Genomic DNA, 56,593 nt, shown 5'->3' on the forward strand with positions numbered 1-56,593 from the left:
CACGGGGTCCTCACCGACCGTCCGGGCGTGCTCACCAACGACTTCTTCGCCAACCTGCTGTCGCCGGGGACGAAGTGGAAGGCGTCGGAGACCGAGGAGAACGCCTACGACATCACCGACGTCACCACCGGTGAGGTGAAGTGGACCGCCACCGCGGTCGACCTCATCTTCGGCTCGAACTCGCAGCTGCGTGCCCTCGCCGAGGTGTACGCGAGCGAGGACGCCCGCGACAAGTTCGTCACGGACTTCGTCGCCGCGTGGGTGAAGGTCGCCGAGCTCGACCGGTACGACCTGGCCTGATCCGGCCGCACGAACGGGCCCGGCTCCGGCCGGGCCCGTTCGGTGTCACCGCCCGATCTTGTCCAGTTCCGCGACGTCGTCCGCGGACAGTTCGAGCCCCGCACCGGTCACGTTCTCACGCAGGTGGGCCACCGACGAGGTGCCCGGGATCAGCAGGACGTTCGGCGAGCGTCGCAGCAGCCAGGCCAGCGCGACCGACATCGGCGTCGACCCCAGCCGGTCCGCGACCGCCGAGAGCGCGTCGGACTGCAGCGGGCTGAACCCGCCGAGCGGGAAGAACGGCACGTAGGCGACGCCGTCGGCGGCGAGCGCGTCGATCAGGTCGTCGTCCTCGCGGTGCGCGAGGTTGTACCTGTTCTGCACGCAGACGATCGGCGCGACCGCCCGCGCCTCGGCGACCTGCTCCGGGGTCGCGTTGCTCACCCCGAGGTGGCGGATCAACCCCTGCTGCTGCAGTTCGACGAGCGTCGCGAACGCGGCCGCGACCGGCTCGGCCACCGGCCCCTGGGCGTCGCCGAGCCGCAGGTTGACCACGTCGAGCACGTCCAGGCCCAGGTGGTCGAGGTTCTCGTGGACCTGCCGGCGCAGGCTCTCGGGATCCCGGGCCGCCGGCCAGCCACCCCGGGCGTCGCGGCGGGCGCCGACCTTGGTCACGACGTGCAGGGAATCCGGGTAGGGGTGCAGCGCCTCGCGGATCAGCCGGTTGGTGACGTGCGGGCCGTAGGCGTCGCTGGTGTCGACGTGGGTGATGCCCAGCTCGACCGCCGCGCGCAGCACGGCGAGCGCGCCGGCGTGGTCGGCGGGCGGGCCCATGACCCACGGTCCGGCCAGTTGCATCGCGCCGTACCCGAACCGGGAGACGCGCAGATCGCCGAGCGACCAGTCGCCGCCGGGAAGTGTGGAAATCGCCATGGATCCACTATGAGCTGGTAACTTCCTATCAGGAAGTAGGCACCTCAAAGTGCGTAACGCACCGGGAGAGCGAATGAAGTACGACGCGTTCCTCGCGCAGTGTCCGAGCCGGCAGCTGCTCGACCGCATCTCCGACAAGTGGAGCACGCTGACCCTCTGTGCGCTGAGCGGCGGCCCACTGCGCTACTCCGAGCTCGCCCGCCGGCTCGACGGCGTCAGCCAGAAGATGCTCACCCAGACGCTGCGCACGCTGGAGCGCGACGGCCTGGTCAGCCGCACCGTCGAGGCGACCGTACCGGTCTCGGTCACCTACGAGCTGACCGAGCTCGGCTGGTCCCTGCTCCGCACCGTGCGCGGCGTGAAGAGCTGGGCCGAGAACCACATGGACGACGTGTTCGCGCACCGTGAGGCCCACGATGCCCGAACCGCCGTGTGAGGCGGCCCGCGCCGCCGCGGACCGGGCCGCCCGGCGCGCCGGCGTCCGGGTGCGGCCGCTGGAGTCGATGGCCGACGCGGTCGGCTGCGAGCAGCTGTTCCGGGAGGTCTGGCAGACCGGCGCGGGCCAGGTGCCGGTCCCGGCCGACGTCGTCCGCGCGCTCATCGACGCCGGCAGCTACGTGGTGGGGGCGTTCGCGGCCGACGTGCTGCTCGGCGCCTGCGCCGCGGTGTGGGGTCCACCCGGGTCGGGGCGCCTGCACAGCCACATCGCCGGGGTCCGGGCGAGCGCCCGGGGCCGCGACGTCGGGCTCGCCCTGAAACTCGACCAGCGCGCGTACGCGCTGGCCGCCGGGGTCACCGAGGTGACCTGGACGTTCGACCCGCTGATCAGCCGCAACGCGCACTTCAACCTCCGCAAGCTCGGCGGCGTCGCGGACACGTACCTGGTCGACCACTACGGGCCGCTCGTCGACGGCCTGAACGGCGACGACCCGTCCGACCGGCTGCTGGTCCGCTGGCGCCTGGACGACGAACGCACCCGCCGGGCCTGCGACGACGGGGTCGTGACCGCGGTGGAGGGAGCCCGTGTCCCGGTGCCGCCCGACGTCGAGGAGCTGCGCCGCCGTGACCCGGTGGAGGCCGGCCAGTGGCGCCGGTCGATCCGCGAGGCCCTCGCCGGGCCGCTCGCGGCCGGTGGACGGCTCGTCGACTTCGACCGCGTCGAGAGCGCCTACCGGCTCCGGGTCAGCTGAGGGTCTCCGGGCGCGCGTCCTCGAGGACGAGGCGGATGCCCGGCAGCACCGCGTCGAGATCGCGGGTGGTGCGGAAGACGACGACGGCCGCGCGCTCGTCCGCGGCCCCGGCGGAGCCGCCGAACAGCCGCAGGACGTCGGCCATCGCCCGGTCGAATTCGTCCAGCGGGTCGGCGCCGACCTCGCGCAGCCAGCGTCGCAGCACGTAGTTGTGGGCGGTGACGACGGCGTTGGCCAGCAACTCCGCGTGGAGCGGGTCGCCGCCGATGCCGCGGGAGGCCGCGAACTCGCGGAAGAGCCGCTGGTACTGCTGCATGCCGCTGATCTCGCGGTGGCGCAGCGCGGGCACCGTGCGGGTCAGCCGGTAGCGCACCCGGGCCAGGTCACCCTCGTCGAGGTAATGGGTAAGTACCAGGCGGGCGCCCTCGACGATCGCGGGCACCCCGGCGTCGGGTGCGGCCGCGGTGAGGCGGTCGCGCACGGCGACGACGAGCGACTCGTGGTGGGGAAAGATCACGTCGTCCTTCGAGCCGAAGGCCCGGAAGAACGTCGTCCGGCCGACGCCGGCCCTGGCCGCGATGTCCTCGACCGTCGTCTGCTCGTAGCCCTGCTCCTCGAACAGGGCGAAAGCCGCGGCGGTCAGCCGTTCCCGCGATGACTCGTTGACCACGACTCCACCTCCCTGGTACTGAGTACCATAGAGCGGAACCGAGTACCAGGAGGTCGGATGAGAGTCGGAATCGTGGGCTGCGGGCTGATGGGGTCCGGGATCGCCGAGGTCTGCGCGCTGGCCGGCCTCGACGTGATCGTGGTCGAGACGAGCGCCGACGCCCTGGAACGCGGACGGCAGCGCCTCGCGACCTCGCTGCAGCGCTCGGCGGCCCGGCGCAAGGTCGACGACGCCGCCATCGTGCTCGGCCGCATCGGCTTCACCACCGCGCTGGCCGACCTCGCCGACCGGGAGATCGTCATCGAGGCGGTCGCCGAGGACGAGGCGGCCAAGGTCGCGATCTTCGAGCAGCTCGACACGATCGTCGCGTCGCCGGACGCGATCCTGGCGTCGAACACCTCGTCGATCCCGATCATGCGGCTGGGCGTGGCCACGTCCCGCCCCGAGCACGTGGTCGGCATCCACTTCTTCAACCCGGTGCCGGTGCTCAACCTGGTCGAGCTGGTGCCGAGCCTGCTGACCGACCCGGACGTCGCCGACGCGGCCCGCGACTTCATCGCCGGCGTGCTGGGCAAGCACGTGATCGTCGCCCAGGACCGGGCCGGGTTCATCGTCAACGCGCTGCTCATCCCGTACACGCTCTCCGCGGTCCGGATGATGGAGTCCGGGTTCGCCACCGCCGACGACATCGACCAGGGCATGGTGCGCGGCGCCGCCCACCCGATGGGCCCGCTGGCCCTGTGCGACCTGATCGGCCTCGACACCGTGCACGCCGTCGCCGAATCGCTCTACGCCGAGTTCAAGGAACCGCTGTACGCCCCGCCGCCGCTGCTCTCGCGGATGGTCGACGCCGGCCTGCTCGGCCGGAAGACCGGCCGGGGTTTCTACGCTTACCCGCCAAAGGACAACTGATGACGTTCGACCTGTTCCGGCTCTCCGACGACCACGAGGACCTGCGCGCGGCCGTCCGCGACCTGGTCGCGGACAAGATCACGCCGCACGCCGCCGAGGTCGACGCGACCGCGTCGTACCCGCACGAGGCCCAGGCCGCGCTGGTGGCCGGCGACTTCCACGCCGCCCACGTTCCCGAGGAGTACGGCGGCGTGGGCGCGGACGCGCTCGCGGTGTGCCTGATCATCGAGGAGGTCGCGCGCGGCTGCGCGTCCTCGTCGCTGATCCCGGCGGTGAACAAGCTCGGGAGCATGCCGCTGATCCTGGCCGCGTCCGAGGACGTGAAGCAGCGGTACCTGGCGCCGCTGGCCCGCGGCGAGGGCGGGTTCTCCTACGCGCTCAGCGAGCGGGAGGCCGGCAGCGACACCGCCTCGATGCGCACCAGGGCCACCCGCGACGGCGACGAGTGGGTGCTCAACGGGGCCAAGGCGTGGATCACCAACGCCGGGGTGTCGGAGTACTACACCGTGCTCGCGATCACCGACCCGGACGGCCGCCGCGGCGCCAACGCCACCGCGTTCGTCGTCGAGAAGAGCGACGCCGGGGTGACGTTCGGGGCGCCCGAGCGCAAGCTCGGCATCAAGGGGTCGCCGACCCGCGAGGTGCTGCTCGACAACGTCCGGATCCCGGACGACCGGCGGGTCGGCGACGTGGGCGACGGTCTGAAGATCGCGCTGAGGACGCTCGACCACACCCGAGTCACGATCGGAGCGCAGGCCGTCGGCATCGCTCAGGGCGCGCTCGACGTGGCGACCGCGTACGTCCGGGAGCGCAAGCAGTTCGGCAAGCGGGTGGCCGACTTCCAGGCCATCCAGTTCATGCTGGCCGACATGGCGATCAGCCTGGAGGCCGCCCGGCAGCTGGTGTACGTGGCGGCGGCCAAGTCCGAGCGTGGCGACGACGACCTCCCGTTCTTCGGCGCGGCCGCGAAGTGCCAGGCCTCGGACACCGCGATGAAGATCACGACCGACGCGGTGCAGCTGCTCGGCGGGGCCGGGTACACGCAGGACTTCCCGGTGGAGCGGATGATGCGCGACGCGAAGATCACCCAGATCTACGAGGGGACCAACCAGATCCAGCGCCTGGTGGCGGCCCGGTCACTGCTCCGCTGACGTGCGGCGGAGCACGAGCAGCGCGATGTCGTCCTCGCCACGGCTCGCGGCCAGGGCTTGCAGCACTCGGTCGCAGTAGCGCTCGAGGTCGTCGTCGACGGGCACGGACAGCTGACGCAGCTGCTCCATGCCCTCGTCGATGGCCGTGCCGCGCATCTCGACCAGACCGTCGGTCACCAGCACGATGCTGCCGCCGTCCGGGATCGTGAACGTCACCTCGGGCCGCTGGAACTGCCCGACGCCGAGGATCGTGCCCCGGACCCCGACGTAGTCCGTGCCCGCCGCGGTGGCCAGCAGCGGCGGCAGATGGCCCCCGGTGGCGGCGACCGCGGTGCCGGTGGCCGGGTCGACCATGAGCAGCAGCACGGTGGCCAGCGTCCCCGGGTGGTACCGCCGGAGCATCGCGTCGAGGCGGACCAGGATCCCGGCCGGTCCGTGCCCGTCGACCGCGTAGGCCCGCAGCGCGTGGCGCAGCTCCGCCATCACGGTGGCCGCGTGCAGCGAGTGGCCGACGACGTCGCCGATCGCGACCAGGAGGCGGTCGTCGACCTCGGCGATCTCGTAGAAGTCACCGCCGATCTCGGCGGTCGCGATCGCCGGCACGTACCGGAACGCGACCTCGGCGCCCCGCACCGGCGGCAGATCGCGGGGGAGCAGGCTGTGCTGGATCGTCAGGGCCACGGTGCGCTCCTCGGCGTAGGAACGCAGCGCGTCGACGGCCAGCGCGGTGGCCTGGCCGAGCTGGCTGAGCAGGTCCCGGTCCTCGTCCTCGTGCGCGGTGCCCCGCCGGAGCAGCGCGACCGCGGTGGGGGCCCGCCGCGGCCGGGCCGGGACGACCGAGGCCAGCCACGGGGCGTCGGCGTCGGACGACTCGAGGGCGTGCCGCCAGCGCGGGGGCGGGTCGGTCACGAGCCGGACGCCTTCCTCGGCGTACCCACCCGCCGCCGGGTGGCGGTACGCGCGGGAGCGGTCCGCGGACGCCGCCACCGTGATGCCTTCGCCGTCGTGGTCCACCGCGCTGGCCACCGCGGGCGCGTCGAACACCGCGGCCGCGCCGGTCGCGGCCGCGGTCAGCACGTCCTCGACCGACCGCGCCGCGTTGATGTTCAGCGTCGCTCCGGCCAGCAGCGCGAGCCGGCGGGCCAGCCGCTCGGCGCGCTGCCGGGCCCGCGAGTAGCGCAACATCGCGTGCGCGGTGGCGACCAGCTCGTCCGGGTCGATCGGCTCGGTCAGGTAGGCGTCCGCACCCTCCGACAGGCCCCGGGCGCGGTCGCTGACACCGACCGACGTCGCCGACACGAACACGACCGGCACCCCGGCCGCCGCCGGGTTGTTCTTGATCCGGTCGCAGACCGTGAACCCGTCCAGATCGGGCAGGTTGACGTCGAGGAACACCAGGTCGACGTCGGAGTCGTCGACCCGGGCGAGCGCCTCGGTGCCGGTCGCCGCCTCCACCACCCGGTGCCCGGCCCGCCGCAGCCAGGTGCCGAGGATGTACCGGTTGGCCGCCGCGTCGTCGACGACGAGCACGGTGGCGGCGCTCTCCGGGCCGGTCACCGGCGGCGCACCGCGTCGGCCACGGCCGCCACGTCGAGGCTGGTCTTGGAGAGCACGGTCAGGTGCGGATCGTCGACGGGGGTCCAGCTGGTCTCGGAGGTCACGACGACCACCGGGGTCGCGGCCAGCGCCTCCTCGGCGCGCAGCCCGGCCAGGATCTCCTCGCCGCTCACCCCGGGCATCCGCAGGTCGAGGAACACCACGTGCGGGCGCACCCGCCGGATCAACGGCAGCGCTTCGCGGGCGTCGGCCACCTCGGCGATCTCGCGGTCGTCGTCGTCGACCGCGTCGAGCGCCGAGCGCAGTACCCGCCGGAACGTCGGGTCGTCGTCGACGACGACGATCCGGATCGGGCCCGACGCCGGCGCCGCGATCTCGTCGGCCGGTCGCTGCGGTTCGCGGGGGAGCACGACGGTGACCGTGGTGCCCTCACCGGGGGCGCTGCGCAGGTCGAGCTCGCCGCCCAGCGCCGCCACCAGCCGGCGGACCAGCGCCAGCCCGAGCCCGGTGCCGCCCACCTGGGCCTGCAGCGCTCCCGGCACCTGGTAGAACTCCTCGAAGATGCGTTCGTGCTGGTCGGCCTCGATCCCGATGCCGGTGTCCGTGACGACGAACGTGATCGTCCCCGCCTCGGCCCGCACGTCCAGGCGCACCTCGCCGCGCACCGTGTACTTCAGCGCGTTCGTCATCAGGTTGCGCAGCACCTGGGTCAGCAGGAGGCCGTCGCTGACCAGGTCCGGCGGCGGATCGGGGTCGGCCACCGCCAGCGTGACGTCCGCGCGTGCGTTCGCCGGGCCCAGCGCGGCACGCAGCTGCCCGAGCAGCACGCGCAGGTCCACCGGCTCCCAGGCCGGCTGGATCCGGGTCGCTTCGGCCTTCGCCAGGTCGAGCAGGTCGTTGACCATCCGCAGGAGGTCGGCCGCGGAGTGCCCGACCAGCTCGATCTGGTGCTCCTGCTCGGCCGAGAACGGCGGGTCGGCCACCGTGGTCATCACCCGCACCAGCCCGAGGATCGAGTTCACCGGGGCCCGCAGCTCGTGGTTGACGTGACGCAGGAACCGGGTCTTGGCGTCGTTGGCCTCACGCAGCCGCTGGGAGCGGTCCTCCAGCTCGGCGTAGAGGGCGACCACACCCTGGTTCGTGTGTTCCAGTTCCTCGGTCAGCTCGTTGTAGAGGGCGAGTACACCCCGGTTGGTCTCCTCGAGTTCCTCGTTCATGCGGATCTGCGAGTCCCGGCTGCGTTCGGCCTCGTCCAGCGCGGCGAGCAGCTCCTGGTTCTGCCGCCACAGCTCGTCGGCCGGGGTGGTGGGGCGCAGGGCGGCGAGCTCGGCCCGCACCAGGGCCGGGTCGATCGGCGTCCGGACGGTCTTGACCAGCGTGATCGTGACGTGGTCCGCGTCCTGCACGACGCGCAGGTCGTCGACGAGCCGGGCCGCGCCGGCCAGGCCGTCCGGGCCCGGGCGCTCGCGGACGCCGGTCAGCGTGCGGTCCGTGACGCCGGACAACTCGACGCGCAGCGCGCGGAGCGCCACGCGGAACAGCGCGGTCACCGCCGTGGGCGCGGCGAGCAGTACCCGGCCGATCTCGCTCAGCGCGGTGGCCACCCGGGTCTGGTCGGACGCGTCCAGGCCGACCGCCGCGGCGACCGCCCGCCCGCTGTGGCGCAGGGCGAACACGTCGGCCTCGCCGCGCAGGTGCACGCGCAGGACGACGTCGTCGTTCACGGCCGGCACTTCAGGACGAGAACGCCGGCGTCGTCGCGGCGGGTACCGGCGTCACGCAGGAGCACGGAGGCGATCACCAGCGGGTCGTGGCCGGCCAGCCCCCACTGCCCGTCGAACGACCAGCGTGAGTTCAGGCCGTCGGTGTGCAGCACGATCAGCGCGTTCTCCGCGGCGGGGTAGTCGAACGACCGGATCGTGCGGGCCTGGTGCCCGGCGATGCCCGGCATCGACGTGAGGTGCCGGCCGCGCTCGCCGGCCCACAGGACCGCTCCGGCGATGTTGCCCAGCCCGGCGAACTGGACGAGGCCGCGGGACACGTCGTGGCGCACGACGCCCACCGCGGCGCCCCGCGTCGGCTTCAGCTCCCGGTGCAGCCGGGTGACCAGCGCGGTCACGTCCTCGTCGGCGGTGTCGAGGAACACCTCGACCGCGCGCTGGGCCGCGCGGGCGGCCAGCGGGCCGTGCCCGAGGCCGTCGCAGAGCACGGCCACCACGCCGTCCGCGGTGCGCCGGACGGCGTAGGCGTCACCGCACGCGCTCTCCCCGGCCATCGGCCGGGTGAGCCCGGCCGCGCGTTCCCCGCCCGGCTGCGCCGGTTGCCCGATCCGGGTCAGCGGGCGGCGCGGGGCCGCGAACCGCGCGGCGACGACCGTGCCGCGCCCCGGCTGGGACCAGGCGTCGAACGTCGACGCCAGGCGGGTGACCGCGCCGAGCCCCACGCCGAGCGTGCCGCCGGTCGAGTACCCGTCACGCAGGTGCGCCTCGAAGTCCTCCAGACCCGGCCCGGCGTCGAGCGCGACCACCTCGACGGCCGGGTCGGCGGTATCGGAGTCCGAGAGGTACGGGCGGGTGAGGCGTAACGCCACCGCGCCGTGGTGGGCGTGGCGGTGCAGGTTGCCGGCCAGCTCGGTGACCGCGATCGCCAGCTCGCCCGTGCGCGCCTCGTCGAAACCGGCCCGGCCGGCCAGCCCGGTCGCCATCCGCCGGGCGGCCCCGACCGCGCTGGTGTCGTCGATCGGGATCCAGAGCGTCTCCGCCCCGATCAACGACTCCACTTGGCCACCGTGATCCGGGTGCCCCGGCCGACCTCGGTGTCGAGGTCGAACTCGTCGACGAGCCGGCGGGAACCGGACAGCCCGAGGCCCAACCCTCCACCGGAGGTGTAGCCGTCGGTCATCGCCAGGTCGATGTCGGCGATGCCCGGTCCGTCGTCGGCGAACACGATCCGCACGCCGCGCCGGAGGCCGTTCTGCACCGCGGTGACCTCGGCGACCCCGCCCCCGCCGTAGAGCAGCGTGTTGCGGGCCAGCTCGCTCGCCGCGGTGACGAGCTTCGTCTGGTCGATCAGCGACAGCTTGACCGCCACCGCGACCGACCGGACCAGCTGCCGCACCCGCACCACGTCCTCGTCGGACGCGATCGGCTGCCGCTGCGGCTGGCCGGTGGCCGGCAGGGTCACGGCCGGACTCACCGGCTCTCGGGTGCGCGCAGCGACGGCGCGATCGACGGGGAGTCCCCGGCGCCGTCCGCCCAGGCCCGGCGCAGCAGCGCCAGGCCCTTCTCCAGGTTCAGCGCGGTACGCACCTCACCCAGCGACAGCCCCAGCTCGACGAGCGTGATCGCCACCGCGGGGCGCATGCCCACGACGACGGTGTCGGCGTCGAGCAGCCGGGACACCGACGCGGTCGTGGCCAGGATCCGGCCGATGAACGAGTCGACGATCTCCAGCGCGGTGATGTCGATGACGACACCGCGCGCCCCGGTCGCGGTGATGCGCTCGGCCAGCGCGTCCTGCATCGCCAGCGCCGTCTGGTCGGACAGGTCGACCTGGATCGAGAGCAGCAGGACGTCGTCGAGCTTGAGGATCGGGATCGAGGTCACGTCACGCCCCGGCCGCGGCGCGGTGGGCGTCCTGGCGGCGCCGGGCCAGCGACAGGGCGTCGGCCAGGCTGGACTTGGTCGCGATGTCGCCGAACTCGATGCCGAGCGCGACGATGGTCTGGGCGATCTGCGGGCGGATGCCGGAGATGATGGCCTCCGCGCCCATGAGGCGGGCCGCCATCACGGTCTTGAGCAGGTGCTGGGCGACCTGGGTGTCGACCGCGGGCACGCCGGTGATGTCGATGATCGCGTAGTCGGCGTCGTACGAGGTGAGCGCCTCGAGTAACTGCTCCATGACCGCCTGCGCCCGCGCCGAGTCGAGCGTGCCGACCAGCGGGACGGCGATGATGCCGTCCCAGAGCTTCACCACCGGGGTGGACAGCTCCAGCAACTGCTCCGCCTGCTCCGCGATGATCTGCTCCCGGGCCTGCGAGTACGCCTCGAACGTCTGCAGGCCGAGGTCGTCGATCAGCCGCGAGAACTCGAGGAACCCGCTCAGCGGCGTGTCGTCGCCGGCCCGGCGGCCGACGACCTCCTTGAGCGCGAACACGCTCACCGCCGTCTCGCGGGGGGAGAAGCCCTGGATCGCGCGGGCGCGGGAGAGTTCGGACAGCAGCGCGCGTAACTCGCCGAACGGATCGGCGTCGGCGGCGTCGTCCAGCCCGGCCTGCAGGGCGCGGTACAGGTCGGCCAGCTCGGACCGGACCTCCGCCCGGCTGACGCGTCCGCGGAGGCTGTCGGCGACGATCGCGGTCCACTCGTCGACGATGCCCTCCGGGTCGCCCGCGAGGACGGGCACGAGGCCCTGCGGCGAGTGGGTCTGCGACATCCGTGAGCTCCGATCCGTGAGGTATAGGCCGGTCGGTGACGACGGCCCCGGCAACTATGACAGAGGGCGGGCCGATGCTGATCCGGTGCACCCGGTCGTAGGCGGGCGACGACGCACCGTGTCCGCGGGTGGCCGGCCCGGCGAGCGTCCGCCGGGCGCCGGGCCGGACGCCGGCGCAGGGACGGGAACGCTCGGCGCGCGGCGCGCGGTCTGATCTACTGGGCGGTAACGTCGTCGTCCCGAGGAGCCCGCGTGCGCGCAGTGCAGATCACCAGCCTCAACGGTCCGTCCGCGCTCGAGGTGGTCACGGTCGACGAGCCGGCCGCCGGCCCCGAGGACGTCGTCATCGACGTGCACGTCGCCGGGGTGACCTTCCCCGAGGTGTTGCAGAGCCGGGGCGAGTACCAGCTGAAGCCGCCACTGCCGTTCGTGCCGGGGTCGGAGGTCGCCGGGGTCGTCCGGTCCGGTCCCGGGTTCGCTCCCGGCCGGCGCGTCGCCGCGTTCCCCGCGCTCGGCGGCTTCGCCGAGGTGGTCACCGCACGTCCGGCGCAGGTGTTCCCGCTGCCCGACGCGGTGTCCTTCGAGGCCGGCGCGGCGCTGCCGATGAACTACCTCACCGTGCACTTCGGACTGGTCCGCCGCGGCCGGCTGCGCGCGGGCGAGACCGTGCTGGTGCACGGCGCCGCCGGCGGGGTCGGCACCGCGGCCGTGCAACTGGCGTCCGCGCTCGGCGCGCGGGTGATCGCGGTCGTCTCCACCGAGGACAAGATCGACCCGGCCAGGAAGGCCGGCGCCGACGAGGTGATCCTCGCCGACGGCTTCAAGGACGCGGCCAAGGAACTCACCGGCGGCCGCGGCGTCGACGTCGTGGTGGACCCGGTCGGCGGCGACCGCTTCACCGACTCGCTGCGCAGCCTCGCGCGCGAAGGCCGGCTGCTGGTCATCGGCTTCACCGGCGGCGAGATCCCCCAGGTGAAGGTCAACCGTCTGCTGCTCAACAACATCAGCGTCGTCGGCGTCGGCTGGGGCGCGTTCTGGGTGCCGCAGCCGAACTACCTGCAGGAACAGTGGTCCGACCTCGCGCCGCTGCTGGCGGCGGGCAAGCTCGAGCCGGTGCTCGGCCGCTCGTTCCCGCTGGAGGACGCGAGCCTGGCGCTGCGCGAACTGGACGAACGCCGCGCCATCGGCAAGGTGCTGCTCACCGTCCGCTAGCGCGCCTACACCACGTCGACGTGGACGCCGGCCGCGCGGAGCGTCGCCAGCTGGGCCGGGTCGGCGTCCCGGTCGGTCACCACCTGGTCGATGCTGGCCAGCGGCGTGATCTGGGCGAACCGCACCACGCCGAGTTTGGAGTGATCGGCCAGCACCACCGCCCGGGACGCCCGCTGCAGGAACGCCCGGTCGGTCTGGGCCTCCATCTCGTCGTACGTGGTGCACCCGTGTTCGGCGGTCAGGCCGTCGACGCCGATGAACGCCATGTCCAGGTGGTAGTTCGCGAGCATCGCCTCGGCGGCCGGGCCGACCAGCTCCGCCGACGGCCGGGCGACGCCGCCGATCACCACCAGGTGCACGCCGGGGCGGCCGATCAGCTCGGCGCCGATGTTCACCGCGTTCGTGACGATCGCGATGTTGCGCCGGTCGGCGAGCGCGCGGGCCAGCTCGAGCATCGTGGTGCCGCCGGTCATCCCGATCACGGCCCCGTCGGGGATGCTCGCGGCGGCGGCGAGCCCGATCCGCCCCTTCTCGGTGTGGCGCCGCACCGCTTTGATCTGGGTGGGCAGTTCCCCGTCCCGATCGTTCGCGACGGCGCCGCCGTGGGTGCGCACGAGCAGCCCGCTGCGGCTGAGTGACTGCAGATCGCGCCGGATCGTCGCCTCGGACACCCCCAGCGCGCCCGCGAGGTCACTCACGTCCACGCTGCGGGTGTCGTTGACCCGCTCCAGGATCGCGTTGAGCCGGGGTGTCTTCCGCACGTCGACACTGTAAAACGAATGACCGTCTCTGCGCATTCGTGCAACCAAAGTTGCGCACTTCTGTCCGGACGCGCGTGGTCGTTGACCCGAACCTGCATGCGGGCGTACGTTCTGGCTCCATCGCGCAGGTTCGCGCAGGTCGTAATGCGCACACGTGCAAACCCGAAGAACACCGCAGGAGGCATCATGCGTAGGTCGTTCCCCCGTCGCGCCGGTCGGTGGCGGGCGCCGACGCTGGCCGCGGTGCTGAGTCTGTCGGTCCTGGCGACGGCGGCCTGTGGTGGCGGCGGCAACGCCCCCTCCGACAAGGACACCGACGTCACGATCACGGTCGCGCTGGCCGCCGACCCGCCGCCGAAGGCCGCGCTCGACGAGTTCAAGCAGGAGACCGGCATCACGGTCAACTGGGTGAACATCGACTGGGACAGCCTGCAGACCAAGATCTCCGCCGCGGCGACGGCCAAGACCTACTTCGCCGACGCGACGAACGTCGACTGGTCGCGCGTCGGTGAGCTGGGCAAGCTCGGCTGGTACTACCCGATGGACGACTACGTCGACGTGAACGCGATGAAGGCGGACGTGCCGCAGCTGGCGTCGTTCACCTACGACGGCAAGGTCGTCGGCGTCCCCTACGACGCGTCGTTCATGGTGACGACCGTCAACACCGAGCTGTTCAAGAAGGCCGGCGCCGACCCCGCGCCGAAGACGATGGACGAGTACACCGCGGCGCTGCGCAAGATCAAGTCGTCCGGCACCGTGAAGTACCCGCTGAACATCCCGTTCGCGGCGGCCGAGGGCCTCTCCACCTACTGGTACGAGACCACGAACGCGTTCGGCGGCACGATCCTCGACGGCAAGGGCAAGCCGCAGTTCTCCGACCCGGGCTCGCCCGGCTACAAGGCCGCCCAGTGGATGGTCGACGCGCTCAAGAGCGGCCTGGTCCCGCCGGGCAACATCAACGTCACCGACAGCCAGGGCGAGCAGACGCTGATGGCCCGAGGCTCGGTGGCCAGCATCTTCTCCGACTACTCGGGCCTGGTCGGCACGCTCTACAACGTGCCGGACTCCTCGTCGGTCGTGAACAAGGTCGCCTACCTCCCGACGCCCGGCGTGACCGGCCCGGCCGCGAACCTGAGCAACCCCGACGGCGTCGGCATCATGAAGACGGCCAAGTACCCGAAGGCCGCGGCCAAGTTCATCGACTGGTTCACCCAGTCCGACCGGCAGGCGGAGTTCGCCGGTCTGAACGGCCCGGAGAAGGCGTGGGCGTCCTACGCGCTGCCGTCGCACCTCTCGGCGGTGGAGAAGCTCGCCAGCGACGGCAAGCTGATCGGCGGCACCGAGCTGGCCGCGCTGCTCAAGACCTCCAAGCCGGTCTTCCCCGAGGGCGCTCCGGCCTGGTACTCGAAGTTCTCCAACGCCGTCTACACCCACCTGCACGCCGCGGCCGCCGGTTCGGAGAGCGTCGAGCAGGCGGTGAAGGCGATGAGCGACACCGCCAACGACCTCTCCAACGGTTCCTGATGACGATGACTCAAGCCCCGGAGGCGGCGAAAGCCGCCCCCGGGGGCCGTCCCCGACCGAAACGCCGGTTCGACGTCCTGCCCTACCTGCTGGTCTCGCCGGTCACGCTGTTCATCATCGCGCTCGCGCTGGTGCCGGCGGCGTTCACGATCATCCAGGCGTTCTTCCGGGTCGACGCGCTCGATCCGCCGACCCGCTTCGACGGGTTCGGCAACTTCACCCGGCTGTTCAAGAACGACGCGATCGTCGGCAGCATCGGCAACACCGGCCTCTACGTCGTCATCGGCGTGACGCTCTCGACGCTGCTCGGCATCGGGATGGCGGTGCTGCTGCAGCGGGCGTTCCGGGGTCGCAGCATCGTGATCGCGGTGCTGATCCTGCCGTGGGCGCTCCCGGGCGTCGTCGAGGGCATCCTCTGGACCGGCATCTTCGACCCCAACTCGGGCCTGATCGCCAGCGTGATGCGGACGTTCGGCGCGGACGAGGGCGCGGTCCTGCTCGGGCAGAACAAGTTCCTGACGATCGTGCTGATCGAGCTCGTGCAGGTCTGGCAGATCACGCCGCTCTCGGCGCTGCTGATCCTCGCGTCGCTCCAGCTGATCCCGGACGAGCTCTACGAGGCCGCGGTCATCGACGGGGCCTCGACCTGGCGGTCGTTCTGGCACCTGACGCTGCCGATGGCCCGGCCGGGCATCGCGGTGTCGATGGTGCAGGCCGTCATCGCCACGCTCAACGTCTTCGACCAGCCGTTCGTGCTGAACGGAGCGGCGACGACCGGCGCCTCGGTGACCATGCAGACCTACTACGTCAGTTTCCAGAACCTGGACTTCGGCCAGGGGTACGCGCTCTCGCTGCTGATCACGATCACCACGCTGGTGATCTCGCTGGGTGTCGTGCGGGCGGTCTACCGGAGGGTCGAGCTGTGATGAGGCGCATCGGGATCTTCCTGGTCGTCGTGTGGTCGGTGCTGCCGATCTACTGGGCGTTCAAGACCAGCATCCAGACCGAGGGCGACGCGCGGGACGGGCAGTACCTCCCGCTGCACCCGACGCTGGACAACTACACGTCGCTGCTCTCGGGCGACAGCGACACCGCGAACGGCATCCGCTCGTCGTTGCTCAACATCGTCATCGAGTGCGGCGCGGCGACGATCGTCACGGTCGTGCTGGCGGCGCTGGCCGCGTACGCGTTCGCCCGGATGACGTTCCGCGGGCACACGATCCTGTTCTACGGCGTGCTGCTGACGATGGCGTTCCCCGCATACACCACGCTGATCCCGCTCTACCGGATCATGTCCGAGGCGTACCTGGTGAACACCTACACCGGCGTCGTGCTGGTCTACGTCTCGGGCTTCCTGCCGCTGGCCACCTGGGTGCTGCACAACTACTTCTCCGGGTTGCCGTCCTCGATCGAGGAGGCCGGGCTCATCGACGGCGCGAACCGGCTGCAGGTGTTCTGGCACCTGGTGCTGCCGCTGGCCCGGCCCGGCATCATCTCGACCGCGCTGATCACGTTCCTGTTCGCCTGGGCGCAGTTCCTGTTCCCGCTGGTGCTGACCACCGACACGTCCACCCAGCCGCTGACCGTCGTCATCGCGTCGCTGCAGGGCCGGCACGTCGTCCCGACCACGCTGCTCAGCGCGGCCGGCATGATCGCGATCGCGGTCCCGGCGGTCGTCGCCCTGGTGTTCAACCGGTACATCGTCAACGGCCTGCTGGCCGGCAGCACGAAGTGAGCATCGTCCTGATCGGTGCGGGCAGCACCGTGTTCACTCCCGGACTGCTGACCGACCTGGCGGCGGATCCGGCGTTCGCCGGGTGGACCGTGCACCTCGTCGACCTGGACGCGGGAGCCGCGGAGACGATGGCGCGTCTCGGGGCCCGGATCGCCGCGGCGGCCGGCGCGGACCTGCGGTTCGAGGCGCACACCGACCGGCGGGCGGCGCTGCCCGGGGCCCGGTTCGTGGTCAGCACGATCGCGGTCGGCGGCGCCGAGGGCTGGCACGCGGACCTGGCGGTCCCGGAGAAGCACGGGGTCGCGCAGACGGTCGGCGACTCGGTCGGGCCCGGGGGAGTGCTGCGCGCACTGCGTCACGTGCCCGAGTTGGTCGCGATCGCCCGCGACGTGGCCGACCTGGCGCCCGGCGCGACGATCGTCAACTACAGCAACCCGCTGACGGCGAACGTGCGCGGCATCCACCGCGCGACCGGGGTACCGGTGATCGGGCTCTGCCACGGCACCAGGCACGTGCTCGCCGCCCTGGCCGCCCGGCTCCGGGTGCCGGCCGGCGAGGTGCACGCGGTGTTCGCCGGGCTCAACCACCTGTGCTGGCTGCTGGACCTGCGCCACGGTTCCACCGATCTCTACCCGCGCCTGCGCGAACTCGAGCTGGAGCCGTTCTCGGCCGACCTGATGCGGCTCTTCGGGCTCTACCCGGCGCCGGGGGACCGGCACGTCGCCGAGTTCTTCCCCTGGTACCTGCGCGGGAACGAGTCCCCGCCGGGGCGGGCGGAGACCCTCCGCTACATCGGCGAGAAGACGTCGCTCTGGGAGCGGCTGCACGACCAGGCCGAGGGACGTGCGCCACTCGACCCCACCCGTGACCAGGAGGCGGAGCGGCTCGTGGCGATCCTGGCGTCGATCATCACCGGGCGGGAGAGCGTCGAACTCGCCGTGAACCTGCCGAACGAAGGGAAGATTCCGAACGTGCCGTCGAACGCTGTCGTCGAGGTACCGGCCGTCGTGAGCGCGGCCGGGGTGAACGGAGTGGCGGTCGGGGCGCTCCCGCCGGCGATCGCGGCGGTGCTCACCGCGAGAGCGCAGCAGCAGGAGCTCACGGTGTCGGCCGCGCTGGCCGGCGACCGGGCGCTCGCGATCCAGGCGCTGGCCCTGGATCCGCTGGTGCCGGATCCGGCGACCGCCACCGCGATCCTCGACGACGCCGTCGTCGCCCACGCCCCGCGGCTCGACGGGTTCGCGGCATGACCGGCGCGGACGCGACGACGCGGGAGATCTGGCAGCAGCCGGCGCTCTGGCGCGAGGTCGACACCGACCCGGCCGCCGGGTTCCTGCGGCCGCTGCTGGCCGACCCGGACCTGCGGATCGTCCTGACCGGCGCCGGCACCTCGGCGTTCGCCGGCGGCCTGCTCGCCCCGGCGCTGTCCAGGCACCGGCGTCGCCGGGTCGACGCGGTGGCCACCACGGACATCGTGTCGAACCCGGCGGACTACTTCGCCGAGGACCGGCCGACGCTCCTGGTGTCGTTCGCCCGGTCCGGCGACAGCCCGGAGAGCGCCGCCGCCACCGCGCTGGCCGATCACTGCCTGACCGACGTCCACCACCTGATCATCACGTGCAACCCGGACGGCAGGCTCGCCCGCGAGCACGGGGTGCGCGAACGGTCGCACGTGCTGCTGATGCCGGCCGCGTCGAACGACCGCAGCTTCGCGATGACGTCCAGCTACACCTGCATGGTGCTGGCCGCCTGGTCGGCGCTGGGCGGTGGCACCGACGTCGACGCGCTGGCCGACGCGGCCGAGCAGATGCTCAAGGACCACGACGCCGACACCCGCGAGCTCGCCTCCCGCGGGTACCAGCGGATCGTCTACCTGGGAAGCGGGCCGCTGCAGAGCCTGGCGCGCGAGTCGGCGCTCAAGGTGCTGGAGCTGACCGCCGGCGACATCGTGGCCTACGCCGACAGCGCGCTGGGGTTCCGGCACGGGCCGAAGTCCGTGCTCGACGCGAAGACGCTCGCCGTGGTGTACGTGTCCGACGACCCGTACACCCGGCGCTACGACGAGGACATCGCGCTCGAACTGCGGTCCGCGCTGGGCCCGGACCACGTGCGGGTGGTGGCCGGGCGTCCCAGCGAGCGCCTCGGTACCGCCGGGGTCTGGTACGTCGACGGGCTGGCCGGCGCGCCCGACGTCGTCCTCTCGCTGCCGTTCGTGGTGGTGGCCCAGCAGCTCGCGCTGCGGTTCTCACTCGCGCTGGGACATACGCCGGACAATCCGTTCCCGTCCGGTGAGGTCAACCGCGTGGTCCAGGGCGTGACGATCTACGACCGACCCGAGCAGTAGCACCGCCCCGGCCGCCGCCGTGACGCCAGCCGCTCCCCGAACCCCGGGCGGCGGCCGGCACGGCGGCGGCACCGGGCGCGCGGGCACGGTAACCTGCGCTGCCATGGCGCGGGAGTACATCGTGGAACTGCCCACCCACTCCGTCGGTGTCCTGGAATGGGGCCCGGCCGACGGCGAGCCGCTGATCGCCCTGCACGGCTTCCCCGACACCGCCTGGACCTGGCGCAAGGTCGCGCCGCTGCTGGCCGAGCAGGGCTACCGGGTGGCCGCGCCGTTCCTCCGGGGCTACGCGCCGTCCGGGATGCCCGGGGACTACTCCGTCCGCGCGCTGGCCGCCGACGCGGTCGCCCTCCACGAACGCCTCGGCGGCACCGCGCTGATCGGCCACGACTGGGGCGCGATCATCGCGACGACGCTGGCCGGGGACCCCGCGAACCCCTACCCCCGGGTGGCCGCGCTGGCCGTCCCACCGCTCGGGCTGATGAACCCCACCAGGGCGACGCTCCGGCCCTGGCTCGGCGCGATGCTCCGCCAGCCGCGCAAGTCCTGGTACATCGCCTACCACCAGCTCCCGGGCCGGTCCGAGCGGCACTTCGAGCGGCTGGTCCGCCGCCTCTGGAACGACTGGTCGCCCGGGTACGACGCCACCGAGGACATCGACCACCTCACCCGCGCCATCCCCGACCGGGCCCACGCGAGCGCCGCGATCGGCTACTACCGCGAACGCGACTTCCGCCCGGCCTTCGCCGCGCCGCGCACACCGCTGCTCTACCTCCACGGAGCCCGGGACGGGGCGCTGGACCGCCGCTACTTCGCGGTGGCCGCCCCCCACCTCACCCCGCCCTCGCGCGCGGCGCTGATCCCGGACGCCGGCCACTTCCTCCACCTGGAGCGGCCCGAAGCGGTGGCCGGGCTGCTCGTCGACTGGCTCCGCACCTCGCCCCACGAGAGCGGTATGTGAACCTTGGTCCATGGAACTCGCCCGCAAAGGCCCCGGTGAGGGGTCCCTGCCTCCCCGCGCCCGCCTGAACTCCTCAGCGCCGCGCCAGAGCCTGAACGGAACCTGGGAGTTCCGCCTCGACGAGGGCGAATGGACGACGATCCCGGTGCCGTCGCACTGGGTCCTCGAGGGCCACGGCAAGCCCGCCTACACGAACGTCCGCTACCCGTTCGCGATCGACCCGCCGCACCCGCCGGACGAGAACCCGATCGGCGACTACCGCCTGACCTTCGACGCCGCCGAGGACTTCCGGGACGGCGCCGTGCTGCGCTTCGACGGCATCGAGTCCGCCGCCGAGATCCGGTTCAACGGTCAGCTGCTCGGCACGACCCGCGGCAGCCGCCTCACGCACGAGTTCGCGGTGGAGCCGCGGGCCACCGGGAACGTCCTCGAGGTCCGCGTCGCCCAGTTCTCCGACGCCAGCTACCTCGAAGACCAGGACATGTGGTGGCTGCCGGGCATCTTCCGGGACGTCGACCTCGTCGCGACCCCGGCCGGCGGCCTCCGCGACGTGTTCGCGGTCGCCGACTTCGACCCCGGATCCGGCACCGGAACGCTCACGGTCCGGACCTCGGCGCAGGCCCGCCTCCGCATCCCGGAGCTGGCCGTCGACCAGACCGTGCACGACTCGGTCGTCGCGGTCGGCACCGTGCAGCCCTGGTCGCCCGAGACGCCCCGCCTCTACGCGGCGACGGTCTCCACCGACGCCGAGGAGATCAGCCTGCGGCTCGGCTTCCGCCGCATCGAGGTGTGCGGCGCGGTCCTGGAGTTCAACGGCAACCCGATCCAGTTCCGCGGCGTCAACCGCCACGAACACCACCCCGAGCGCGGCCGCGTCGTCTCCCCGGAGGACACCCGCGCCGAGCTCGAACTCATGAAGCGCCACAACGTCAACGCGGTCCGCACCTCGCACTACCCGCCCGCCCCCGGCTTCCTCGACCTCACCGACGAGCTCGGCTTCTACGTCGTCCTCGAGTGCGACCTGGAGACCCACGGGTTCGTCGAGGTCGGCTGGCGCGACAATCCGAGCGACGACCCCGAGTGGGAGTCGGCCTACCTCGACCGCATGCGTCGCACCGTCCACCGCGACAAGAACCACGCCAGCGTCGTCGTCTGGTCGCTGGGCAACGAGGCCGGCACCGGGACGAACCTCGAGGCGATGGCCGCCTGGACCCGCGCCTTCGACCCCTCCCGGCTCATCCACTACGAGCACGACTGGGCCAGCACCTACGTCGACCTGTACTCGCGCATGTACGCGAGCCACGACGAGGTCGAGCGGATCGGCGAGGAGGTGCTGAGCCCCGCCCCGTTCGGCGCCACCCCGGCCGAGCTCCACCGCCGCGAGCTGCCGTTCATCCAGTGCGAGTACGCGCACGCGATGGGCAACGGCCCCGGCGGCCTGGAGGAGTACCAGGACCTGTTCGACCGCTACCCCCGCCTCGCCGGGGGGTTCATCTGGGAGTGGGTCGAGCACGCCCTCGCGGTGACCGGCTCGGACGGGAAACGCCGGATGTACTACGGCGGCGACTTCGGCGAGGACATCCACGACGGCAACTTCGTCACCGACGGCCTGGTCAGCGCCGATCGTGAGGTGCGCCCCGGCCTCACCGCGCTGGCCCACTGGTTCTCGCCGGTACGCATCGAGGTCACCGCGTCCACGGTCCGGATCCGCAACCGCTACGACCACGTCGACCTCGGCCACCTCACGTTCCGCTGGCGCACCGGGGACGCCGGGGGCGTGCTCTCGGTGCCCCGGGCCACGCCCGGCCGGACCGTCGAGGTCCCGCTCCCGCCGGAGGCTTCCGGCCCGTGGGTGACGGTAGAAGCCGTTGCCGACGCGGAGCACGTGATCGGGAGCGGGCAATTCACGCGCTTCGCGCCCACCGGTCGTCCGGCGCCCACGACCCTCCCGACCCGCGAGGCCTTCGACCCGGTGTCGATGCGCCTGCGGACGCTGGGCGGTCTCACCCTCGACGGGCCGCTGGTGAGCCTCTGGCGCGCACCCACCGACAACGACCGCTACCCCGGCTGGGACGAGCCCGGCCTCCCGCCCTACGCCGAGCGCTGGACCGAGGCCGGCATCGACCGGCTGCGTACCCGGCTGGTGTCGGCGGGCGAGGTCGACGGCGCGCTGCGGACCGTGCACCGCTCGACGCCGCCCGGGCGGGACTTCGGGGTCGACTCGGAGTTCCGCTGGCACCAGGTGTCGCCGGACGCGCTCCTGCTCGACGTCGTCGTGACGCCCCGCGGTGTCTGGCCGGTCGAATGGGCGCGGCTGGGCCTCGACCTGGTGCTGCCCGGGGCCCCGGCCGGGCTCGACTGGCTCGGGCTCGGTCCCGGCCCCGCCTACCCGGACCTCGCGGCCGGGGTGCGGTACGGCACGTTCCACGCCGAGGCCGACGAGCTGTACACGCCGTACGTGCGGCCGCAGGAGAGCGGCGCCCGGCGCGGCGTGCGCACCGCCACGGTCGCGACGTCGGCGGGGGAGTTGCGGGTCACCGTGCTCGGAGACGACGAGATCGCGGTCACGGTCTCACCCTGGAGTCGAGCCTTGATCGCCTCGACGCTCCACCACCACGATCTGGTCGCCGACGGGCGGACGTACGTGTCGCTGGACCTGGCCCAGTCCGGGGTGGGCACCGCCGCCTGCGGCCCCGGCGTCCTGCCGCGGTACCGGCTGCCCGCCCGCCCCGCCCGCATCTCCCTCCTGCTGGAGGCGAACCCGGCCTGACTCACCCGCCGTTCCCCGCCGCCCCGTGGTGCCCACCGGACACCACGGGACCGGTGGGCCAACTCCCCGCACCGGGCCCACCGGCGGGCCGACCCGCCCCGAGAGGACCGGTGGCCGGGTTCGCGGCGGCCGGTCCACCCGGCCCGGACCAAGGTCCACCCGGCCCGGACCACGGTCCGGGTGGGCCGGACCACGGTCCGCCGGGGTCGGGCAGCGGGCCACCCGGCCCGGGCCGCGGCGTCCGTGGGGCGCGGGAGGCGACCCAGGCCGAGACCGACGGCATCGCCAGCAGCACCAGGGCCACCAGGTGCAGCAGTGCGGCGGCGAGGCCGACGAAGAACGCCGCGCGCCCCGCACCCACCCCCGGATCACCGTTGTCGCTCTCGCCCGCGATCGACCACACCACCGCGAAGTAGCCGACCGCGGGCACGCTGCCCCCGAGCGTCATCCACGCCAGCGTGAACGTGACCCCACGCACCCAGGCCACCCGCCCGGAGCGCACCACCAGCGCACCGGCGACCAGCGTCAGCTCTGCGGCCACCAGCAGCGCGGCCACAGCCGACCCGGCCACGAAGTGCGCCGCGGCGTCGTCGCCGTAGGAGTACGCGTCGGTGGCCGGCGCCGCGTCGGCCTGCGCCCGGCCGAAGAGATCCAGCCCGATCGTCACCCCGTACAGCAGCACCGCGAACCCGCCCAGCCCGGCGACGACCAGCAGCGTGGTCCGTCCGCGCCCGGGCAGCACCGTCCGCCGCCGCTCGATCAGGAAGTCGCGCGCACCCGGCAGCGCCCACGCCACCGCGGCGACCAGCACCGCGACCACGCCCACCGCCGCAGCGCCGGTGCCGGCGGCCGTGCCGATCCGCACCGCCGTCGAGTTCTCGTCATCGACGACAGCGCTCATGTTCCCGGCGACGCCGATGAAGTAGGCCGGAAGGACCAGCGGCACGAAGGCCCAGGCGACCGCCCGGCCGCCGGACCGTCCACCGGAACCGGCGAGCGACCCGATCGGCGCGGCCACCGTCACCAGCAGCAGGATCAGGGTGGTCGCGGCCATCGCGACGAACGTGCTGGTGCCGTAGTCGTTGTACGCGCGGCCGTCGTCGTTCTGGCTGATCGCGTCGGCGGCGCAGAACGTGGCGAAACCGACCGCGGTCACCACCGCGCCGACCAGCCCGATGACCCCCGCCACCCGGGCGACCCGCACCGACGCGGCCCGGCCCGCGCGGGGTGGGGCGGGCGGTGGGGAGCCGTAGGGCAGCGGACCGGCCGCGTACGAGGGCGGCGGAGGTAACGACATGCCCCCGTCCTACCGCATCGTCCCGGTGCCCCGGACGAGCAGGTCCAGTGCGGCGGCGTGCAGGCCGGCGTCGCGGGCGAACACCGACGTCCCCCGGCCGGGCCGGGTCCGGCCGTCCAACCCGCCGTAGCACCCACCGGCCTCGGTGACGATCAGCGAGGTCGCCGCGAAGTCCCAGACGTGCCCGCGCGTCTGCACCGCGAGGTCGAACTCGCCGCCGGCGACTAGCAGCGCGGCGTGCACCCCCCACGCGGTCTTCGTCGCCACCGCGGTCAGCGGCGCGAGCATCTCCCGCTCGGCCGGGAACAGCCCGTCGTCGGTCGGGATCACGCCGAGCACGCTCCCGGCGAGCCCGTCCGGCCGCGACCGGCCGACCTGCAGCCGCTGCCCCGGCCCCACCGAGTCCCCGGTGTAGCGCGCGGCGAACGCGCCCTCACCGCGCGAGGCCCACCAGATCCGGCCCTGGGCGGGCACCACGACGACCCCGGCGACGATCTCGCCGTCCTCCTCCAGGGCGACGAGCACCAGCCAGCGGTCGTCCCCGGCGACGAACAGCGCGGTGCCGTCGATCGGATCGACGATCCACCGCCGGGCGCCGGTGCCGGTCGGCCCGCTCTCCTCGCCGAGCACCGCGTCGCCCGGCCGCGCGTCGGCCAGGACCGCGCGGACCGCGGCCTCGACCGCGCGGTCGGCCGCCGTGACGACGCTGCCGTCGGACTTGTACTCGCGGGGCAGTTCGGCGAGGTCGGCGAAGTACCGGAGGCCGACGGCCGCACCGGCCAGCGCGGCGTGACGAGCGAGCTGGAGATCCGTGTTCATCCGCCCATCCTGCGTCGTGATACAACCGGGCGGATGCGTGGGAACACTCCGCGCCCGGCGCGGGCCGTGGTGCTCGTCTTTCTCGGGGCGATCGCGGCCGGCACGGCGCTGCTGATGCTGCCCGCGTCCCGGCGCGGCGACGGCGCGGCGCCGTTGCTGACCGCGTTCTTCTCCGCGACGTCGGCGATCACCACGTCCGGCATGTCGACGGTCGACATCGCCACGTACTGGTCGGGGTTCGGGCACGTTCTGCTCGCCGTGCTCACCCAGGCCGGCGGGTTCGGGATCACCGCGGCCGCGACGGTCCTCGGGCTGCTCGTCTCGCAGCGCCTGGGGTTGCGCGGCCGGATGATGGCCGGCGCGGAGACGGGCTCGGGCGTCGCGCACGGCGACGTCCGGCGGGTGCTCGTCCTCGCGGCCGTCGTGATGTTCGCCAGTGAGGCCGTGATGGCGGTGTTCGTCACCGGGCGGCTCTGGCTCAGCTATCGCGTGGCGTTCCCGTCGGCCCTGCGTGAGGGCCTGTTCAACGCCGTCCAGGCGTTCAACAACTCCGGCTTCTCGCTCCGCAGCGAGGGCCTCTCCGGGTTCGTCGGCGACTGGTGGATCTGCGTCCCGCTGACGCTCGGGGTGATCGTCGGTGGTCTCGGGGTGCCGGTGCTCTACGAGATCGCCAAGGAGCTGCGCCGCCCGGCCGCGTGGTCCACCCACACCCGGCTCACGGTGTGGGGATCGCTGGTGCTGCTGGTCGTCGGGTTCGTCACCGTGCTCGGTTTCGAGTGGAACAACGCGCTGGCCCCGCTCGGCGTCGCCGACAAGGTCCTGGCCTCCTTCGTCCAGGGCACGATCCCTCGCTCCGGCGGTTTCAACACGCTCGACTACGGGTCGTTCGATCAGGACACCAGCGCGATCGTCACCGGGCTGATGTTCATCGGCGGTGGCAGCGCCAGCACCGCCGGTGGCATCAAGGTCACCACGTTCTTCCTCCTCGCGTTCGTGATCTGGACCGAGGCGCGGGGCGAGCGCGACGTCGTGGTCGGGCGCAGGCGGATCGCGGAGTCCACCCAGCGCCAGGCCACGGCGGTCGCGCTCCTCGGGGTCGCCGCGGTCGCCGCCGGCACGCTGCTGCTGCTCCGCCTCACCGCCGACGTGACGTTCGACCGGGCGTTGTTCGAGGTCATGGCCGCGTTCAGCACCGCGGGTCTGACCACGGGCCTCACCGCCGAGCTGTCCGGGCCGGGTCAGCTCGTCCTGATCGTGATGATGTTCGTCGGCCGGGTCGGTACCGTCGCGGTCGCGTCGGCGCTGGCCCTCAACACCCGCCACCGGCTCTACCGGTACCCGGAGGAAAGGCCCCTCGTTGGCTGAGCGGAAGAAGTCGAAGACCGAGGCCGGCAGCGACAACGTCGTGGTGATCGGCCTGGGCCGGTTCGGTGGCCAGGTCGCCGAGTCGTTGCTGTTCCTCGGCCACGAGGTGATGGGCGTGGACGAGAACACCAGGATCGTGCAGCAGTGGTCGGACCGGCTCACGCACGTGGTGCAGGCCGACTCGACCGACGAGGACGCGCTGACCCAGGTCGGGATCCGCGAGTTCTCCCGCGCGGTCGTCGGCATCGGGACCGACATCGAGGCCAGCGTGCTCACCGTGCTCACGCTCAGCGAGCTGGGCATGCCCGAGATCTGGGCCAAGGCGATCTCGGTCAAGCACGGCAAGATCCTGACGTCGGTCGGCGCGGACCACGTCATCTATCCGGAGGCGACGATGGGGGAGCGGGTGGCCCGGCTGATCGCCAGCCGCCTGCTGGACCTCGTCGACCTCGGCGACGGCGACGCGATCGCGACGGTCCGGCCGCCGGAGGACGCGATCGGCCGGACGATCACCGACCTCGGCGTCCGCACCACGTACGGCGTGACGATCGTCGGGATCAAGACCCCCGGCGCCGGGATCGAGTGGGCCACCCCGCAGACCGTCGTGCCGGACGGCTGCGCGCTGATCGTGAGCGGCTCGATCGACCAGGTGCAGCGCTTCGCCACGGCCTAGGTGTCCGGCCGGGACAGAACACCTAGGAGTAGTCGGGCAGCGTCATCGCCGAGTGCGCCGGGTTGGCGTCGGCCGGGATCTCGCTCAGCTGACGCAGCATCGTGTTGCGCCGTTCCAGCGTCGCCGCCGTCGACGGGAACATCGTGGCCTCCCCGGCGGTGACCTGCGCCTGGTTCACCTCGACGAAGTCACGCATGGACTTCTCGTACGCGGTGAACGCCGCCGTGTGGTCGGTGTGCGCGGCCAGCTCTCCGGCCAGCACGTAGGCACCGACCAGCGCCAGGCTCGAGCCCTGCCCGGTCAGGAACGACGGCGCGTACGCCGCGTCGCCGACCAGCGCGACCCGCCCCTGCGACCAGCGCGGGAGGTGGATCTGGCTGACCACGTCGAAGAACAGGTCGTCGGAGGCGCGCATCGCGTCGAGCATGGCGGGGATCTCCCACTCCTGGTCGGTGAAGACCGACTCGATCAGCCGGCGCTGGGCGGCCGGGTCGCGGTGCGCGTCCAGCGGCGGCTCGGGCAGGCTGAAGTTGAGGAACGCGTGCACGGACGCGGGGGTGTCGCCGACCGCGAAGAGCGCCGCGGCCCGCCCCGGCACGTTCCACATCACGCCCTCGTGGGAGAGCCCGAGCCGGTTGGGCATGCCGAACCCGGCGAACGAGTACCCGATGTAGCGGTGGTACTGCTCCTCCGGCCCCAGGATCAGCCCCCGGGTGCGCGAGTGCAGGCCGTCGGCGCCGATGACCAGGTCGAACGTCCGGCGGGCTCCGCTCTCGAACCGCACCTCGCGGTCGTCGATCGCGGCGATCGAGTCGGTGAAGAGGATCTCGACGTCGTCGCGGATCGTGTCGTAGAGCATCGTCGTGAGGTCGCCGCGCCGGATCTCGAGGTCGGCGTTCTCGCTCTTGGTGAGCGTGACCGGGTTGAGCGAGGTCAGCAGGCTCCCGTCCGGGTTGAGGAACGAGATGCGGCGGGTGTCCACGTGGGCGTCGCGTAACCCGGGGAGCAGCCCCATCCGGTCGACGACACCGAGCGCGGTCCCGCGGATGTCGATCGGGTAGCCGCCGCCGCGCAGCGCGTCGGCCTTCTCGACGATCGTGACGTCGAAGCCGTAGCGGCGCAGCCAGTAGGCGACGGTGGGTCCGGCGATGCTGGCACCGGACACGAGAACAGATGTCATCGGTTTCTCCAATACCTAAGTTAGGTAAGCTTTCTCGGCGCAGACCGGGGCCGGCGGCCCCGCGCTGCGACAGGACCAACTATATACCTAACTTAGGCATCTATATGAGCGACGACGAAGAGTTCGCGGGGGTTTTCGGCGGCATCACCCGGTTGGGCAACGCGATCCGCCGCGGCCGGCTCGAGGAGCGCGCCATGCAGCGGTCCGGCATCGAGCTCGACCGGCCCGCCCTGACGATCCTCATCACGCTGCAGACCGCGGACCAGCCGCTGCGCATCGGGGAGATCGCGACCCGCATGCAGGTCGTCGGCCCGCACGTCACCCGGCTCCTTCCCGACCTGGAGAAACGCGGTCTGGTCCAGCGCGTCGTCGACCCCGACGACCAGCGCGCCCGCCTGATCGCGACGACCGACGAGGGCACCCGCACGGTGCAGCGCTACCTCGGCACCGTGCTGGGCTGGATGCGCGAGTCGCTCGCCGACTGGTCCGCCGAGGACCGCGCGACGCTGCTGACCCTGCTGCAACGCTTCGCCGACGACTTCGCCGCCCGCGTCGCCCGCCTCGACGACGAGGACGACGCGGGCTAGCTCACGACCCGGTCGCGGCCGGCCCGTTTGGCCTCGTAGAGCTTGGCGTCGGCGGCGTCGATGAGGGTGCTCGGCGTCCCGCCGACGGCGACGGTGGCCGAGGCGACCCCGATGCTCACCGTGACGTGCCCGCGCTCGGTGCGCTCGTGCGGCAGCCGCAGCTCGGCCACCGCGCCCGCCATCCGGAACGCGACCGCGTGCGCTCCCTTGACGTCGGTGTCGGGCATGACGACCGCGAACTCCTCGCCGCCGTACCGGGCGACCACGTCGGACTGCCGGACCTGCAGTCCGAGCGTGTCGGCGATCGTGCGCAGGCACTCGTCGCCGGCCGGGTGGCCGTAGTGGTCGTTGTAGAGCTTGAAGAAGTCGATGTCGAGCATCGCGACGGCCAGCGGTTCGCCGGTGCGCCCGGCCCGCGACCACTCGGCGTCGAGCATCTCGGTGAGGCGCCGCCGGTTCGCGACCCCGGTCAGCGGGTCGGTGAGGCTCAGCTGTTCCAGCCGCCGGTTGGCCTCGGCGAGCTCCTGGGTGCGCTCGGCGACCTTCTGCTCCAGCGACGTGTAGAGCAGCGCGTTGTCCAGCGACACGGCCAGCTGCCCGGCGATCAGCGTCACCGCGTCCAGCCGGTCGGCCGAGAACGCGCCGGTGCTGAGCGTGTTGGTCAGCACGAGCACGGCCCACGGCGCGCCCCGGTACTCGATCGGGACGACGAGGAGCGAACACCGCTCCTGGCCGGCGACGTAGGGATCCGACCCGAACCGCTCGTCGGTCGTGGCGTCGTCGACGAGCAGCGGCCGGTTGCTCCGCCGGACGTACCGGAACGCGGTGAGCGGAAGGCGGTCCCCGGCCTCGTCGACCGGGATCCGCGCCCCGTCCGCCCCGAGCACCGCCCAGTCACCGTCGTTGTGCAGCGCGACCTCCACCGTGGTGGCGCCGCTGACCGAGCCGAGCACGTCGACGATCCGGCGTCGCAGGCGCTCCAGGTTGGTCTCCGAGCTCAGCGCCCGCGAGGCGCTCAGCACCCCCAGCAGGTCGAGCGCGCCGGACGAGAGCCGGTTCGACGCCCGCGGGTCCGGCCGGACCGTCCCGGCCAGCTCCGGGAACTCCGCGTCCAGGTGGGCGGTCTTCGCCTGCGCGCCCCAGATCGTGTACTCGGCCCGGGCCCGCTCGAGCAGCAGCGCGCCGCCGTAGGGCAGGCCGGTCCGGACGGCGAAGCGCCCGGCCCGCTCCGCGAACCAGGCCCGCTGCCACCGCGACGTCCCGGCGGCGGCGCGGCGGACCGCCTCGTCGTAGGCCGTCCGGGCGGTCTCCACGTCGCCGCGGACCGCGGCCAGCTCGGCGTCGAGGAAGACCGGGAGGTGCGCGAACCGCTGCGGTGCGTCGGCGGCGCGGGCCGCGATCCACGCGCGTTCGGCCGCGAGCTCCGCCCGGTCGCCGCCGTCCCAGATCAGCGCCAGCGCGCGCAGGAAGTGCGCGTCGAGCATCATCGGCATCCCGGCCAGGTTCGGCAGCGGACCGGTCACCGCGGCGGTGTGGGCCGACAGCGCGTCCGGGTGCTCGAACAACGCGGCCAGGAACGCCTGGGTGAGGTGGTACCCGACGACCTCGTGGAGGTCGTCGGGCGGTGGCCCGAACGGGGTGTCGTCGCCCCGGAGCCGGGCGACGAGCGTGTCGTAGTGCTGGACGAATCCGGTGACCTGGTCGTTACCGCTGCGTGCGCCGTAGGCCGTCGCGTCGTTGACCTCGTTCGCGACCTCGTGCAGGTTCGGCGCGTGCCCGAGCAGCAGCGTGACCGACACCAGGTAGGTGAACGCCGCGCTCAACAGGTCACCGCAGCGGACCAGCTCGTCGTGGGCCTCCCGGGCCAGGACGACGTGCGCACGCGGTTCGTCGAACCAGTGTCCGGTGGACATGACGTACAGGAAGCGCGCCTTGGCGGTCCCGGCCTCGTAGCCGCGGGCCGCACCCACCGCGATCAGCGGCGGCAGCAGCCGCCGGCCGAACCGGTGGTCGCCACGCACGTCGCCCGCGACGACGGTGAGGTCGCCGAGCGCACCGATCAGCGCGGGCGAGGGGCCGTGCTCGATCCACAGCCGGGCGCACTCCAGCACCAGCCAGTGCATGCGGGACCGATCGAGGAAGTGCGTGGGCGGGATGAGCCGGTAGGCCAGCGCGCCGATCGCCGCGACCGACGGGTCGTCCGCCTCCGGCCGGTCGGCGTCCGCCTCCGGGCCGCCCGCGGCCAGCCAGGCGTCGACCCGCTCCAGGCCCGCGGTCACCGCCGGTCCGAGGTCGCCGGGGACGTCGACGCCGAGGGTGCGCAGGTACGCGAATCCCAGCGCCACCGCCTCGGGGGTCCGGCGCCGGTTGGTCAGGCTGGTGATCTGCACGCAAGTGGCGTCCAGGCGGGCCAGCGGGCTCACGTCGTCCTGGGCCAGTAGCCAGTCGTAGACGCGGTCGGCGTCGGCCGGGCGGCCCAGGGCGTACAACGCGGCGTGGCGCTGGGTGGCCAGGTCGACGTCGAGCCCGGCGAGCGACTCGGCGGCCGCCAGCAGCCGGTCCACGGTCACGTAGTTGCTCGTCGACAGGGCGTGGGCGGCCGCGCGGCGGCACAGCGCCGCGACGTCGGCCCGCTCGGCGGGGTCGGTCAGCGCGCCGAGCACCGCCAGGTACTGGGCGGCCGCGGCGGCGGTCCACCGGGGCACCGCGGCCAGCCGGCGCGCGACCGCCAGCCGGAACCCGGCGTCGTCGCGGTGCCCCAGCCGCGCTCTGGTCGCCTGCTGGATCCGGTCGTGCGCGAAGCGGACCGCTCCGGTCGACGGGTCGGCGACCAGCAGCCCGTCCTCCAGCGCCGGGCGCAGCCGGTCGGTCAGCACCGGCCCGGCCAACCCGGTCGCGTCGGTCAGCAGGTCCGCGTCCACCTCGCCGCCGAGGCAGCCCAGCACCTCCAGGATCGCGGCGGTGTCGTCCGGGAGCCGGTCGAGGTGGGCGGCGACCACGTCGGCCGGCCCGCGCAGGTGCACGCTCCGGCGGACGACGTCCGGGTCCCACGTCCAGCCCCGCTCGTCGAGTTCCAGCACGCCGTCGCGGCGCAGCAGGTTGATCACCTCGACGGTGTCGAACGGGTTGCCGCCGGTGTACGCGGTGATCTCGGCGGCCAGATCGCCGACCTCGTCGCGCTCCATCCGGAGCATGTCGGCCAGCAGTTCCCCGACGTCGCCGGGGGCGAGCGTGCGCAGCTCGATCCGGGGCACGCCCCGGCTCTGCCACCGGGTCAGCAGCGGGGTGAGCGGATGCGCCTCGTCGACCTCGTCGCTGCGGTAGGCGACCACCACGAACAGCCCCGGGATCGGCGCGTCGCCGGCCAGCCGGTCGAGCAGCTCCAGCGGCGCCGGCCCGGACCACTGCACGTCGTCGATCACGACGACGACCGGCCGCTGCGGCCGAGCCACGGTGCGCAGGATCTCGATCGCGGCGTGGAGGAGCTGGGCCCGGATCGTCGCCGGATCGGTCGATGCCGGCGCGTCCTGCTTGTCGAGCAGCACGCAGAACTCCGGGAGCGGCGCGAGGAAGTCGACGGCGCGGCCCAGCCGCTCCCGGAGGAGCTCGCGGACCGGCTCCAGCTCGGCTTCGGGCTGGGCCAGCAGCAGCCGGCCCACCGCGCGGATCGCCGCCACCGCGCCCCCGGCCGCCGGGTCCAGCCGCAGCTGGTCGAACTTTCCCCCGACGAACCAGCCGCCGGCCGCCGCGACGGTGGGCCTCAGCTCGTCGATCAGCCGCGACTTCCCGGCGCCGCACTCCCCGCTGACCAGCAGCAGCGGCGTGTCGCCGGCGGTGAAGGCGTGGCGCAGCGCGGTCACCTCGGCGGTCCGGCCGATCAGCGTCGACGGCGCGGCCAGCCGCAGCGGGAAGTCCCGCTGGCCGAGCGGGAACCGCGCGCCGGGGTCGTCGAGGACCCGGCGCAGGTCGAAGAGCAGCCCCCGGGCGCTCTGGTAGCGGCGGTCCGGCTCCTTCTCCAGCAGCCGCAGGACGATCGCCGAGAACGCGGCCGGCACCGCGGGGTTGCGTCGCGACGGCGGCTCGGGGGTGCGGGTCAGGTGGTCGCGGATCAGCCGCATCGGGTCGCCGGACCCGAACGGCGGCTCGCCGGTGGCCAGCTCGTACAGCGTCGCGCCGAGGGCGTACAGGTCCGTGCGCTGGTCGATCGGGTTCCCGGTGCGGCCGGACTGCTCGGGCGCCAGGTAGGGGAGCGACCCGGTGATCTCGCGCTCGGCGGTGAAGGCCGGGCGCTCCTCGGCGAACGTCGTCGCCAGATCGAAGTCGATGAGCGTCGGCCGGTCCCCGGCCAGCACGATGTTCGCCGGGTTGAGGTCCTTGTGGGTGACGCCACGCGCGTGCATCCGCGCGACCGCGTCGGCCAGGCGCGGTGCCAACCGCAGCAGCGTGGGCACGTCGACCCCACCCAGCGCCTCGCCGCCGTCGTCGTGCAGCTCGAGGTAGCCGCTGGTGTGGCCGGCCAGCTGGGCGACGCCGGGCACACCGACCAGGCGTTCGAGCACGGCCCGTTCGGTGTCCAGGCGGCGGGCCGCGTCCGCGCCGAAGTACTCCTTGCGGATGACGCCGGAGCCGTCCGGAATCAGGGTACGGGTCACCCACGTGCGCTCACTCCGGTAGAGAACCTGCTCCCGCACGTTCCTTTATCGGCGGCCCGACCTGGGGCCTTAGCGCATCTCCCCGGCTCCGGCCGGTCGGCTCACGGCCGTCGAGAGCCGGTGGGCCTCGGCCAGCAGCAGACGCCCGAGCTGGGGCCGCCGGTGCGGCGCGAACCGGTGCGCGACGCCGGTGAGGCTCAGCGCCCCGACCGGCTCCGACCGCGCGTCGAACACGGCCGCGCCCATGCCCCAGCTGCCTTCGACGATCAGCCCCGGGTTGACCGCGTAGCCGTCCCTGCGGGTCTCGGCGATCCGGCCGCGGAGCGCGTCGGGCGCGTGCTCCGGGCCGTGGGCGGCGGTGCGGCCGGCGCGCGACAGGTAGCGCTCGACGTCGGGATCGGGCAGGTAGGCGAGGATCGCCAGACCGGCGGACGCGACGCCGAGCGGGAACCGGATCCCCTCGTGGAGCACGTGGGAGCGGATCGGGAAGCTGCCGTCCTCGCGGAGCAGGCAGACGGTCTCGTCGCCGCGCCGGACCGAGAAGAACGCGCTCTCGCCGGTCGCGTCGGCGAGCCGGCGCACCGACGGCTGGGCCAGCGCGGTGACGTCGTAGCGGGCCGCCGCGGCCGTGCCCAGCAGGTACAGCTCCGGCCCGAGCTGCCAGCGACCGGCCGGATCGCGGTCGACCAGGCCCTCGCCGAGCAGGCCGGAGAGCAGCCGGTGGGCGGTCGGCCGGGCCAGCCCCGTCGCGCGTGCCAGCTCCGAGGTCGTCGCGCCGCCGGGCTCGTGGGTGGAGAGCGCCCGGAGCACGGCCGCGGCACGCCCCAGCACGTCGATCGGTGCGTTCACCCAGTGGACGCTACTCGCGCCGGTCGTCCGCTGGCCGGTCTGTTGGCGTTCGTTCAGCGGCCGACCGTTGACGGCGGGGACGGCGGCGGCGAGCATCTGCGGCCATGCACAAAGTCGTGGAGAGCGCCGCCGCCGCGGTCGCTGACGTTCCGGACGGCGCGACGCTGTCCGTCGGTGGATTCGGGCTGTGCGGGATCCCGTCGGTGCTGATCCAGGCCCTGCTGGAGGCCGGAACGCGCGACCTCGAGGTCGTGTCGAACAACGCCGGGGTCGACGACTGGGGGCTGGGTGTGCTGCTCGGTGCCCACCGGCTGCGCCGGATCGTCGCCTCCTACGTGGGGGAGAACAAGGAGTTCGCGCGCCAGTACCTGGCCGGCGAGCTTGAGGTCGAGCTGACCCCGCAGGGCACGCTCGCTGAGCGGATGCGCGCCGGTGGGTCCGGTATCCCCGCGTTCTTCACCGTGACCGGGGCCGGCACCCAGGTCGCCGACGGTGGCCTGCCCTGGAAGTACGGGTCCGACGGTTCGGTCCTGGTGGCCTCCCCGCCCAAGGAGACCCGCGAGTTCGGCGGCCGCGAGCACGTGCTCGAGGAAGCGATCGTCGCCGACTTCGGCCTGGTGCGGGCCTGGAAGGGCGACCGGCACGGCAACCTCGTCTTCCGCCGCGCGGCGCGCAACTTCAACCCGCTCGCCGCGATGTGCGGCCGGGTCACGATCGCCGAGGTCGAGCACCTGGTCGAGCCGGGCGAGATCGACCCCGACGACGTGCACACGCCGGGCGTCTACGTGCACCGGGTCGTGGCGCTGACGTCGTCGCAGGCCGCGGAGAAGCGGATCGAGAAGAGGACCGTGCGATGAGCTGGACCCGGGAGCAGATGGCCGCGCGGGCCGCAGCCGAGCTGACCGACGGTTCGTACGTGAACCTCGGCATCGGGCTGCCCACGCTGGTACCCAACTACGTCCCCGACGACGTCGAACTGGTGCTGCAGAGCGAGAACGGCATCCTCGGCGTCGGCGCCTACCCGGCCGACCCGGACGTCGACCCCGACCTGATCAACGCCGGCAAGGAGACCGTGACCGTCCGCCGCGGGGCGTCGTTCTTCGACTCGGCGACGTCGTTCGGCATGATCCGCGGCGGCAAGATCGACGCGGCGATCCTCGGCGCCATGCAGGTCTCCGCCGCCGGCGACCTGGCCAACTGGATGATCCCCGGCAAGATGGTCAAAGGCATGGGCGGCGCGATGGACCTCGTCCACGGCGCGGCCCGGGTGATCGTGCTGATGGAGCACGTCGCCCGGGACGGCTCGTTCAAGATCGTCGACGAGTGCTCGCTGCCGTACACCGGCCGCCGGGTCGTGCACCGCATCATCACCGACCTGGCCGTGCTGGACGTGACCCCGGCCGGGTTGCGGCTGATGGAGCTCGCCCCGGGCGTCACCGAGGAGGAGGTCCGCTCGGCGACCGAACCTCCGCTGCTGACCTAGGCGCGAGGCGCGCGAGCTGGGTGACGTGTCGGGGGGTGAGTTCCTCGATGCTGTGTGCGCCGAGGAGTTTCATGGTGCGGATGATTTCGGTGGAGAGGATGTCGATGGTTTTGTCGACGCCGGGTCGTCCGGCGGCCATGAGGCCGTAGAGGTAGGCGCGGCCGATGAGGGTGAATTTGGCGCCGAGGGCGAGGCAGGCGACGATGTCGGCGCCGTTCATGATGCCGGTGTCGACGCTGATTTCGACGTGGTGGCCGACTTCGCGGGTGACGTCGGGCAGGAGGTGGAAGGGGATGGGGGCGCGGTCGAGTTGGCGGCCGCCGTGGTTGGAGAGCAGGATTCCGTCGACGCCGTAGTCGGTGAGTTTTTGGGCGTCTTCGAGGGTTTGGACGCCTTTGACGGCGAGTTTGCCGGGCCACATGTCGCGGATGATTTTCAGGTCTTCGTAGGAGATGGTGGGGTCCATGGCGGCGTCGAGGAGTTCGCCGACGGTGCCGCCGGTGGAGGAGAGGGACGCGAATTCGAGTTTGGGGGTGGTGAGGAAGTCGTACCACCACCAGGGTCGGGGGATCGCGTTGGCGACGGTGCGCAGGGACAGTTGTGGGGGGATGGAGAACCCGTTGCGTTTGTCGCGGAGGCGGGCTCCGGCGACGGGGGTGTCGACGGTGAAGAACAGGGTGTCGAACCCGGCCGCGGCGGCCCGCTCCACCAGCCCGTAGGAGATTTCCCGCTGGCGCATGACGTAGAGCTGGAACCAGTTACGCCCGGTCGGGTTGGCGGCTTTGACGTCTTCGATGGAGGTCGTACCCAGTGTGGAGAGCGTGAACGGGATCCCGGCTGCGCCGGCTGCGGCGGCGCCGGCGGTTTCGCCTTCGGTGTGCATCAGACGGGTGAACCCGGTGGGCGCGATCCCGAACGGCATCGCCGACGGCCCCCCGAACACGGTGGTGGAGGTGTCGACGTTCGCCACGTCGGCGAGGACCGACGGGTGGAATTCGACGTCGAGGAATGCTTGGCGGGCGCGGCGCAGGGAGAGTTCGGCTTCGGCGGCGCCGTCGGTGTAGTCGAAGGCGGCGCGGGGGGTGCGTCGTTGGGCGATGCGGCGCAGGTCGGCGATGGTGAGGGCGCTGTCGAGGCGTCGGGTGCGTCCGTTGAGCTGGGGTTTTTTGAGTTGCAGGAGTTCGAAGATTTCCGCGGGCTTCGGAACCTGACGTCGGACCACCGCTCCTCCTCCGGTTGTGCTGAGCCCATCCAACGGCATCCCCGCCCTACCGGCGCGGCGCCCCCTGAGCAGCGAGTCCCTACGGGCGTTCCTTCGGGTCGTTGGCCTGCTCTGCGGCTTCTTCGCCGTCTCCGAGAATCTCGATCGTCAGTCTCGCCAGATCATCCGGCTCGTCGGTGCCGGGCTCGGGTGTCTCGAAGACCGATCGCAGTGCTGCCACCTGGGCTCTGTTCAAGCGCTCTCGATGGGCACGAAGTGTACGCAGCACGATTGTCCGGTAGGTACGGCGAGCCTCGATTCCACTCGGCGGGAAGCCTCGCCGAGCGATTTCGAAGCAGTCCGAGAACGCCGTGAATACGTCCTCTTGTGCACAGGGTGTCGACGTACGAAGCCAGAGATCGATCAACGAGCGGGCGGCTGACACCGCCCGGTCATCCCAGTATCCGTGTACCGAGGTGACCGAATCGGCGATCTTCGCGGCCAAGGATTCCAAGGCGTGGTGTGCGAGGTCGTCGAGCGGATCGCACAGAAAGTTGGTCTGCCACTGACGCAATGCGTCATTCTCCGTGAGCCAGCTGAACGTTCCGCGCTCGAACTCCGGGTACTGCTTATCGGCAGTCAGAACGTCGCGTGTCCACCACAGATCGGCCGCGGGTGCGTCAGCCTCTGGCCAGGACAGGTCTCGAAAGAATCGAAGAGATCGTTGCTCGCCATTCCACTGCCGTTCGACGCCGAGAGTTCCGACCAGCCGGCTCCATGCGTCACCGCGCAGTTGTGACCGCCACAGTTGAGCGGTCCGGCGCCAGGCGTCGATGCGGTCATCGGTGTCGGGGAACAGGTCATCGGTCGTGATGCGTTCTCCGGTCGCGATCAGCACCAGGAGGAGATTGGCCGAGTAGGTCGCATGACGCGCCGGAACGGTCAGAGCCACGGGCTCGTAGTCGGTGAGCCGCCCGTGGTCCCGGGCCTCCATCGACCGGTGGAACAGGCCGACGAGGATCGTTCTGATCGAAGCGCGCCGACGTGGCTCCCAGGCGCCCAGCCGTTCGGTCAGGAAGTCCAGAGTGGTCCGGCGTTGGCTGATCACCGCGAAGGACAGCAGAGCGTAGAGGAAGTCATCGTCGATACGGGTCATTCGGCTGCGTCGCGCCTGCCGGACAGCGTCCTCGACCAAATCGTCCAGCTCGCGGTCGAGAGCACGGGCTATGAGGTACTCGCCGAATGTGGCGTGGAGGAACTCGTACGTCCGTAGTGGCTGCTCTTCCCGGCGGGCCCGGGCCTCATGGATGAAGAAGAAGCGACCCAGGACGGTCTGACCAGCCGTAAGGCCCTGCCGGGCTGAGGTCGCCTCGGCCGGATGGCTCGACTCGGAGTCCAGAAGGATCGGCAGATCGGCATTCAGATCGGTCTCGGCCACCCACTGCCGCCCGCGGTTGAACGCTGCGAACGCCACCATCGCCAGCCGGAACAGCTCTTCCTGCATGAGACCGTCGACATGGTCGTCGGGATGACCCTGACCGGCCTTGAGCACCTCGCGCCGGGCGAACTGTCCGAGGAGCCGCTCGTAGAGATCAGCGCGTTTGAGCTCGGCACCGAGTCTGGCCTGGAGGGCGTTGTCCTGAGCGTCGTAGATGGCCAGCATCAGCAGCAGCGCGACCCACTCGACGATCTGCTCGTCGGTAAAGGGCTCCAAGCGCAGCGCTACCGTGTCCGCGGTCGGGCGCGCCCGGTCCGCGACCGTTGTTCTTTGGGTGACGATGACGGCGACCGGGCGACCCTCGACGGACTCGCGGCGCTGGAACCGGGCCACGTTCATGAGGTAGTCCCACTGGCTCACGCCCGTTGCCTGCAGCAGTTCGTCGAACCCGTCGAGGAGGACGACCGGCAGCGCGCCGGGTACGACGTCGACGACCTCCGGCCAGGTCGCCCGCTCTCCTGTCGTGTCGAAGATGGCTTGCTCGATTTGAAGTTGCAACGACGCGTCAGCCGGGACGTCACGCAACGGAACCCGGACCACCATGAAGTCCTCGGCCGGCAAGGTCGCGGCCAGCATTCGCGTCAGGAGGGATTTACCGGACCCGGGCTGGCCGAGCAGAAGCAGCGGCCCGTTCACGGCCGACACCGACGTCAGGTGCCCGATCAGGAAACGCATCAGATCGTCGTGGGTCGACTGTCCCTCCCACCAGCGCTCGTCGGCGATCGGGTCCTGTGGGCCAACCGCCGCCACTCGGAACGACGGGTTGACGTACGACGAAGCGATGTTCGGAATCGCCGGCCCGGAGTCGTTGCCCTGTGTGTCGAGCAGCGGATCGTGCAGTGCGGCCGCGTAGGCGCGCGAGAGCGACGTCCGTGTCCGCCGGCCGATCCGGTCGGGCGCGAGCGAGGCGAGCATCTCTTGCAGAGCCGCCACGCCGATGGTCACCGTGGTGATTCGGTCGCGCGTCGCCTGATGATCCAGCAGGTTGACCCAGAAGCCGAACTCCGGCACCTCGCCGGCCATTCGGCGGAAGCTCGCCTGATAGCCGGCGACGGCCCGGTCGATCACGTGGCCGTGCAGGGCTTCGAAGATCCGCTCACGATCGGCGTCTCGCAGTGAATCCCAGGCGGCGAGACCGGCGAGGAACTCCGCGACCGCGTCCGACATCCGGTCGTAGAACCGCTCGACGTCCGCCAGCAGGACCTCGGGTGGCACATGGGGCATCGGGATCGGCACATCGGAGTGCAACAACGCTCGTCCCAAGTCTCCCAGGCGGGCGCTTCTCGGTCGCTCGCCGGTGGCCAGGGTCACGCGTTCTACGCCGCTGATCTCCAATGCGGAGCCTGAGATCGGCAACCGGATCGACGACAACGCGTCGAAGTAGGCGCCGACCACGAGTGCGGCATGCCCTGCGGCAAGCCGCTGCGTCCGGTCGATACGGCTCAGACCGGCGGCCCGATCCGACAGATCACTGACCAGCAGATGACTGGCTTGCGCCAGCTCGGCCTTGGCGTCGAAGAGACTCATCGCCAGTCCACTGCCGCCCGCCGTCGCCGCGAGCAGCAGACCGCCGGTCGCCCGTTCGAGAACCGTCACCGTCTTGCTGTGTGAGCCGCCCAGGATGCGGACCGCGTCGGCATAGGACAGGGATCGGCTCACACCGCGAGCCTGCCTGACTACTGGCCGCTACGACACCGCATTCCCGATGTCGGTCCGACCGTCGGCGCGGAGGCCGCATGTTCGTAGACCCGCCTCCGGACGCTCGGTAGCCGTCGCTACCCGGCGGTCCGACCTCCGCGCCACTCAGCCCGCGCTAACCGACCGCCACGGGCTCCTTCGGGGCCGTTTCCTCGTCCCCGCGGAGGGACTCGCCTTCGATGTCCACCCTGGGCAGCAGCCGGTCCAGCCACCCCGGCAGCCACCAGGCTCCTCGTCCCACCAGGGCCAGCACCGCGGGCACCAGCGTCATCCGCACGACGAACGCGTCGATCAGGACGCCCACGGCCAACGAGAACGCGATCGGTTTGATGATGGCGTCGTCCGGGATGACGAACGTGGCGAAGACGCTGAACATGATCAGCGCGGCCGCCGTCACGACCCGGGAGGCGTGGCGGGCGCCACCGTGGACCGAAGCCAGCGCCTTGCCGGTACGCACCCACTCCTCGCGGATGCCGGACACCAGGAACACCTCGTAGTCCATCGCCAGACCGAACAGCACCGCCATCAGGATGATCGGCAGGAAGCTGATCACCGGGCCCGTCCTGCCCACTCCGAGGACGTCGGCGAGCCAGCCCCACTCGAACACCGCTGCGGTCGCGCCGAACGACGCGCCGACCGACAGCAGGAAGCCGATCGTCGCTTTCAGCGGAACGACGAGCGAGCGGAAGACCACGAGCAACAACACCAGGCACAGGCCGACGACGACGGCGGCGAACGGGACGAGGGCGGCGGAGAGGCGGTCGGAGACGTCGATGGCGATCGCGGTGTTGCCGGTGACCTGGACGCGCACGCCGGTCTGGGCCTCGATCGCGCCGGCCCGGTCGCGGATCGTGTCGACGAGGTCGGTGGTGGCCTGGGCGTCGGGACCGGTCCGGGGGATGACCTGGATCAACGCGTACTCGCCGTCGGGGGTGGGCACGGGCGGCGTGACCGCGACGACGTTCGTGAGCGCGCCGAGGTCCTTCGCGACCAGTGCCGCGCGATCGGCGTCGCCGTGGGCCAGGACGAGCAGGGGACCGTTGAAGCCGGGGCCGAACGCCTCGCTGACCGCGTCGTACGTGACGCGTTGGTGCGTGCCTTCGGCGGCGGAGCCGCCGTCGGGCAGCGCCAGGCGCAGGTCCTTGGCCGGGATCGCCAGCACGAGCAGGCCGACGACGACGGCGAGCACCGTCCACGCGGGCCGCCGGGTGACGATCCGGGCCCAGCGCTCACCCCCGCTCGTCGTGTCCGGCGCGCCGCGGCGCTCGGCGCGGGACCCGGGCTTCGGGACCAGCCGGGCACCGGCGAAGCCGAGCAGCGCGGGCACCACGGTCAGCGCCACCAGCACCGCGACCAGCACGGTCGCCGCCGCGCCGAGCCCCATCACGGTGAGGAACGGGATGCCGACGACCGACAGGCCGGCGAGCGCGATGATCACGGTGAGCCCGGCGAACACGACCGCGCTGCCCGCGGTGCCGTTGGCCAGGGCCGCGGACTCCTCCGGGTCCATCCCGCGCGCGAGCTGCGTGCGGTGGCGGGAGACGATGAACAGCGCGTAGTCGATGCCGACCGCGAGTCCGATCATCAGCGCGAGCGTGATCGCGGTCGACGAGATGTTCCCGACGGCGGCGGTGGCGAGCAGCCCCAGCAACCCCACCCCGACGCCGACCAGTGCGGTGACCAGCGGAAGCCCGGCGGCGAGCAGCGAGCCGAACGTCACGACGAGCACGAGCAGGGCGACGCCGACGCCGATCAGCTCGAGCGCGCTGACCGACACGCCGTTCTCGCTGAAGGCCGCGCCGCCGACCGACACGGTGAGCCCGGCCCGCTCGGCCGGTTCGACGGCCTGTTCCAGCGCCTCCGGGTCGCTCGGGTGCTCGACGGCGTACTCGACCTGGGCCAGCGAGGTCCGCTGGTCGGCCGAGACCGCGCCGGTCTGCACCGCCTCGACCTGGGGCGCGTGCGTCACGCGGTCGAGGGTGCGGGTCACGACCGCGGTGTAGTCGGTGATCCGTTCCCCGGCGGGGGCGCTGAACACGATCTGCGCGGTGGCGCCGGCCGCGGCCGGGAACTCGCGGCTGAGCGTGTCGCGGGCCTGCTGGGACTCCGAACCGGGGATCGAGAAGTCGTTGTCGAGCGAGCCGCCGACGCCGACGACGAGTCCGATCAGTAACGCCAGGACGGCGGCCCAGGCGCCCAGCACGACACCGCGGTGCCGGAAAGCACCGCGTCCGAGTCGGTGAAGAAGCGTGGCCATGCGGTACCCCTCGCACGTCGCGAAAATCTGTCAGTACTGACACTAGCGCAAAGTGTCAGTACTGACAGATTTGAGTTTTGGGATACTGCGCACATGACCGGCCGCCGCGAGCTGCACAAGCAGGAGACCCGCCGAGCACTGCAGGAGGCCGCGGTCCGCCTGTTCGAGCAGGACGGCTACGACCGCACGACCGTGCGCGACATCGCGGCCGCGGCCGGCGTCACCGAACGCACGTTCTTCCGGTACTTCGCGACCAAGGAGGAACTGGTGCTCGGGGAGGTGCTCGACCTGCTCCCGGTGATCCGCGAAGCGGTGATCGAGCGGCCCGCCGGGGAGACGCCCTACCAGGCGGTGCGCTCGGCGCTGCTCGCGCTGCTCGACGGGCTCGACCGCGGCATCGGCATCCTGTTCGCGAGCGAGGAGGGCGCGACCCCGTCCGCGCTGGCCGTCATCCACCAGGTCGAGGAGGCGCTCGAAGACGCGTTCGTGGCCCGGGGTGTGGCCGCGGGGCTACCGGCCTCGGTGCTCTCCAAGGCCGCGACGGCCGCGGTGCACAGCACGATCGAGACGCACACCAAGCTCCCGGAGGACCAGCGCACGGTCGACACCGCCCGCCGCCTGCTCGGCGAGGCGTTCGCCCTGCTGGAGAACTAGTCGCCGGTGCGGTGCACGCGCAGTTCCAGGTCGATGAACGCGGCGATCATCGCGCGATAGGTGGCTTCGACGACCGCGGGGTCGGCCCCGGACTCCGCGGCCAGGCCACGGACCTTGCTGATCACCTGCTCGACGCGGGCGGGCGCGCGCACGGCGTCGGAATCGGCTTTGAGGCGGCCGGCGCGCCGGACGAACTCCTCCCGGCGCGCCAGCAGCCCGACGATCTCGCGGTCGAGCGCGTCGATCGCGGACCGCACCTCGGTCAGCTGGTCAGCAGTCGTCCGGCGGTCAGCTTCCATTCCCGCAGACTACGGTCCTTCGTCACGTTCAGGATCGTGTAGGGGTCCTGGTCGACGAGCGCCTGCGCGGCGGCCTCGTCGTCGGCCTCGAGCACGATGACGCCGCCGGTCAGGTCGGCGAGCGGGCCCGCGGCCAGGAGGTGGCCCCGCTCGGTCAGCGACGCGAGGTGCGCGAGGTGGTCGTCGCGGCGCTCGGCGCGCAGCGGGGTGTCGTGGTAGCCGTAGGTGAGGAGGAACGTGGCCATGTCAGGTGCTCCTATCGGGGGTCAGGCCGTAGACGCGTCGGGCGTTCTCGGCGAAGATCCAGCGCTGCTGCTCGGCGGGGAGCCCGGCGAGCGTCGCCCGCCAGGCGTCGACGAGCGTCGGCATCGTGGTCCAGAGTTTCTCGATCGGGAAGTTCGTGCCGAACAGCGCGCGCTCCGGGCCGAAGAGCTCCAGCACCGTGTCGGTCACGAGCCGGAGCAGGCCGGAGTCGACCCGGTGCACGAACGTGCCCTGGCCGGTCAGCTTCACCACGACGTTCGGCTGCTCGGCCAGCCGGCTCATCCCGGCGCGCCAGGCCTCGTCCTCGCCGGGGATCAGCATCCCCGCGTGGACCAGCACGAACGTGAGCCCGGGGTGGGCGGCGACGAGCGTCGCGGCGTCGGCCATCTGGGCCGGGAAGACCTGCAGCTCGAACAGCCAGCCGAGGTCGGCGACGACGGCCAGGTTGCGGGCGAGCACCGGGTCGAGGAGCGCGTCGGGGCGGTCGGCGAACCGGAACTCCGGGCGCTCGTGCCAGTGCAGCTGGTGGCGGGTGCCGCGCAGCAGCGGTGAGAGCGCGGCCTGGGCCCTCAGGACGTCCTCGGCCGGGGCGAACAGGTCCGCGGCGCCGATCACGGCCGCCGGCCAGCCGCTGGCCGCGTGCACGTCGGCGAGCCAGCGCACCTCGTCGAGCACCCGGGGGAGCGGCCAGTTCGTCTGGACGTAGACCGACTCGGTGATGCCGGCCGCGGTCGCGTCGGTGACGTACTCGTCGATCAGGTAGTCGCGCCGGATCGGCTCGTAGGGGCCGAAGATCCGCGGCACCGGTTCCCCGGCCAGCCACTCGAGGTCGTCCCGGCGCCAGACGTGGTGGTGCGCGTCGACGATCGGGCCGGTGTAGGTCATGGGCGCAGTCCTTTCAGGGCACGGTGCGCGGACGCGAGGTCGCCGACGCCGTCGAGCACGCACAGGTCGTCGGCGATCGCGGCCATGGCCCGGGTGACCGGCCGGTACGCCGGGTCGCAGGCCAGCGGTGACCACCAGACCAGGCGGTGACCGAGCCGGCGCAGACGCCGGACCGCGGTGACCATCGCGGTGGGGTCGCCGCGCTCCAGGCCGTCGGAGAACACGACGACGACCGCACCGGCGACCGCGGACCGGTGCTCCTCGAGGAAGGCGCCGAGCGCGCTACCGATCCGGGTGCCGCCGTCGGCGTCGAGCACGCGCGCGCCGAGCGCGGCCAGCGCCGCGTCCGGATCGGCGACCGCACGCAGGGACGACGTGACGTGCGTGAGCTCGGTGCCGAACGTGAACACCTCGGCCCGCGCGCCCGAGCGCACCGCCGCGTGCCCGACGCGGAGCAGGTCGGCGGCGTGCTGCTTCATCGACCCGGAGACGTCGACGAGCAGCACCATCCGGCGCGGCCGGGCCGGGCGCCGCCGTCGGCGCAGCCGGAGCACCTCGCCGTGGGTGCGTGCGGCCTCGCGGGCCACGCGGCGGACGTCGAGGGTGTCGCCGCGGTGCGCCGGGCGCCGCCGCCGGGACCGGACGGGGGGCAGCGCGCCGGGCAGGTCGCGCCGGATCCGGGCGAGCAGGTCGGGCCGGGTCGTCCGTCCGAAGCGGAGGGTGCCGGCGGCGGCGGTGGGGCTCGCGGCGAGGCCGCGGTCGGAGCCGGGGTGCTGCTCGACCGGGTCGGTCCCGCCGCCGCTGCCGCCGGGGGCCGGCGTGTCGGTGGTCCCGGCGGGTGCCGGTGCGGGGGCCACCGGCAGGTCGGCGAACCAGCGCCAGAAGATCGGTTCGAAGATCTCGTGCTCGGCGGGCGAGGCGGTGAGCGTGATCCGCGCGGTCCAGTACAGGTCAGCCGGGTCGGCGGCACGCAGGAACCGGATCGTTCGCTCCGGGGTCACGCCGACGCCGTGGTCGACCAGGTCCCGGACGAACCCGTGCAGGTGATCGGTCATCGGGCCGATCACGACAGGACCTCCTGGGCCCGCCGGACGTCCTCCTCGTACTTCACCAGCAGGCCCAGCGCCCGGCGCAACGCGTCCGGCCACGGCACGCCCTCGTCGGTGAGCACACGCGCGCCCCGGGCCCAGGCGATCGACTCCGCGACACCGGGACGTTTGACCGGCCCGAGGTCACGGACCGCGTTCACGGCGTCGACCAGCCGGGCCGCACTCCGCTCGTCCAGGCCGGGCGCCTTGACCCGGACGATCTCGCGTTCCCGGGCGGCGTCCGGGTAGGGGATCCAGTGGTAGAGGCACCGGCGTTTCAGGGCGTCGTGCAGGTCGCGGGTGCGGTTGGAGGTCAGCACCACGATCGGCGGGGTCTCGGCGTGGATCGGGCCGAGCTCGGGGATCGTGATCCGGAAGTCGGCCAGGAACTCCAGCAGGAACGCTTCGAACTCCGCGTCGGCGCGGTCGATCTCGTCGACGAGGAGCACCGCCGGGGTGCGCAGCGCGGCCAGCAGCGGCCGCTCGAGCAGGAACTCCGGGGCGTAGAGGTCGGCACCGGAACGCAGGTGCAGGAGCTGCTTCGGGTAGTCCCACTCGTAGAGCGCGTTCGCGGCGTCGAGCCCCTCGTAACACTGCAGCCGGATCAGCGTGCGGCCGGACACGCGGGCGAGCGCGGTGGCCACCTCGGTCTTGCCGACGCCGGGCTCGCCCTCGAGCAGCAGCGGCAGCTCGAGCTTCCCGGCCAGGTGGATCGCGGTCACCAGCCCGTCGTCGGCCAGGTAGGACTGGGCCCGGAGGGCGTCCTGCAGCTCAGCGCGGTTCACGCAGCGCGTCCAGTCCTCGGAGGACCGACTCCGGGGTGAACGGCATGACCGTGAGGCGGACACCGACCGCGTCGAAGATCGCGTTGGCGATGGCCGGGATCGGCGCGTTCGCGGTCATCTCCCCGATGCCCTTCGCGCCGAACGGCCCGTTCTCGGCCGGCCGTTCGAGCAGCACGCTGACCTGTTCCGGGCAGTCGGCCGGCCCGGGCATCAGGTAGTCGCTGAAGCTGATCGGCCCGTGCTCGCGCGAGGCCGGGTAGCCGGGCTCGCATGACTCGAACAGCGCGTGCGAGACGCCCATCCAGGCGCCGCCCTCGACCTGCTGGGTGGCCAGCCCCGGGTTGATCGTGCGCCCGACCTCGTAGGTGTTGTGCAGGCTGACGACCTCGACGACCCCGGTCTCGTCGTCGACCACGACGTCGGCGACCGTGCAGGCATGGGCCTGGCAGGAGTCCGGGTCCATCTGCCCGGTCTCCGGGTCGGGGTAGTTGCGTTCCTTGAGGTAGATGCCCCGGCCGGAGATCGTCCGGCCCTGGGCGAAGTGCGCGGCCAGCGCGACGTCGCTGACGTGGATGCGGCGCTGCGTGGCCCCTTTGACCACGATGTAGCCGGTGCCGTCGGTCTCCAGGTCCTCGGCGTCGGTCTCCAGCTCGTCCGCCGCGACCCGCAGCATCACCTCGCGGGCCTCCTGCGCGGCCATGATCACCGCGTTGCCGACGCGGTGCGTGCCGCGGCTGGCGAACGTGCCCATGCAGTGCGGGCCGGTGTCGGTGTCCGCGGTGTCGACGAGCACGCTCTCCACCGGCACGCCGAGCGTCTCGGCCGCGCACTGCCGGGCGACGGTCGTGATGCCCTGCCCGAGGTCGACCGAGGAGAGCGTGACGACGAACCCGCCCATCGTGGTGGCGTGCACGAGCGCCTGCGACGGGTCACCGCCGAGGTTCATGCCGGTGGGGTAGTTGACCGAGGCGTACCCCCGGCCGCGGCGCAGTGCCATCAGTCCTCCCTCCGGGAACTCAGCGCGCGGTGCTCGGGCGAGAGCGGGTAGCCGACCAGGTCCGCGGCGCGTTGCACGACCTCGATCAGCGCGGTGCCCTCGGCGAGTTTGCGGTGGGCCTTCATGTCGCCGTCGCGGTAGGCGTTGATCAGGCGGAACTCCAGCGGCCCGATCCCCAGCTCCCGGGCCAGCCGGTCCATCTGCGACTCCAGCGCGAAGTCGGCGATCGTCACCCCGAACCCGCGCATCGCACTGGACGGCGTCCGGTTGGTGAAGACGCAGTGGGCGTCGACGTACACGTTCGGGATCGCGTACGGGCCGGGCAGGTGGGCCGCGGCCTTCGTCGTGCCGTAGGGGCTGTGCCGCTGGTACGCGCCCGCGTCGACGTAGAGCACGACCTTCCGGGCGACGATGCGCCCGTCGTTCGTCACGCCGTCGGTGATGTAGAGACGCTCGGCCGCGCGCGGCGAGGAGACCTGCATCTCCTCCTCCCGGCTGTAGACGAACTTCACCGGGCGGTTCGTGAGCGACGCGGCGATGCAGGCCAGCGGCTCGACCATCACGTCGACCTTGCCGCCGAAACCACCGCCGACCGTGCCGCCGACGACCTGCAGATCGGTGAACGGCCGGTCGATGATCAGTGCGGTGTTGTCCAGGGTGAAGAAGCACGCCTGGGTGTTGCTGTGGATGCGCAGCCGGCCGTTGCCCTGCGGGACGACGACGCAGCCGGTCGTCTCGGTCGGCGCGTGCTCGATCGGCGCCGAACCGTACCGCCAGCTGAACACGTGGTCGGCGGCGGCGAAACCGGCCTCGACGTCGCCGAAGCGCACGCGGCGGCAGTGATGTCCCTCGTAGACGAAGTAGTTCGTGCCGCTCCGCTTGAAGGCCGGTGCGGTGAGGGCCTCCTCCACGTCGAACACCGGCGGGAGGTCGGTGTAGTCGACCACGATCCGCGCGGCGCCCTCCCGGGCCGCCTCCTCGGTGGTGGCCACCACCGCCACGATCGGTTCGCCCCGGTAGAGCACCCGGTCCTCGGCGAGGACCGGCTCGTCGTCGGGCTCGATCCCGATCAGCCGCAGCACGTTGTACCAGTTCGACGGCACGTCCGCGGCGGTGATCACGCGCAGCACGCCGGGCACGTCGTAGGCCTTCGACACGTCGACGCGGTCGATGAGCGCGTGGTGCCGGGTGGAGCGGTGGATCTTGAGGTGGGTGAGGCCGGGCGGGATCGTGTCCTCGAAGAACGCGGTCCGGCCGGTGACGTGCCCGCGCGCGTCGGCCCGCTGCACGGTCGACCCGATGACGTGGAACGACCCCGGCCGTTCGTCCCGGAAGTAGTCCCGGTCGATCGTGGTCATGACGCCGCCCGGCGACGCCGCGCGGCGTCGAGCACCGCGGTGACGATCGGCGTGTACCCGGTGCACCGGCAGACGTTCCCGCTGATCGCCTCCTCGACCTCCTCGCGGGTCGGGTCGGGGTTGCGCTCCAGCAGCGCCTCGGCCGACATGATCATGCCCGGCGTGCAGTATCCGCACTGCATCGCGAACCCGTCCAGAAACGCTTGTTGGACGTCGTCCAGGGCGCCGTCGGGGCCGGCGACGCCCTCGATCGTGGTGACCGCGGCCTCGTCGACGGTGGCCAGCGGCACGAGGCAGGACACGACCGGTGCGCCGTCGAGCAGCACCGTGCAGCTGCCGCAGGTGCCCTGGGCGCATCCGCGCTTGGCCCCGGTCAGACCGAGCGACTCGCGCAGCGCGAGCAGCAGGGTCGTGGCCGGGCGGGCGATCAGCTCGGTCTGCGCGCCGTTCACGGTGAGGGTGACCAGATGGGAAGCCATGCGGTGCTCCTTCAGCGGCCGAGCAGGGCTCGTCGGAAATGGACCGGGAAGACGCGGTGGCGGTACCAGGCCGACGCGTACGCGTCGTCGGCCGGCGCCAGGTGCTCGCGCATGGCCTCGGCGGCGGGCCCGACCGCGCCGGGGTCCGCGCGCAGCACCGCTTCGGCGGCGTGCGCGCGCAGCGGACGCGGGGCCACCCCGCCGAGCGCGATCCGGTCGCCGTTCACCGCGACACTCACGATCGCGGCCGAGTTGTGGCGGCGACGGGTGGCCTTGTAGAACCGGAACGAGTCCGGCACCGCGAACGTCACCGCGGTGACCAGGTCGCCGGCGGGGACGCCGTCGTCGAGCGGGGTGCGCCCGCCGCCGTGCACCTCGATCGAGGCGCCGAGCGCGAGCAACGCGACCGCGAGGTCGCCGTAGGGCTGCGGGACGAACAGGTTGCCGCCGACGGTGGCCAGGCCGCGCACCGGGGGAGAGGCGATGGCGCGCAGGCACGGCCGCAGGAACGCGAGGCGCTCGTCGGCTTCGAGGGTGGCCAGCGTGGTCGCCGCGCCGAGCCGGACCGTGGCGCCGTCGGCCTCGACGCCGTCGAGCCCGGCGCGGCGCAGGCTGACGACGCTCGTCGGCGGGAACGCACGCTCGTTGAACCGGGGCATGAGGTAGGTACCACCGGCCAGCACCGTGCCGCCCTCGCGTAACGCCTGGGCGGCGGCGGCCGGATCTCGGGGGACGTGCACTGCGCTGAACACGTGCGACCTCCGATAAAATTATCGATATCGATAACACCCTAGGAACGAGGGGCGGTGGCGGTCAAGGCATGATCGAGGCGTGACCAAGCCGACGTTGAGCGAGCAGATCCGTGACGCGCTGCTCCACCGCATCGTCACCGGCGAACTCGCCGGTGACGAACGCCTGGTGGAGACCCGGATCGCGGCCGAGTTCGGCACCAGCCAGGCCCCGGTGCGCGAGGCCCTGCGCGAGCTGGAAGGGCTCGCGCTGATCCAGAGCCGCCCGCGTCACGGCCGCACCGTCGTGCCGTTCGCCGAGCAGACGATCCGCGAGGCCTATGTGGTGCGCGCCGCGCTCGAGGAGGCCGCGACGCGGCTGGCGATGCTGCGCGGGTCGTTCTCCACCGCCGTGCTCGCCGCGGCGGTGGCCGACATGTCGCGCCACGCGGCGGCCGACGACCGGGACGGCGTGTGCGCGGCCAGCGTCGCGTTCCACCGGCACGTCGTGGAGGCCGGCGACAACCTGCTGCTGCGACGCTCGTGGGAGTCGCTGCAGATCGAGGCCAGGACGATGATCGCGCTGGTGACGCTGGAACCCTCGTTGACCGCGGTCGCGGCCGAGCACCAGGACCTCCTCGACGTGATGCGCGCCGGTGACGTCGAGGACGCGTGCCGCCACGCGCGCGAACACCAGCTGGCCTACGCCGAGCTCCCGGTCGTCGGCGAGGAGGTCGTGCCCGCCCCGGCCGGGTGACCGGTCCGCCTCTACCCCCGGGCTCCGGTAACCGGCAGGATGTGGCCGTGCGAGAGCGGTTACACGGCCGGGACGAGGAGCTGGGGCGGCTCGACGAGCTCGTCGCCGCGGCGCGGGACGGGCGCGGCGGGGCGCTGCTCGTCGTCGGCGAGCCGGGGATCGGCAAGACCGCGCTGCTGAGCGCGCTGACCGGGCCGCGGGTGATCCGGCTGGAAGGCTACGAGGCCGAGTCGGCGATCCCGTTCGCCGGCGTCCACCGCCTGGTGCTTCCGCTCCGCGACCACATCCCCGGCCTGCCCGGGCGTCAGCAGGAGGCGTTACAGGTCGCCACCGGGCTCGCGGACGGGCCGGCCCCGGACCGCTACCTGGTCGGGCTCGGCGTCCTGGGGCTGCTGGCCGCGGCCCGGGAACCGGTGCTCGGCCTCGTCGACGACGCGCACCTGCTCGACGCCGAGTCGCTCGAGGCGCTGGGCTTCGTCGCCCGGCGGCTGGAGGCCGAGCCGGTCGCGTTCGTGTTCGCCGCGCGGGACGAGCTCCCGCTGGCCGGCGTCCCGCCGATTCACCTCCGCGGCCTGGACCCCGGTTCGGCCGCGACGCTGCTGCGCTCGGTGTCGGGGGAGCGGATCGACCCCGCGACCGCCGCGCGGATCGTCGCCGCCACCGGCGGGAACCCGCTCGCGCTGATCGACCTGGCCGGCGAGCTGAGCGTCAAGCAGCTCACCGTGGCCGACGAGCCGATCCCGGTCGGCGGCCGGCTCGAGCAGCTCTACCTCCGCCAGGTGCGCTCCGCGGCGCCCGCGCGGCAGGAGTGGCTGCTGATCGCCGCGGCCGACTCCACCGGCAACGTCGACCTGGTCCGCGCGGCCGCCGCGGCCCTCGGCCTCCCCGACACCGCCGGCGACGAACCCGACCTCGCCGGCCTCGTCGAACTGGGCCGTTCGCTGCGGTTCCGGCACGCGCTGGTGCGCTCGGCGGTCTACAACGGAGTGCCCGGGGCGGAACGCCGTCGCGTGCACCGGGCGCTCTCGGCCGGCGCCGCCGGGCTCGGCCTGGTCGAGCAGGCCGCCTGGCACGCCGCGAAGGCCACCGTCGGCACCGACCCCGACGTCGCCGACCGGCTGGAACAGGTCGCCGACCTGGCCGGGCGCCGCGGCGGGTTCCGCTCCCGCGCGAACGTGCTGACCGAGGCGGCCCGGCTCACCCCGCCCGGCCCGGTCCACGACCGCCGACTGGTCGCCGCGGCCGAGGCCGCCCTGGCCGCAGGCGCCGCCGGGCTCGCCGAGAGCCTGGTCGAGGAGCTGACCGCCGACACGGTCGACGACGTCACCCGGGGCCGCCTGATCAGCGTCCGGGTCGCCCACGCGTTCTTCACCGGGGACCCGGCCATCGTGCGTGGCGCCGGCGAGATGCTGGCCGCGGCCGCCTGCTTCTCCGGGCACGACGTCGCCGCCGAGCAGGACGCGCTGATCATGGCGTTCAACCGCCTGCTGCCGGTGGAGCGCCGCAACACCGACGTGCCGCTGCCGACGCTCGGCCGGCGCCTGCTGGACGGCGCCGCGCTGGCCGACGGCGTCGCCGGCACGATCCTGCGCGCGTTCGGCACGCTGCTGTTGCGCCCCTACCGCGAGGCCGTGCCGGAGCTCCGTGCCGCGGCCGCGGTGATCGACTCGCTCACCGGCGCGGACCTGATCAAGTACGGCCTCGTCGGGGTGCCGCTGCACACCGCGCTCTGGGACGACGGCGCGATCCGCCGCGTGGTGGACCGGGTCGTCGCGACCGCCCGGGATCTGGGCTCCCTGCAGGTCCTCGACACCGTGCTCTGGACGATGTCGCTGTCGCTGCTGAGCATCGGCACGCCGCGCGAGTCCGAGGAGCACATGGCCCGGGTGCGCCGGCTGCGCCGAGCCCTCGGCTGGGACGCGGAGCACGTGGTCAACGGAGCGCTGCTGGCCTGGTCGGGCGGCCCGCGTGACCAGGTCGAGGCGATCGCCGACGGCGCGCTCGCGGTCGGCTGGGGCGGCGTGCACGCGGCGGGCGTGTCCGCGCTGGGCGTCCGCGACCTGGCCGAGCGCCGCTACGTCGACGCCTACACCCGGCTGAAGCCGCTCGTCGACGCGCCGTTCCTGCACGTCACCCCGGTGAACTACGGGGACTTCGCCGAGGCGGCGGCGCGCAGCGGCCACCCGGACGAGGCCGCCGCGATCACCGCGACCCTGGAGGAGATCGCCGCGGCCAACGGGGCACCGTGGGCGACGCTCGTCGCGCGGCGGTCACGCGCGCTGGTGACCGACGACGAGGCCTGCTACGCGGAGGCGGTGGACCTGCCGGGGCCGCCGGTCGAGCGCGCGCGTGCCCATCTCGTCTACGGCGAGTGGTTGCGCCGGGTCCGGCGGCGGCGCGAGGCCCGCGAACAGGCGCGCCGCGCGCTGGAGATGTTCGAGGACGCCGCCGCACCCGCGTTCGCCGAGCGCGCCCGCGCGGAGCTGGCCGCGCTGGGCACGCGGTCCGGTGGCGCGCTGCCGGCCACCCCGTCCGGTGCCCCGCCGTCCGGAGCCCGGCTCACCGCGCGGGAGCTCGCGGTCGCGCGGCTGGCCGCCGGGGGCGCGACGAACGCCGAGATCGGCGCGGCGCTGTTCATCAGCCCCAACACGGTCGACTACCACCTGCGCAAGATCTACCAGCGGCTCGGCATCACGTCCCGGCGCCGGCTCGGCGGGTACCTCGGGTAACGGACTACGTGCCCCACGTGGTTCGCGCGGTGCCACCGGCGTCGGACGCTGGTCGAAACACGTGGAGGGGGCGGGGAGTGCTGGAGGTCTACGACACCGCGTCGCTCGCGCGGCACGACCGCGCCGAGGCCATCGCGACGCGCATGCGCGAGGCGGCCCACGCCGCGGTCTGGGAGCAGCCGGAGACCGGCCACGAGGCCGAGCTGCGCCTCGAATCGTGCGCCCTCGGCCCGCTCCGGTTGCTGAACACGCGCACCTCGCCGCACCGCGCGTTCCGCACGAGGCGGCACGCCCGCGGCTCCTCCGGAGCGCCGGTGATCGCGCTCGGCGTGACGCTGCGCGGCGAGGGTTCCCAGACCCAGTCGGGCACCGAGGTGCCCTCGGTCCGCAACGCGCTCTACCTGCTGGAGATGAGCGCCCCGTTCGAGCACCAGCGGCGCACCACCACCTGGGCGTACACGCTGCACGTGCCGGGCGACCAGCTCGGGTTGCCGCTCGAGGCCGTCCACCGCGCCCGGGGCGCCCTCGCGAGCAGCCCGCTCTACCGGTTGATGTCCCGGCACCTGCGCGAGCTGTTCCGCAACCAGACGGCGCTGGCCGCCGATCCGGCGGCGGCCCGGCTCGGCGTCGCCACGATCGAGCTGGTGCGCGCGCTGGTGGCCTCGGCGGCGCACGACCGCCGGCACGCCCGGTCGGCGCTCGACGTCGTCTTCCTGGAGCGGGTGAGGTTTTTCGTGGAGACCCACCTCGCCGACCCCGACCTCACGCCGGCGGCGATCGCGGCCGCGCACCACGTGTCCGAGCGGCAGCTGTACAAGGTGTGCGCGGCCGCCGGGATCCGGCTCGAACAGTGGATCATCAGGCGTCGCCTGGAGCGGGTCCGCGACGAGCTGGCCGACCCGGCGGCACGCCACCGCACGATCGCGGCGGTCGCGTACCGGTGGGGCTTCGTCAACCGCACGCACTTCGCCCAGCGCTTCCGCGCCGAGTACGGCCTGACCGCGCGGGAGTGGAGGGCCCTCAACTCCTGACGACCGGTGCGGTGTGGGCACCGTTCCGTGCGCCCACACCGACGTCGCCGACCTCCGGTCATGCGATTTTCCTGCTGTTGCGCCCGGGCACCGGCTCGGCTTCCCCAAGGAGTACGACGTATGAGCACGATCGTTCTGATCCACGGCCTCTGGATGACCCCGCGCAGCTGGGAGGCGTGGGTGCCCTATCTCGAGGCCAAGGGCCACCGCGTCCTCACCCCGGCCTACCCCGGCTTCGAGGTCGAGGTGGAGGCGCTGCGTGAGAACACCGACGTCATCGCGAACCTCACCGTGCCCGAGACCGTCGATCACCTGGCCGGGGTCATCGCGGCCCTCGACGAGCCGCCGATCCTGATCGGACACTCGTTCGGCGGAACGCTGACGCAGCTCCTGCTGGCGCGCGGCCTGGGCAGCGCGGCCGTGGTGATCGACTCGGCCCCCACCGAGGGTGTGCACGTCACTCCGCTCTCCCAGGTGCGCTCGCTGTTCCCGACGCTGAGCAACCCGGCCACCTACCACCGCGCGGTGGGCTTCACCCCGGAACAGTTCCACTACGCGTTCGCCAACACGCTGCCGCGCGAGGAGTCCGACCGGGCGTTCGAGCGCTACGCGATCCCGGCGCCGGGCAACTGGATCTGGGCCTACGGCCTGCTCGCGAACCTCAAGCCGGGCCACCAGGAGACCTGGGTCGACTACAGCAACGACGACCGCGCCCCGCTGCTGTTCATCGGCGGCGGATCCGACCACATCATGCCGCCGTCGGTGAACAAGTCGAACGCGAAGCACTACGAGAAGTCGTCGGCGCTGACCGAGTACCACGAGTTCGAGGGCCGTTCGCACTGGACGTGCGCCGAGCCGGGCTGGGAAGCCGTCGCCGACCACGCACTCGACTGGGCGCTGAAGCACCGCCGGTGAGTTCCGGGTGGCGCCCACCGCACCGGCCGCGGTGGGCGCCGCGCGACCGGCCTGACGTCGCGACCGCGCTCAGCCGGTCGGCTCCGCGGCGCCCAGCGGTAGCCACCGCAGCCGGTCGGCGAGCCCGTCCGGCGCGGTCGCGAAGGCCTGCTCCACCGCGCGGCGACCCTGCGTGAAGTGGGACCAGCCTTCGTAGTGCACCGGGATGACCGTGCGCGGCCGAGCCAGCGCGCACAACGCGACGGCCTCGGTCGCGGTCATGCTGTAGTGCAGCGACGCGGTGAGCGGGAAGCGGACCGCACCGAGGTGCAACAGCATCGTGTCGACGGTCAGCCGGCGCGGCACCTGCTTCACGCCCTCGAAGAGCACGGTGTCGCCGGTGACCCAGAGGACGCCGTGCTCCTGGCCCTCCCAGGCCAGCGCGAACCCGATCACCGGCCCCGCGACCGGCCGGCTGAGCGGCGGACCGTGCCGGCACGGCGTCGCGGTGACGGTGATCGTCGCGCGGCCGGGCGCGGCCAGGTCGGTCCGGTCCCAGGGCCGTAGCCCGCGCGCCGTGGCCCCGAGCCTCCGCGCTCCGGCCCGGGTGGTGAGGATCGTCGGCACGTTCGCCAGGACGGCGCGCCCGCGGTCGTCGAGGTTGTCGGCGTGGTGGTCGTGGGTGAGCAGAACGGCGTCGACGGTGCCGAGGTCGTCCGGGTCCAGCGCGGGACCGGTCTGCTTCCGCGAACTCGTTCCCCACCCGAACGAATAACGGCGACCGGGCGGGTCGAAGGTGGGATCGGTGAGGATCCGCCAGCCGGCGGCCTCGATCAGCGCCGTGGGGCCGCCGATGTGCGTCACTCGTACGTCTCTCACCGTGTGGTCCTCGTCTGATCGGTGCGGGCACTACGCGAGCTCCGTGATCATGCTGGTCGAGCGCCGCCCCGAGAACCACGTGAACCGCGTAGTTCCGCCGGGCGGGCGAGACGTACCCCACCGAATTACACCCGTGCGGTTCGACCCGACCGCTGCGATCAGCGGACACACTCGGATCCGGGCTATTCCGGGAGCCGACGATGGTGACGATGCGCGCGGGCGGGTTGACCGTCGAGGTCTACCTGCACGCCGACACGGCCGACGGCCGGACCGAGCAGCGGGTCAAGGTCAAGGACCGGGGCTACGTGGTGTACGACGGCACCGACCTGGCCGCCGCCCAGCGCGAAGCCGCCGCGTTAGGGCTGCCCTGGGCCGACCTCGAGCTGGTCGACGAGGGCGGAGCGGCCGCCGCGGGCTGACGGCTCCGGAGCCGCGTCCGGCACGGCACGCAGTGTGGCAGGGCGCCCGGGCCGCGTCCATGCCGCACCGGTGCGGCATGGACCGCAGCGCCCGGCGATTCCACACTCGACACAGCCGTCCGGAGCGACGGACCCGGGCGAGGGGTGGGCGGATGGCCGGGCTTCGAACCACGTCGGCGATGCTGGCGGCCGCTGTCCTCCTCGTGGGCGCCGGATGCGGGAGCGAGAAACCGGCGTCCGCACCGGCACCGGCGCCGGCGCCGCGGCTCGCGTACGCCGACGGGTCGGCGGTGCTGGTCCGCGCCGCCGACGGGACCGCGAAACGGGTGGCGGCGCTGCCGGCGGGCTGGCGGGC

General features: G+C 72.7%; 52 protein-coding genes (2 of these 52 cut by a window edge). 25 read left to right on the forward strand and 27 right to left on the reverse strand.

Annotation, left to right across the window (positions count from 1 at the left end; genetic code table 11):
- Positions 1–300: the end of a catalase/peroxidase HPI gene (gene katG / locus CRYAR_RS20345; protein WP_035865459.1), read on the forward strand. It extends 1,953 nt beyond the left edge of the window; the window shows 300 of its 2,253 coding nt (coding positions 1,954–2,253); its start codon lies beyond the left edge, outside the window; its stop codon occupies positions 298–300.
- A gap of 45 nt (positions 301–345) precedes the next feature.
- Here the strand turns inward: katG and CRYAR_RS20350 are convergent, their stop codons facing one another.
- Complete coding sequence (locus CRYAR_RS20350; protein WP_035853059.1) at positions 346–1,212, reverse strand: aldo/keto reductase family oxidoreductase; 867 nt, start codon at positions 1,210–1,212, stop codon at positions 346–348.
- A gap of 73 nt (positions 1,213–1,285) precedes the next feature.
- Here CRYAR_RS20350 and CRYAR_RS20355 point away from each other — a divergent pair, with 73 nt between their 5' ends.
- Both CRYAR_RS20355 and CRYAR_RS20360 read left to right on the forward strand, forming a co-directional pair.
- Positions 1,286–1,648 carry a winged helix-turn-helix transcriptional regulator gene (locus CRYAR_RS20355; protein ID WP_035853063.1) on the forward strand — a complete coding sequence of 121 codons (363 nt, stop codon included), beginning with the start codon at positions 1,286–1,288 and terminating at the stop codon, positions 1,646–1,648.
- Complete coding sequence (locus CRYAR_RS20360; protein WP_035853065.1) at positions 1,629–2,402, forward strand: hypothetical protein; 774 nt, start codon at positions 1,629–1,631, stop codon at positions 2,400–2,402. The genes CRYAR_RS20355 and CRYAR_RS20360 overlap by 20 nt, the downstream gene beginning before the upstream one ends.
- Here CRYAR_RS20360 and CRYAR_RS20365 read toward each other — a convergent pair.
- A complete protein-coding gene (locus tag CRYAR_RS20365; RefSeq protein WP_035853066.1) occupies positions 2,395–3,072 on the reverse strand; it encodes a TetR/AcrR family transcriptional regulator in 678 nt (225 codons plus the stop codon). The two genes, CRYAR_RS20360 and CRYAR_RS20365, sit on opposite strands and share 8 nt — an antisense overlap.
- Before the next feature lie 57 nt (positions 3,073–3,129).
- Here CRYAR_RS20365 and CRYAR_RS20370 point away from each other — a divergent pair, with 57 nt between their 5' ends.
- Together CRYAR_RS20370 and CRYAR_RS20375 are read left to right on the forward strand one after the other, a co-directional pair.
- Positions 3,130–3,984, forward strand: a complete 855-nt coding sequence (locus tag CRYAR_RS20370) for a 3-hydroxybutyryl-CoA dehydrogenase (protein WP_035853070.1) — start codon at positions 3,130–3,132, stop codon at positions 3,982–3,984.
- Positions 3,984–5,135 carry an acyl-CoA dehydrogenase family protein gene (locus CRYAR_RS20375; RefSeq protein ID WP_035853071.1) on the forward strand — a complete coding sequence of 384 codons (1,152 nt, stop codon included), beginning with the start codon at positions 3,984–3,986 and terminating at the stop codon, positions 5,133–5,135. Before CRYAR_RS20370 ends, CRYAR_RS20375 begins: the two co-directional genes overlap by 1 nt.
- Here the strand turns inward: CRYAR_RS20375 and CRYAR_RS20380 are convergent.
- Genes CRYAR_RS20380 through CRYAR_RS20405 form a run of 6 tightly spaced genes read right to left on the reverse strand, consistent with a single transcriptional unit; the run spans position 5,121 to position 11,126 of the window.
- Entirely contained in the window at positions 5,121–6,692 is a 1,572-nt protein-coding gene (locus CRYAR_RS20380) for a fused response regulator/phosphatase (protein WP_035853072.1), read from the reverse strand. The genes CRYAR_RS20375 and CRYAR_RS20380 overlap by 15 nt on opposite strands.
- Positions 6,689–8,416 carry an ATP-binding protein gene (locus CRYAR_RS20385; protein WP_051572126.1) on the reverse strand — a complete coding sequence of 576 codons (1,728 nt, stop codon included), beginning with the start codon at positions 8,414–8,416 and terminating at the stop codon, positions 6,689–6,691. Before CRYAR_RS20385 ends, CRYAR_RS20380 begins: the two co-directional genes overlap by 4 nt.
- Positions 8,413–9,471 (reverse strand): ATP-binding protein, encoded by a 1,059-nt coding sequence (locus tag CRYAR_RS20390; protein WP_035853076.1) that lies wholly within the window; start codon positions 9,469–9,471, stop codon positions 8,413–8,415. Before CRYAR_RS20390 ends, CRYAR_RS20385 begins: the two co-directional genes overlap by 4 nt.
- The gene (locus tag CRYAR_RS20395; protein WP_035865462.1) at positions 9,459–9,875 is read right to left on the reverse strand and encodes an anti-sigma regulatory factor; all 417 of its coding nucleotides are present in this window, start codon (positions 9,873–9,875) and stop codon (positions 9,459–9,461) included. Before CRYAR_RS20395 ends, CRYAR_RS20390 begins: the two co-directional genes overlap by 13 nt.
- Before the next feature lie 8 nt (positions 9,876–9,883).
- Positions 9,884–10,297: an STAS domain-containing protein gene (locus CRYAR_RS20400; protein ID WP_051570710.1), complete on the reverse strand. Its 414-nt coding sequence runs from the start codon at positions 10,295–10,297 to the stop codon at positions 9,884–9,886.
- A 1-nt stretch (position 10,298) separates the two neighbouring features.
- A complete protein-coding gene (locus CRYAR_RS20405) occupies positions 10,299–11,126 on the reverse strand; it encodes an STAS domain-containing protein (protein ID WP_035853079.1) in 828 nt (275 codons plus the stop codon).
- Positions 11,127–11,378: 252 nt separating this feature from the next.
- Between CRYAR_RS20405 and CRYAR_RS20410 the strand changes: the two genes are divergently transcribed.
- Entirely contained in the window at positions 11,379–12,338 is a 960-nt protein-coding gene (locus CRYAR_RS20410) for an NADPH:quinone oxidoreductase family protein (RefSeq protein ID WP_035853084.1), read from the forward strand.
- A 5-nt stretch (positions 12,339–12,343) separates the two neighbouring features.
- On the opposite strand, the gene CRYAR_RS20415 is transcribed toward CRYAR_RS20410, so the two are convergent.
- Positions 12,344–13,099, reverse strand: a complete 756-nt coding sequence (locus CRYAR_RS20415) for a DeoR/GlpR family DNA-binding transcription regulator (protein ID WP_035853085.1) — start codon at positions 13,097–13,099, stop codon at positions 12,344–12,346.
- Positions 13,100–13,285: 186 nt separating this feature from the next.
- On the opposite strand from CRYAR_RS20415, the gene CRYAR_RS20420 reads away from it, so the two are divergent.
- From CRYAR_RS20420 to CRYAR_RS20450, 7 genes are all read left to right on the forward strand, one after another.
- The gene (locus CRYAR_RS20420; RefSeq protein ID WP_169745064.1) at positions 13,286–14,623 is read left to right on the forward strand and encodes an ABC transporter substrate-binding protein; all 1,338 of its coding nucleotides are present in this window, start codon (positions 13,286–13,288) and stop codon (positions 14,621–14,623) included.
- Positions 14,623–15,549 carry a carbohydrate ABC transporter permease gene (locus CRYAR_RS20425; RefSeq protein ID WP_051570711.1) on the forward strand — a complete coding sequence of 309 codons (927 nt, stop codon included), beginning with the start codon at positions 14,623–14,625 and terminating at the stop codon, positions 15,547–15,549. Before CRYAR_RS20420 ends, CRYAR_RS20425 begins: the two co-directional genes overlap by 1 nt.
- The gene (locus tag CRYAR_RS20430; RefSeq protein WP_051570712.1) at positions 15,549–16,358 is read left to right on the forward strand and encodes a carbohydrate ABC transporter permease; all 810 of its coding nucleotides are present in this window, start codon (positions 15,549–15,551) and stop codon (positions 16,356–16,358) included. Before CRYAR_RS20425 ends, CRYAR_RS20430 begins: the two co-directional genes overlap by 1 nt.
- Positions 16,355–17,608, forward strand: coding sequence for a family 4 glycosyl hydrolase (locus CRYAR_RS20435; RefSeq protein ID WP_051570713.1), 1,254 nt, complete (start codon positions 16,355–16,357; stop codon positions 17,606–17,608). The genes CRYAR_RS20430 and CRYAR_RS20435 overlap by 4 nt, the downstream gene beginning before the upstream one ends.
- Complete coding sequence (locus CRYAR_RS20440; protein ID WP_035853096.1) at positions 17,605–18,702, forward strand: SIS domain-containing protein; 1,098 nt, start codon at positions 17,605–17,607, stop codon at positions 18,700–18,702. Before CRYAR_RS20435 ends, CRYAR_RS20440 begins: the two co-directional genes overlap by 4 nt.
- Positions 18,703–18,805: 103 nt before the next feature.
- Entirely contained in the window at positions 18,806–19,663 is an 858-nt protein-coding gene (locus tag CRYAR_RS20445) for an alpha/beta fold hydrolase (protein ID WP_035853099.1), read from the forward strand.
- Positions 19,664–19,673: 10 nt separating this feature from the next.
- Entirely contained in the window at positions 19,674–22,433 is a 2,760-nt protein-coding gene (locus CRYAR_RS20450) for a glycoside hydrolase family 2 TIM barrel-domain containing protein (protein ID WP_035853102.1), read from the forward strand.
- A 1-nt stretch (position 22,434) separates the two neighbouring features.
- On the opposite strand, the gene CRYAR_RS43360 is transcribed toward CRYAR_RS20450, so the two are convergent.
- Both CRYAR_RS43360 and CRYAR_RS20460 read right to left on the reverse strand, forming a co-directional pair.
- Positions 22,435–23,730, reverse strand: coding sequence for a hypothetical protein (locus CRYAR_RS43360; RefSeq protein ID WP_051570714.1), 1,296 nt, complete (start codon positions 23,728–23,730; stop codon positions 22,435–22,437).
- Between the two features lie 9 nt (positions 23,731–23,739).
- Positions 23,740–24,549 (reverse strand): inositol monophosphatase family protein, encoded by an 810-nt coding sequence (locus CRYAR_RS20460; protein ID WP_035853107.1) that lies wholly within the window; start codon positions 24,547–24,549, stop codon positions 23,740–23,742.
- A 33-nt stretch (positions 24,550–24,582) separates the two neighbouring features.
- Between CRYAR_RS20460 and CRYAR_RS20465 the strand changes: the two genes are divergently transcribed.
- Both CRYAR_RS20465 and CRYAR_RS20470 read left to right on the forward strand, forming a co-directional pair.
- Positions 24,583–25,914, forward strand: coding sequence for a TrkH family potassium uptake protein (locus tag CRYAR_RS20465; protein WP_035853111.1), 1,332 nt, complete (start codon positions 24,583–24,585; stop codon positions 25,912–25,914).
- Complete coding sequence (locus tag CRYAR_RS20470; protein ID WP_035853112.1) at positions 25,907–26,587, forward strand: potassium channel family protein; 681 nt, start codon at positions 25,907–25,909, stop codon at positions 26,585–26,587. The genes CRYAR_RS20465 and CRYAR_RS20470 overlap by 8 nt, the downstream gene beginning before the upstream one ends.
- 22 nt (positions 26,588–26,609) lie before the next feature.
- On the opposite strand, the gene CRYAR_RS20475 is transcribed toward CRYAR_RS20470, so the two are convergent.
- A complete protein-coding gene (locus CRYAR_RS20475; protein ID WP_051570715.1) occupies positions 26,610–27,767 on the reverse strand; it encodes an FAD-dependent monooxygenase in 1,158 nt (385 codons plus the stop codon).
- A gap of 104 nt (positions 27,768–27,871) precedes the next feature.
- Here CRYAR_RS20475 and CRYAR_RS20480 point away from each other — a divergent pair, with 104 nt between their 5' ends.
- The gene (locus CRYAR_RS20480; RefSeq protein WP_035853118.1) at positions 27,872–28,354 is read left to right on the forward strand and encodes a MarR family winged helix-turn-helix transcriptional regulator; all 483 of its coding nucleotides are present in this window, start codon (positions 27,872–27,874) and stop codon (positions 28,352–28,354) included.
- Here the strand turns inward: CRYAR_RS20480 and CRYAR_RS20485 are convergent.
- Both CRYAR_RS20485 and CRYAR_RS20490 read right to left on the reverse strand, forming a co-directional pair.
- Entirely contained in the window at positions 28,351–33,006 is a 4,656-nt protein-coding gene (locus CRYAR_RS20485) for a diguanylate cyclase (protein WP_169745065.1), read from the reverse strand. The genes CRYAR_RS20480 and CRYAR_RS20485 overlap by 4 nt on opposite strands.
- Before the next feature lie 69 nt (positions 33,007–33,075).
- Positions 33,076–33,855, reverse strand: coding sequence for an IclR family transcriptional regulator (locus tag CRYAR_RS20490; RefSeq protein ID WP_211247555.1), 780 nt, complete (start codon positions 33,853–33,855; stop codon positions 33,076–33,078).
- Positions 33,856–33,959: 104 nt separating this feature from the next.
- On the opposite strand from CRYAR_RS20490, the gene CRYAR_RS20495 reads away from it, so the two are divergent.
- Together CRYAR_RS20495 and CRYAR_RS20500 are read left to right on the forward strand one after the other, a co-directional pair.
- On the forward strand, positions 33,960–34,712 hold the full coding sequence (locus CRYAR_RS20495; RefSeq protein WP_035853123.1) for a CoA transferase subunit A: 753 nt from the start codon (positions 33,960–33,962) through the stop codon (positions 34,710–34,712).
- On the forward strand, positions 34,709–35,338 hold the full coding sequence (locus tag CRYAR_RS20500) for a CoA transferase subunit B (RefSeq protein WP_035853126.1): 630 nt from the start codon (positions 34,709–34,711) through the stop codon (positions 35,336–35,338). Before CRYAR_RS20495 ends, CRYAR_RS20500 begins: the two co-directional genes overlap by 4 nt.
- Here the strand turns inward: CRYAR_RS20500 and CRYAR_RS20505 are convergent.
- The 3 genes from CRYAR_RS20505 to CRYAR_RS20515 all read right to left on the reverse strand — a co-directional run bounded on the left by CRYAR_RS20505 (position 35,289) and on the right by CRYAR_RS20515 (position 41,992).
- The gene (locus tag CRYAR_RS20505; RefSeq protein WP_035853128.1) at positions 35,289–36,560 is read right to left on the reverse strand and encodes an alpha-hydroxy acid oxidase; all 1,272 of its coding nucleotides are present in this window, start codon (positions 36,558–36,560) and stop codon (positions 35,289–35,291) included. The two genes, CRYAR_RS20500 and CRYAR_RS20505, sit on opposite strands and share 50 nt — an antisense overlap.
- 79 nt (positions 36,561–36,639) lie before the next feature.
- A complete protein-coding gene (locus CRYAR_RS20510) occupies positions 36,640–39,696 on the reverse strand; it encodes an NACHT domain-containing protein (RefSeq protein WP_051570717.1) in 3,057 nt (1,018 codons plus the stop codon).
- Positions 39,697–39,850: 154 nt separating this feature from the next.
- The gene (locus CRYAR_RS20515; RefSeq protein WP_035853130.1) at positions 39,851–41,992 is read right to left on the reverse strand and encodes an MMPL family transporter; all 2,142 of its coding nucleotides are present in this window, start codon (positions 41,990–41,992) and stop codon (positions 39,851–39,853) included.
- A 93-nt stretch (positions 41,993–42,085) separates the two neighbouring features.
- On the opposite strand from CRYAR_RS20515, the gene CRYAR_RS43365 reads away from it, so the two are divergent.
- Positions 42,086–42,646, forward strand: a complete 561-nt coding sequence (locus tag CRYAR_RS43365; RefSeq protein ID WP_051570718.1) for a TetR/AcrR family transcriptional regulator — start codon at positions 42,086–42,088, stop codon at positions 42,644–42,646.
- Here CRYAR_RS43365 and CRYAR_RS20525 read toward each other — a convergent pair.
- From CRYAR_RS20525 to CRYAR_RS49690, 9 genes are read right to left on the reverse strand one after another with little or no spacing between them, the layout of a single operon-like run.
- Positions 42,643–42,945 (reverse strand): chorismate mutase, encoded by a 303-nt coding sequence (locus tag CRYAR_RS20525; RefSeq protein WP_035853138.1) that lies wholly within the window; start codon positions 42,943–42,945, stop codon positions 42,643–42,645. The two genes, CRYAR_RS43365 and CRYAR_RS20525, sit on opposite strands and share 4 nt — an antisense overlap.
- Positions 42,909–43,190: a YciI family protein gene (locus CRYAR_RS20530; protein WP_035853144.1), complete on the reverse strand. Its 282-nt coding sequence runs from the start codon at positions 43,188–43,190 to the stop codon at positions 42,909–42,911. Before CRYAR_RS20530 ends, CRYAR_RS20525 begins: the two co-directional genes overlap by 37 nt.
- A 1-nt stretch (position 43,191) precedes the next feature.
- Entirely contained in the window at positions 43,192–44,094 is a 903-nt protein-coding gene (locus CRYAR_RS20535) for an amidohydrolase family protein (RefSeq protein WP_035853148.1), read from the reverse strand.
- Complete coding sequence (locus tag CRYAR_RS20540) at positions 44,091–45,161, reverse strand: VWA domain-containing protein (RefSeq protein ID WP_051570719.1); 1,071 nt, start codon at positions 45,159–45,161, stop codon at positions 44,091–44,093. The genes CRYAR_RS20535 and CRYAR_RS20540 overlap by 4 nt, the downstream gene beginning before the upstream one ends.
- Positions 45,158–45,967 carry an AAA family ATPase gene (locus tag CRYAR_RS20545; protein ID WP_035853156.1) on the reverse strand — a complete coding sequence of 270 codons (810 nt, stop codon included), beginning with the start codon at positions 45,965–45,967 and terminating at the stop codon, positions 45,158–45,160. Before CRYAR_RS20545 ends, CRYAR_RS20540 begins: the two co-directional genes overlap by 4 nt.
- The gene (locus CRYAR_RS50260) at positions 45,954–46,964 is read right to left on the reverse strand and encodes a xanthine dehydrogenase family protein molybdopterin-binding subunit (protein WP_035853166.1); all 1,011 of its coding nucleotides are present in this window, start codon (positions 46,962–46,964) and stop codon (positions 45,954–45,956) included. Before CRYAR_RS50260 ends, CRYAR_RS20545 begins: the two co-directional genes overlap by 14 nt.
- Positions 46,964–48,322, reverse strand: a complete 1,359-nt coding sequence (locus CRYAR_RS50265) for a xanthine dehydrogenase family protein molybdopterin-binding subunit (RefSeq protein ID WP_035853175.1) — start codon at positions 48,320–48,322, stop codon at positions 46,964–46,966. The genes CRYAR_RS50260 and CRYAR_RS50265 overlap by 1 nt, the downstream gene beginning before the upstream one ends.
- Entirely contained in the window at positions 48,319–48,801 is a 483-nt protein-coding gene (locus CRYAR_RS20560; RefSeq protein WP_035853187.1) for a (2Fe-2S)-binding protein, read from the reverse strand. The genes CRYAR_RS50265 and CRYAR_RS20560 overlap by 4 nt, the downstream gene beginning before the upstream one ends.
- A gap of 11 nt (positions 48,802–48,812) precedes the next feature.
- A complete protein-coding gene (locus CRYAR_RS49690) occupies positions 48,813–49,553 on the reverse strand; it encodes an FAD binding domain-containing protein (protein ID WP_063725737.1) in 741 nt (246 codons plus the stop codon).
- 79 nt (positions 49,554–49,632) lie between these two features.
- Here CRYAR_RS49690 and CRYAR_RS20570 point away from each other — a divergent pair, with 79 nt between their 5' ends.
- From CRYAR_RS20570 to CRYAR_RS20585, 4 genes are all read left to right on the forward strand, one after another.
- Entirely contained in the window at positions 49,633–50,286 is a 654-nt protein-coding gene (locus tag CRYAR_RS20570; RefSeq protein WP_051570720.1) for a GntR family transcriptional regulator, read from the forward strand.
- A 47-nt stretch (positions 50,287–50,333) separates the two neighbouring features.
- Positions 50,334–53,015 (forward strand): helix-turn-helix transcriptional regulator, encoded by a 2,682-nt coding sequence (locus CRYAR_RS20575; RefSeq protein WP_035865508.1) that lies wholly within the window; start codon positions 50,334–50,336, stop codon positions 53,013–53,015.
- Positions 53,016–53,092: 77 nt separating this feature from the next.
- Positions 53,093–54,046 carry a helix-turn-helix domain-containing protein gene (locus CRYAR_RS20580; RefSeq protein ID WP_051570722.1) on the forward strand — a complete coding sequence of 318 codons (954 nt, stop codon included), beginning with the start codon at positions 53,093–53,095 and terminating at the stop codon, positions 54,044–54,046.
- A gap of 120 nt (positions 54,047–54,166) precedes the next feature.
- Complete coding sequence (locus tag CRYAR_RS20585; RefSeq protein WP_035853207.1) at positions 54,167–54,961, forward strand: alpha/beta hydrolase; 795 nt, start codon at positions 54,167–54,169, stop codon at positions 54,959–54,961.
- 69 nt (positions 54,962–55,030) lie between these two features.
- On the opposite strand, the gene CRYAR_RS20590 is transcribed toward CRYAR_RS20585, so the two are convergent.
- The gene (locus CRYAR_RS20590; protein ID WP_035853219.1) at positions 55,031–55,819 is read right to left on the reverse strand and encodes an MBL fold metallo-hydrolase; all 789 of its coding nucleotides are present in this window, start codon (positions 55,817–55,819) and stop codon (positions 55,031–55,033) included.
- Positions 55,820–56,019: 200 nt separating this feature from the next.
- On the opposite strand from CRYAR_RS20590, the gene CRYAR_RS20595 reads away from it, so the two are divergent.
- Together CRYAR_RS20595 and CRYAR_RS20600 are read left to right on the forward strand one after the other, a co-directional pair.
- The gene (locus CRYAR_RS20595) at positions 56,020–56,238 is read left to right on the forward strand and encodes a hypothetical protein (RefSeq protein ID WP_035853226.1); all 219 of its coding nucleotides are present in this window, start codon (positions 56,020–56,022) and stop codon (positions 56,236–56,238) included.
- Positions 56,239–56,390: 152 nt separating this feature from the next.
- A protein-coding gene (locus CRYAR_RS20600; protein WP_157017927.1) for a hypothetical protein crosses the window boundary here: on the forward strand, positions 56,391–56,593 show its 5' end (the start). 925 nt of this gene lie beyond the right edge of the window; the window shows 203 of its 1,128 coding nt (coding positions 1–203); the start codon lies at positions 56,391–56,393; its stop codon lies off the right edge, out of view.

Origin of the sequence: Cryptosporangium arvum DSM 44712 (assembly GCF_000585375.1) — a bacterium.
Taxonomy (GTDB): domain Bacteria; phylum Actinomycetota; class Actinomycetes; order Mycobacteriales; family Cryptosporangiaceae; genus Cryptosporangium; species Cryptosporangium arvum.

Bases quoted from the DNA above. Each gene is read 5' to 3' on its own strand.
- CRYAR_RS20360 (WP_035853065.1), top strand. From the start codon at position 1,629: ATGCCCGAACCGCCGTGTGAGGCGGCCCGCGCCGCCGCGGACCGGGCC.
- CRYAR_RS20465 (WP_035853111.1), top strand. From the start codon at position 24,583: ATGCGTGGGAACACTCCGCGCCCGGCGCGGGCCGTGGTGCTCGTCTTT.
- CRYAR_RS20530 (WP_035853144.1), bottom strand. From the start codon at position 43,190: ATGGCCACGTTCCTCCTCACCTACGGCTACCACGACACCCCGCTGCGC.
- CRYAR_RS20460 (WP_035853107.1), bottom strand. From the start codon at position 24,549: ATGAACACGGATCTCCAGCTCGCTCGTCACGCCGCGCTGGCCGGTGCG.
- CRYAR_RS20405 (WP_035853079.1), bottom strand. From the start codon at position 11,126: ATGTCGCAGACCCACTCGCCGCAGGGCCTCGTGCCCGTCCTCGCGGGC.
- CRYAR_RS20500 (WP_035853126.1), top strand. From the start codon at position 34,709: ATGAGCTGGACCCGGGAGCAGATGGCCGCGCGGGCCGCAGCCGAGCTG.
- CRYAR_RS20535 (WP_035853148.1), bottom strand. From the start codon at position 44,094: ATGACCTACACCGGCCCGATCGTCGACGCGCACCACCACGTCTGGCGC.
- CRYAR_RS50260 (WP_035853166.1), bottom strand. From the start codon at position 46,964: ATGGCACTGCGCCGCGGCCGGGGGTACGCCTCGGTCAACTACCCCACC.
- CRYAR_RS20475 (WP_051570715.1), bottom strand. From the start codon at position 27,767: ATGACATCTGTTCTCGTGTCCGGTGCCAGCATCGCCGGACCCACCGTC.
- CRYAR_RS20350 (WP_035853059.1), bottom strand. From the start codon at position 1,212: ATGGCGATTTCCACACTTCCCGGCGGCGACTGGTCGCTCGGCGATCTG.
- CRYAR_RS20515 (WP_035853130.1), bottom strand. From the start codon at position 41,992: ATGGCCACGCTTCTTCACCGACTCGGACGCGGTGCTTTCCGGCACCGC.
- CRYAR_RS43360 (WP_051570714.1), bottom strand. From the start codon at position 23,730: ATGTCGTTACCTCCGCCGCCCTCGTACGCGGCCGGTCCGCTGCCCTAC.
- CRYAR_RS20525 (WP_035853138.1), bottom strand. From the start codon at position 42,945: ATGGAAGCTGACCGCCGGACGACTGCTGACCAGCTGACCGAGGTGCGG.
- CRYAR_RS20430 (WP_051570712.1), top strand. From the start codon at position 15,549: ATGAGGCGCATCGGGATCTTCCTGGTCGTCGTGTGGTCGGTGCTGCCG.
- CRYAR_RS20425 (WP_051570711.1), top strand. From the start codon at position 14,623: ATGACGATGACTCAAGCCCCGGAGGCGGCGAAAGCCGCCCCCGGGGGC.
- CRYAR_RS20585 (WP_035853207.1), top strand. From the start codon at position 54,167: ATGAGCACGATCGTTCTGATCCACGGCCTCTGGATGACCCCGCGCAGC.
- CRYAR_RS20495 (WP_035853123.1), top strand. From the start codon at position 33,960: ATGCACAAAGTCGTGGAGAGCGCCGCCGCCGCGGTCGCTGACGTTCCG.
- CRYAR_RS20480 (WP_035853118.1), top strand. From the start codon at position 27,872: ATGAGCGACGACGAAGAGTTCGCGGGGGTTTTCGGCGGCATCACCCGG.
- CRYAR_RS20420 (WP_169745064.1), top strand. From the start codon at position 13,286: ATGCGTAGGTCGTTCCCCCGTCGCGCCGGTCGGTGGCGGGCGCCGACG.
- CRYAR_RS20560 (WP_035853187.1), bottom strand. From the start codon at position 48,801: ATGGCTTCCCATCTGGTCACCCTCACCGTGAACGGCGCGCAGACCGAG.
- CRYAR_RS43365 (WP_051570718.1), top strand. From the start codon at position 42,086: ATGACCGGCCGCCGCGAGCTGCACAAGCAGGAGACCCGCCGAGCACTG.
- CRYAR_RS20595 (WP_035853226.1), top strand. From the start codon at position 56,020: ATGGTGACGATGCGCGCGGGCGGGTTGACCGTCGAGGTCTACCTGCAC.
- CRYAR_RS20445 (WP_035853099.1), top strand. From the start codon at position 18,806: ATGGCGCGGGAGTACATCGTGGAACTGCCCACCCACTCCGTCGGTGTC.
- CRYAR_RS20375 (WP_035853071.1), top strand. From the start codon at position 3,984: ATGACGTTCGACCTGTTCCGGCTCTCCGACGACCACGAGGACCTGCGC.
- CRYAR_RS50265 (WP_035853175.1), bottom strand. From the start codon at position 48,322: ATGACCACGATCGACCGGGACTACTTCCGGGACGAACGGCCGGGGTCG.
- CRYAR_RS20450 (WP_035853102.1), top strand. From the start codon at position 19,674: ATGGAACTCGCCCGCAAAGGCCCCGGTGAGGGGTCCCTGCCTCCCCGC.
- CRYAR_RS20355 (WP_035853063.1), top strand. From the start codon at position 1,286: ATGAAGTACGACGCGTTCCTCGCGCAGTGTCCGAGCCGGCAGCTGCTC.
- CRYAR_RS20440 (WP_035853096.1), top strand. From the start codon at position 17,605: ATGACCGGCGCGGACGCGACGACGCGGGAGATCTGGCAGCAGCCGGCG.
- CRYAR_RS20370 (WP_035853070.1), top strand. From the start codon at position 3,130: ATGAGAGTCGGAATCGTGGGCTGCGGGCTGATGGGGTCCGGGATCGCC.